The sequence below is a fragment of the Mesorhizobium sp. M0018 genome (assembly GCF_040323955.1).
GTDB lineage: Bacteria > Pseudomonadota > Alphaproteobacteria > Rhizobiales > Rhizobiaceae > Mesorhizobium.
In genome coordinates this window covers 1-41,063 of sequence record NZ_JAMYVL010000035.1, presented here as the reverse complement: position 1 = coordinate 41,063, position 41,063 = coordinate 1, and the positions used below count along the sequence as shown (strand labels likewise).

General features: G+C 62.4%; 39 protein-coding genes, 3 pseudogenes and 1 riboswitch. Of the genes and pseudogenes, 16 read left to right on the top strand and 26 right to left on the bottom strand.

The genetic code is table 11. The features are described 5' to 3' along the window. The coding region (locus tag NKJ81_RS30025; protein ID WP_352542668.1) for a DUF3363 domain-containing protein at positions 1 to 1,037 on the top strand (1,037 nt) is incomplete at its 5' end. A gap of 234 nt (positions 1,038 to 1,271) precedes the next feature. On the opposite strand, the gene NKJ81_RS30020 is transcribed toward NKJ81_RS30025, so the two are convergent. Beyond that, positions 1,272 to 1,535, bottom strand: coding sequence for a helix-turn-helix domain-containing protein (locus NKJ81_RS30020; protein WP_352542667.1), 264 nt, complete (start codon positions 1,533 to 1,535; stop codon positions 1,272 to 1,274). 124 nt (positions 1,536 to 1,659) lie between these two features. Here NKJ81_RS30020 and NKJ81_RS30015 point away from each other — a divergent pair, with 124 nt between their 5' ends. Beyond that, positions 1,660 to 2,397 (top strand): hypothetical protein, encoded by a 738-nt coding sequence (locus tag NKJ81_RS30015; protein WP_352542666.1) that lies wholly within the window; start codon positions 1,660 to 1,662, stop codon positions 2,395 to 2,397. A 56-nt stretch (positions 2,398 to 2,453) separates the two neighbouring features. On the opposite strand, the gene NKJ81_RS30010 is transcribed toward NKJ81_RS30015, so the two are convergent. The 15 genes and pseudogenes from NKJ81_RS30010 to NKJ81_RS29940 form a co-directional block, all read right to left on the bottom strand. After that, positions 2,454 to 3,182, bottom strand: coding sequence for a hypothetical protein (locus tag NKJ81_RS30010; RefSeq protein ID WP_352542665.1), 729 nt, complete (start codon positions 3,180 to 3,182; stop codon positions 2,454 to 2,456). A gap of 208 nt (positions 3,183 to 3,390) precedes the next feature. Then, a pseudogene (locus NKJ81_RS30005) lies at positions 3,391 to 3,585 on the bottom strand (hypothetical protein); the annotation flags it as partial. Between the two features lie 127 nt (positions 3,586 to 3,712). Further along, positions 3,713 to 4,058, bottom strand: a pseudogene (locus NKJ81_RS30000) (ATP-binding cassette domain-containing protein); the annotation flags it as partial. Between the two features lie 7 nt (positions 4,059 to 4,065). Beyond that, a complete protein-coding gene (locus tag NKJ81_RS29995; RefSeq protein WP_352542664.1) occupies positions 4,066 to 5,085 on the bottom strand; it encodes an ROK family protein in 1,020 nt (339 codons plus the stop codon). Beyond that, complete coding sequence (locus NKJ81_RS29990; protein ID WP_352542663.1) at positions 5,085 to 5,807, bottom strand: ribulose-phosphate 3-epimerase; 723 nt, start codon at positions 5,805 to 5,807, stop codon at positions 5,085 to 5,087. The genes NKJ81_RS29995 and NKJ81_RS29990 overlap by 1 nt, the downstream gene beginning before the upstream one ends. Then, on the bottom strand, positions 5,804 to 6,637 hold the full coding sequence (locus tag NKJ81_RS29985) for an alpha/beta fold hydrolase (RefSeq protein WP_352542662.1): 834 nt from the start codon (positions 6,635 to 6,637) through the stop codon (positions 5,804 to 5,806). Before NKJ81_RS29985 ends, NKJ81_RS29990 begins: the two co-directional genes overlap by 4 nt. Further along, positions 6,637 to 7,455, bottom strand: a complete 819-nt coding sequence (locus NKJ81_RS29980; protein ID WP_352542661.1) for a sugar phosphate isomerase/epimerase family protein — start codon at positions 7,453 to 7,455, stop codon at positions 6,637 to 6,639. The genes NKJ81_RS29985 and NKJ81_RS29980 overlap by 1 nt, the downstream gene beginning before the upstream one ends. Beyond that, on the bottom strand, positions 7,455 to 8,531 hold the full coding sequence (locus NKJ81_RS29975; protein ID WP_352542660.1) for a Gfo/Idh/MocA family protein: 1,077 nt from the start codon (positions 8,529 to 8,531) through the stop codon (positions 7,455 to 7,457). The genes NKJ81_RS29980 and NKJ81_RS29975 overlap by 1 nt, the downstream gene beginning before the upstream one ends. Positions 8,532 to 8,535: 4 nt before the next feature. Then, positions 8,536 to 9,357, bottom strand: a complete 822-nt coding sequence (locus NKJ81_RS29970) for a sugar phosphate isomerase/epimerase family protein (protein WP_352542659.1) — start codon at positions 9,355 to 9,357, stop codon at positions 8,536 to 8,538. A gap of 188 nt (positions 9,358 to 9,545) precedes the next feature. After that, a complete protein-coding gene (locus NKJ81_RS29965) occupies positions 9,546 to 10,388 on the bottom strand; it encodes a carbohydrate ABC transporter permease (RefSeq protein WP_352542658.1) in 843 nt (280 codons plus the stop codon). Positions 10,389 to 10,393: 5 nt separating this feature from the next. Next, positions 10,394 to 11,293, bottom strand: coding sequence for a carbohydrate ABC transporter permease (locus NKJ81_RS29960; protein WP_352542657.1), 900 nt, complete (start codon positions 11,291 to 11,293; stop codon positions 10,394 to 10,396). Positions 11,294 to 11,431: 138 nt separating this feature from the next. Continuing rightward, a complete protein-coding gene (locus NKJ81_RS29955; RefSeq protein ID WP_352542656.1) occupies positions 11,432 to 12,679 on the bottom strand; it encodes an ABC transporter substrate-binding protein in 1,248 nt (415 codons plus the stop codon). 120 nt (positions 12,680 to 12,799) lie between these two features. Then, positions 12,800 to 13,945 carry an ABC transporter ATP-binding protein gene (locus NKJ81_RS29950; RefSeq protein WP_352542655.1) on the bottom strand — a complete coding sequence of 382 codons (1,146 nt, stop codon included), beginning with the start codon at positions 13,943 to 13,945 and terminating at the stop codon, positions 12,800 to 12,802. Positions 13,946 to 14,035: 90 nt separating this feature from the next. Then, positions 14,036 to 14,986, bottom strand: a complete 951-nt coding sequence (locus NKJ81_RS29945) for a PfkB family carbohydrate kinase (RefSeq protein WP_352542654.1) — start codon at positions 14,984 to 14,986, stop codon at positions 14,036 to 14,038. A gap of 3 nt (positions 14,987 to 14,989) precedes the next feature. Beyond that, positions 14,990 to 15,790 carry a beta/alpha barrel domain-containing protein gene (locus tag NKJ81_RS29940; RefSeq protein ID WP_352542672.1) on the bottom strand — a complete coding sequence of 267 codons (801 nt, stop codon included), beginning with the start codon at positions 15,788 to 15,790 and terminating at the stop codon, positions 14,990 to 14,992. A gap of 162 nt (positions 15,791 to 15,952) precedes the next feature. Here NKJ81_RS29940 and NKJ81_RS29935 point away from each other — a divergent pair, with 162 nt between their 5' ends. From NKJ81_RS29935 to NKJ81_RS29925, 3 genes are all read left to right on the top strand, one after another. Then, a complete protein-coding gene (locus NKJ81_RS29935) occupies positions 15,953 to 16,714 on the top strand; it encodes a DeoR/GlpR family DNA-binding transcription regulator (RefSeq protein WP_352501408.1) in 762 nt (253 codons plus the stop codon). Between the two features lie 253 nt (positions 16,715 to 16,967). Continuing rightward, positions 16,968 to 18,116: a Gfo/Idh/MocA family protein gene (locus NKJ81_RS29930; RefSeq protein ID WP_352542653.1), complete on the top strand. Its 1,149-nt coding sequence runs from the start codon at positions 16,968 to 16,970 to the stop codon at positions 18,114 to 18,116. Positions 18,117 to 18,131: 15 nt separating this feature from the next. Continuing rightward, positions 18,132 to 19,121, top strand: coding sequence for an alpha/beta hydrolase (locus tag NKJ81_RS29925; protein WP_502904353.1), 990 nt, complete (start codon positions 18,132 to 18,134; stop codon positions 19,119 to 19,121). On the opposite strand, the gene NKJ81_RS29920 is transcribed toward NKJ81_RS29925, so the two are convergent. Further along, the gene (locus NKJ81_RS29920) at positions 19,109 to 20,131 is read right to left on the bottom strand and encodes a LacI family DNA-binding transcriptional regulator (RefSeq protein ID WP_352542670.1); all 1,023 of its coding nucleotides are present in this window, start codon (positions 20,129 to 20,131) and stop codon (positions 19,109 to 19,111) included. The two genes, NKJ81_RS29925 and NKJ81_RS29920, sit on opposite strands and share 13 nt — an antisense overlap. Before the next feature lie 264 nt (positions 20,132 to 20,395). Between NKJ81_RS29920 and NKJ81_RS29915 the strand changes: the two genes are divergently transcribed. Further along, positions 20,396 to 21,346 (top strand): sugar kinase, encoded by a 951-nt coding sequence (locus tag NKJ81_RS29915; protein WP_352542652.1) that lies wholly within the window; start codon positions 20,396 to 20,398, stop codon positions 21,344 to 21,346. Between the two features lie 8 nt (positions 21,347 to 21,354). Continuing rightward, the gene (locus NKJ81_RS29910) at positions 21,355 to 22,644 is read left to right on the top strand and encodes a D-tagatose-bisphosphate aldolase, class II, non-catalytic subunit (RefSeq protein ID WP_352542651.1); all 1,290 of its coding nucleotides are present in this window, start codon (positions 21,355 to 21,357) and stop codon (positions 22,642 to 22,644) included. 942 nt (positions 22,645 to 23,586) lie between these two features. On the opposite strand, the gene NKJ81_RS29905 is transcribed toward NKJ81_RS29910, so the two are convergent. From NKJ81_RS29905 to NKJ81_RS29880, 6 genes are read right to left on the bottom strand one after another with little or no spacing between them, the layout of a single operon-like run. Beyond that, positions 23,587 to 24,180, bottom strand: a complete 594-nt coding sequence (locus tag NKJ81_RS29905; RefSeq protein ID WP_352542650.1) for a HupE/UreJ family protein — start codon at positions 24,178 to 24,180, stop codon at positions 23,587 to 23,589. A 47-nt stretch (positions 24,181 to 24,227) separates the two neighbouring features. Continuing rightward, positions 24,228 to 24,767, bottom strand: coding sequence for a hypothetical protein (locus tag NKJ81_RS29900; RefSeq protein ID WP_352474461.1), 540 nt, complete (start codon positions 24,765 to 24,767; stop codon positions 24,228 to 24,230). 2 nt (positions 24,768 to 24,769) lie between these two features. Beyond that, entirely contained in the window at positions 24,770 to 25,978 is a 1,209-nt protein-coding gene (locus NKJ81_RS29895; RefSeq protein WP_352542649.1) for an agmatinase family protein, read from the bottom strand. A 10-nt stretch (positions 25,979 to 25,988) separates the two neighbouring features. Beyond that, positions 25,989 to 26,798: an ATP-binding cassette domain-containing protein gene (locus tag NKJ81_RS29890; RefSeq protein WP_352542648.1), complete on the bottom strand. Its 810-nt coding sequence runs from the start codon at positions 26,796 to 26,798 to the stop codon at positions 25,989 to 25,991. Then, on the bottom strand, positions 26,795 to 27,673 hold the full coding sequence (locus tag NKJ81_RS29885; RefSeq protein WP_352474480.1) for an ABC transporter permease: 879 nt from the start codon (positions 27,671 to 27,673) through the stop codon (positions 26,795 to 26,797). Before NKJ81_RS29885 ends, NKJ81_RS29890 begins: the two co-directional genes overlap by 4 nt. Positions 27,674 to 27,711: 38 nt before the next feature. Further along, positions 27,712 to 28,776, bottom strand: coding sequence for a putative urea ABC transporter substrate-binding protein (locus tag NKJ81_RS29880; protein ID WP_352542647.1), 1,065 nt, complete (start codon positions 28,774 to 28,776; stop codon positions 27,712 to 27,714). Between the two features lie 102 nt (positions 28,777 to 28,878). Beyond that, a riboswitch (guanidine-I (ykkC/yxkD leader) is annotated at positions 28,879 to 28,994 on the bottom strand. Between the two features lie 383 nt (positions 28,995 to 29,377). Here NKJ81_RS29880 and NKJ81_RS29875 point away from each other — a divergent pair. From NKJ81_RS29875 to NKJ81_RS29845, 7 genes are all read left to right on the top strand, one after another. Beyond that, positions 29,378 to 30,019, top strand: a complete 642-nt coding sequence (locus NKJ81_RS29875; protein ID WP_352474465.1) for an NADPH-dependent F420 reductase — start codon at positions 29,378 to 29,380, stop codon at positions 30,017 to 30,019. Continuing rightward, positions 30,016 to 31,515, top strand: coding sequence for an aldehyde dehydrogenase family protein (locus tag NKJ81_RS29870; RefSeq protein ID WP_352474467.1), 1,500 nt, complete (start codon positions 30,016 to 30,018; stop codon positions 31,513 to 31,515). Before NKJ81_RS29875 ends, NKJ81_RS29870 begins: the two co-directional genes overlap by 4 nt. Then, positions 31,512 to 32,282, top strand: coding sequence for a type 1 glutamine amidotransferase domain-containing protein (locus NKJ81_RS29865; RefSeq protein WP_352542646.1), 771 nt, complete (start codon positions 31,512 to 31,514; stop codon positions 32,280 to 32,282). The genes NKJ81_RS29870 and NKJ81_RS29865 overlap by 4 nt, the downstream gene beginning before the upstream one ends. A 146-nt stretch (positions 32,283 to 32,428) precedes the next feature. After that, positions 32,429 to 32,773, top strand: a complete 345-nt coding sequence (locus NKJ81_RS29860; protein WP_352542645.1) for a hypothetical protein — start codon at positions 32,429 to 32,431, stop codon at positions 32,771 to 32,773. Positions 32,774 to 32,848: 75 nt separating this feature from the next. Beyond that, the gene (locus tag NKJ81_RS29855) at positions 32,849 to 33,643 is read left to right on the top strand and encodes a helix-turn-helix domain-containing protein (protein WP_352474471.1); all 795 of its coding nucleotides are present in this window, start codon (positions 32,849 to 32,851) and stop codon (positions 33,641 to 33,643) included. Between the two features lie 70 nt (positions 33,644 to 33,713). After that, a complete protein-coding gene (locus tag NKJ81_RS29850; RefSeq protein ID WP_352542669.1) occupies positions 33,714 to 34,091 on the top strand; it encodes a YdeI/OmpD-associated family protein in 378 nt (125 codons plus the stop codon). Next, positions 34,088 to 34,897, top strand: a complete 810-nt coding sequence (locus NKJ81_RS29845) for an MBL fold metallo-hydrolase (RefSeq protein ID WP_352542644.1) — start codon at positions 34,088 to 34,090, stop codon at positions 34,895 to 34,897. Before NKJ81_RS29850 ends, NKJ81_RS29845 begins: the two co-directional genes overlap by 4 nt. A gap of 160 nt (positions 34,898 to 35,057) precedes the next feature. Here NKJ81_RS29845 and NKJ81_RS29840 read toward each other — a convergent pair whose 3' ends face one another. Then, positions 35,058 to 35,927 (bottom strand): LysR family transcriptional regulator, encoded by an 870-nt coding sequence (locus tag NKJ81_RS29840; protein WP_352542643.1) that lies wholly within the window; start codon positions 35,925 to 35,927, stop codon positions 35,058 to 35,060. 235 nt (positions 35,928 to 36,162) lie between these two features. Between NKJ81_RS29840 and NKJ81_RS29835 the strand changes: the two genes are divergently transcribed. Both NKJ81_RS29835 and NKJ81_RS29830 read left to right on the top strand, forming a co-directional pair. Continuing rightward, positions 36,163 to 36,318, top strand: a complete 156-nt coding sequence (locus tag NKJ81_RS29835) for a YjiS-like domain-containing protein (protein ID WP_156937304.1) — start codon at positions 36,163 to 36,165, stop codon at positions 36,316 to 36,318. A 10-nt stretch (positions 36,319 to 36,328) separates the two neighbouring features. Continuing rightward, a complete protein-coding gene (locus tag NKJ81_RS29830) occupies positions 36,329 to 37,312 on the top strand; it encodes an aldo/keto reductase (protein WP_352542642.1) in 984 nt (327 codons plus the stop codon). A 160-nt stretch (positions 37,313 to 37,472) separates the two neighbouring features. Here NKJ81_RS29830 and NKJ81_RS29825 read toward each other — a convergent pair whose 3' ends face one another. Together NKJ81_RS29825 and NKJ81_RS29820 are read right to left on the bottom strand one after the other, a co-directional pair. Beyond that, the gene (locus NKJ81_RS29825; protein WP_352542641.1) at positions 37,473 to 39,233 is read right to left on the bottom strand and encodes a calcium-binding protein; all 1,761 of its coding nucleotides are present in this window, start codon (positions 39,231 to 39,233) and stop codon (positions 37,473 to 37,475) included. 754 nt (positions 39,234 to 39,987) lie between these two features. Further along, positions 39,988 to 41,063, bottom strand: a pseudogene (locus NKJ81_RS29820) (calcium-binding protein); the annotation flags it as partial.

Below are 41,063 nucleotides of genomic sequence, written 5' to 3'. Positions count from 1 at the left end.
ACGAGCACGGCCTCGCCCACGAGCGGGGTCCGGCGCAATATGTCATGCACCGCCAGACCATCACCGAGCCGGTCGTCGGCCGCGTGCTCGCCAAGGGTCTTGCGGGTGATGAGATGAGCGATCGGCTGTCGCTCGTCATCGACGGCGTCGACGGGCGCACCCACTATGTCGAGACCGCCGACGCGGCAAAGCTAAATGACGTTCAGCGCGGCCATATCGTGGCGCTCGATCCGATCCTGCCGAAGGGGGAGCCACGTGCGGCCGACCGCAACATCAGTGTCGTGGCGGGCGAGGATGGCATCTATCGTCCGAGCAGACACCTGGAGGCGATCCGCGAGACGTTTTTGGAAGAGGGCAAGGACCCGGACGCCTTCGTCCGTTTCCATGTCCGCCGTCTCGAAGCGCTGCGCCGGGCCGGCCATGTCGAACGCATCGACGACGACCACTGGCGCGTTCCAAATGACCTGTCCGAGCGCGGCATCGCTTACGATGGCCACAACCGCGGCAAGGACTTCTCCGTCCGCGTGGTCTCGACCTTCGATCTTGACGCGCAGATCGGCAGCGACGGCGCCACCTGGCTCGACCGGGAGCTCACGGCCAGGACCCCCGTCTCGCTGGTCCGGTCAGGTTTTGGTCTCGACGTGGACAACGCGCTCGACAGACGGGCTGCCCAGCTCGTCAGCATGGGGCATGCCGAACGCGACGCGACCAGCGGCACCATCACCTTCTCGCGCGACCTTGTAGCCACGCTGGAGCGCCACGAGGTCACGCGCGTCGGCAAGGAAATGGCCGCTGCCCGCGGCCTCACCTTCGAGCCCGTCGAGCCCGGCAACAATATCAGCGGCACGCTGCTTGGCTCGGTCCGTCTTGCCAGCGGGCGCTTCGCCATGCTGGACGATGGTCTCGGCTTTCAACTGGTGCCCTGGCAGCCGATGCTCGAGAAGCGCATCGGCCAGCACATCACCGGCGCCGTGCAAAGCAGCGGCGGCATCGACTGGAGCTTCGGCAGAAAACGCGGGGTCGGAATCGGGATGTGAGGAATGCTCGCGCCGCAAAATGCGCAGGTGGGGCGAGAGCCGTAATTCAGATCTGCCGGAGAATGAACTGTGTCTCGACCGCGCGTGCGTCGATTGTTCCCAACTTGGGCACTCACTCGTATCAGGTCTCCCGCGACGACCCACAAACGCGCCGCTCCATAGGGCGGACACATCTGCGCCACTTTCCCTGTCCCTGTACGCCTTTGCGAAAGGGAGCCGGTCCATACAAAAGGATCACAGTTTGCCTTTTGCATCGTCTGATCGACGCGCCAGGCGAACGCCAGCACCGCCGCCGTTTTCCGGGATGAATTCGACACCGGCAGCTTCTAATGCTGCAGTTAGCGCCTCTAGAGTGGTGTGCCTCGAAGCCGTTTGGGCATTCTCAATTCTGACGAGCGTGCGAACGTTTATCCCGGATGCGTTGGCCAGATCCTCTCTCGTCCAGTCAATTAAGGCTCTCGCTGCACGAAGCTGGTGGGCCGATATGTCCTTTTTCATGACATTCTTCTTGTTTAAAGTCACAAAAAGTGACATATCAGGAGGGCAACAGAGGCGGCCGCACGAGGTGCTGGTAACACCCTGAGCGGCCTGACCACCACCCAAGCTGATTGGAGCTCGGATCATGGCTGATTCCGACAATACCACGACTCTGCCGTTCGTCACCCGCAGGAGAGTGCTTGCGGGAACAGTGGCGGCAACCACCGCGTGGACCCTTGAAGGGAACGCGTTTGCTGGCGAGGCCAGGATGACGAATGTGCCCCCCGACCCAGCGCTGGCGCTTTGGCGGGAATGGGAGACAACCCACAAGCTGACCGAGCGGCTTTGCCGCAAGCAGCAGCGCCTGGAGACGAGGCTTGTCTCGAACGTCGGCTTTCCTTGCGCAACCGTGTGCCTGCCCGAGGGTGAGGATGTGACGGTCCACTCGATCGAGGCGCTCAATGAAGTGCTCGGCAAGCGCCCGGACACAGCGGATCTCCGGGAAAAGGCCGAAGCTGACCTCGCGGCGCATAAGGCACGCTGGGACACGGCTGCGGAGGAGGGCGGCTATGCTGCGGCCCTTCGAGCTGAGCGCGAGGCTGCCAATCGGGCGCAGGATCTGATGCAAGCGCTCTCAACGACGCCTGCCACGAGTGTCGCTGGCGTGGCGGGCAAGCTCGATGCCGTGTTGCGCGAGGGTGAGGCCTGGGTGGAATGCTCCGAGTTTCCTTGGCCGCAAATCCGTTCGGCGCTCAGCGATCTGGTACGGATCGCCCAGCAGACGACTGACGACGAACCGCCCGCACCTGGCGGGCTGGCACCCGTCTCCGCGAGAAACGGCTTAAGAGCCGGTTGGCCTCGTAACGGCGGCTTGCTTGACTGAGATACGCGGCTGATCTCTTCCGGTCGAGTGGCTGCGCGGAAATAAGCCACCCATTTTCATGACTTACGTCGTGGCAGGCCATTTTGTTTTGGGACGCAATTCTCGGGGAGCGGCTGTCTTTTGCAGAATTGGGGATCGGTGAAATCCAACTCTTCGACTGAGCCGGTGATCAAGCCCCAACTGCGCTGCCGATCGATCGGGACTTCATAAAAGTCGTCGCCGCCATGCTTGAAAACCTCATCCTCCAGCGCGACGGCTACGCCCATTTCCCGGAGATATTGCTTCTTCTCCAGGTGAGCATTGGCTAGAACTTTGGCAACCCTCTTGGCGGACTTTATTTGAGTGAAGGTCCTGTCGCCATTTGAGTACAGGACGGCTTGTCCCTTGTGGACCGCGATAAAGTTGCGGTCGCTGTTGAGCCTTTTGACGCCACCAGCAAGGAACAAGGGGCAGGCAGACAGGCAGTTGGCTTCTTCGAATCGACCTTGGCCGTCAATCTCTGGCATCGTGCGACAGACCGAGGCTTTGTCTTTGCAAACTACCGGTGAAGTCCCAATAGCGATTGTCAGCTTGTTCTTTCTCGCGATCCTGCCGAGTTCCTGGGCGGACTGACGGTCACCACCATTCGATGCCAAGACGATGGGCAGGTGAACTGCGCCGAGGCTCTTCAGCAGCTTGCGCAAAGCCGATGGGGACGAGGTTTCAATCGAACCTGCAGCGTAGATCCACGCAGGGCAGGTTGGTTCACATGCGGGGTCCGAGTTCCGGATCACCTGGAAGGTCATGACAGTATCCGGGGCCCATGCCAGTGCCGGCATCTTCGGCAGTGCTGCAAAAAAGGCCACAGTCAAGAGCACAGCACGGCAGAGAGATCGAAAGAAAAGCAAAGCCGCCCCCCGGAAGCATTGTTAGAGAGCAATGAGGTGAACGTTGCACGATGTCAACTCGGTCGATTCATCCGTCGCTCGCGCGCCGTTTTTCCGAGCCAAAGGAAGCTGTGATTGCGGCGGCATATATGCCGGTGTTGACATTCGTGTCGCCCGCCTCGACCCGTTGCAGGGTCGAGCGCGAGGTACAGGCGCGCTCGCCACCCGCGCCATTGGGAGCCGCCGCCGGGCATCGTGGATATTCGCTCCCAGCCTGTGCAGGGCGTCTGACCGCGGCCGGAGGATTGTTGGGAGTGGGCATTGACACCTTTGCACTACTGATTACGCCTTAAGACTCTTGAGATGGACATTCTCGCAAACGGCTACCGATCCGCGCGTTGTCGATCCTCCGCAGAGCGCAGGCTGCGGTCAGGAGCCACCATTCCGGATACGTCGGCCGCCTCCTTCACCTTGCGCTCCCGCTCCTGCGGCGGCACCCCAGCGATCTTCAGTGCGAAGCCCCCTATTCTCGGCCAAGCTCATATGCGGATAGGCCGCATAGGAATGGAACACCATGGCCAGCCCACGCGCGGACGGGTCGATGTCGTTGGCGCGCACGCCGTCGATCATGAGGTCGCCTGCGCTGATCCTTTCCAGCCCGGCGATCATGCGCGGCAGCGTGGACTTCCCTCAACCGGACGGGTCGACGAAGACGATGAATTCGCGGTCCTCGACGTCGAGGTCGATGCCCTTGATGATCTCGGCGGCTCCATAGGATTTGCGCGCGCCGCGCAGCTTGAGCTCAGCCTTGGCTTGCCTCCCTGGCGCCGGTTGTCGTCTCCTCGTTCTGCACCATCGCCAGCGCCGTGCCGGGCTCGCCCTCCCATAGGATCAGGCTCGCCGCGCCGACTAGGCCCGCCCGGTCGCCAAGTTCGGCCGGAACGATCGGCACGTCGCGATAGGCTTGCATGGCGCGGTGCTCGACGGTCGCCCTGATGGTCGGTGCCAGGAGGTCGAAGCCGTTGGAAAGGCCGCCGCCCATGACGATCAGGTCGGGCGAGTAGAGATGCAGGAGGTTGGTGAAGCCGATGCCCAGCCACCGCGCCTCGGCCTCGACCAGTGGGCGAGCCGCCACATCACCCGCCCGCGCGGCCTCGACGACGTGTCGCGCCGAGACGTCGCCATTGTTGGACAGCCGCCGGAGCAGCGAGCCGTCGCCCGGCGCGGTCAGCCGTGTCGCCCGGCGTCCGAGCGCCGTACCGGAGGCGACCGCCTCGAAGCAGCCGACGGCGCCGCAGAAGCAGCGGTCGCCTTCGCCGGTGATGGTCATGTGGCCGATCTCGGCCGCCAGCCCGCGCCTGCCGTGATAGATGTGGCCGTCGGCGATGACGCCGCCGCCAATGCCGGTCGACACGGTCACGAATACCAGCGATCCGGTGCCGCGGCCGGCGCCGAAGCGCCATTCGCCGAGGGCCGCCGCATTGGCGTCGTTCTCCAGCCGCACCGGCAGGCCGAACTGCCGGCTGAGGATGTCGATCAGCGGCACATTGTGCCAGCCGGCCAGGGTCGGCGGCCCGATGACGATGCCCGCCTTGGGATCGAGCGGCCCCGGCGCGCACATGCCGATGCCGACCACCTTTGCCCGCGGATGCTCCGCCAGCAGGGTGCCTGCCAGCGCGATGATCTGGCCGATCACCGCCTCCGATCCCGCGCCTGCCATCGTCGGTGCCGAAACCCGGGCGATGACATCACCGCTGCGTTCGACGAGCGCGCCGCGCAGCTCCGTGCCGCCGAGATCGAAGGCAAGCGCAAGCGTGCTCATCAGGCGGCGACCTTCAGTCCGTGCAGCCAGGCCATGCGCTGCGCAAGGTCGGGATCGCCGAAGGCAAGCGAGCCCAGCACAACCGTCTCGGCGCCGGCGGCGCGCAGCAGCGGCACTGTCTCGTGGCGGATGCCGCCATCGGCGGCAAGCACGATGTCGGCCTCACGGCCGGCCTTCCGCATCAGCGCGCGTGCCTCGATCAGGCGCGGGCAGGCCTGATCGGACAGGCTCTGCCCTTTGACGCCGATGGAGGTGCCGAGCAGCGTCACGAACGCCACTTCAGGCAGGAAAGGCGTGACGACGCTGACAGGCGTTTCCAGCCTGAGCACCACGCCGGCTTCGGCGCCAAGCTCATGCGCCAGCCGCACGGCGCGAAGCCCCGCTTCACCATTCTCGGCATGCACGCTGATCAGGTCGGCGCCGGCCTCGATGAACTGCCGCGTCTGCTCCTCGACGATTTCGGCCTCGACCATCAGATGAACATGGATCGGCCTGGTCGTCAGCTTGGCGATTCGTGCCACCAGATCCGGAAAGAACAGGAAGCCGGGGGTGAAGCGGGCGTCGGCGACGTCGATGTGATGCAGGTCGACGTAAAAGTCTATGCGCTTCAGGTCGCGCTCCATGTTGGCCAGGTCGGCCGACCACAGGGAAAACTCGCCGAGCAGCCGGTTGCGCGGCAAGGCAGCGATGGCAGCACGGCCGGACAGGGATTTGCTCGTCATGACGCAACAAGGCTCCGGATGTTGAAGTGGGCGTGAAGGAAAGTGGTGATCTCGGCCTGCAGCTCGGCGAAATGCCTTTTGCCGTCGAGCGCCTTGGCAGCGATTTCCACAAAGGCCGCGCCGGGGATGGCATCCGCAAGTGTATGCGCGGCCGATAGTGGATGCACTGCATCCACAGTATTGCCGATGACCAGCACTGGAATGCCAAGGGTGGCGGCGTCGCTTGCCGAGACCTCAGGCCCATCGGCAGCGATATCGGCCAGGACTTGCGCAAACAATGCTGCATCCGGTCGGTCGAAATAACCGAACAGCGAGGCGAGATTGTCTGGTGCCTCGCTCTGGAGGCGCGCGGCGACTTCAGACCGCGAGAAGATCGTCCTGGCCTTGTCGGGGCCATGATCGAGGATGAGGCCGGCGACGTCGGCGATCGGCTGCAGGTTCACTGGCGCGCGTTCGAACGTCCAGGCCGGCCGCACAAGCATCAGGCCGACGACGCGGTCCGGACAACGGCAGGCAAGGTGTAACGTAATCCCGGCGCCCATGGACACGCCGCCAGCGACGAAACGGTCGAGGCCGGCCTGATCGGCGGCGGCCAGAACATCGTCCGCAAACATCGCCATTGAAAACGGTCGGCGGCTGCCCAGATCGGAGTCACCGTGTCCGCGGCATTCCAACGTGATGCGCCGGCAGCCGGCGTCGATGGGGAAAGCCTGCGCGACCTGTGCCTCGCCGCCGCCCAGCCCGTGCTGGAAGACGACGGCAAGCCCGTCGCCCTCATCGGAAATCCGCAGCGTGGCATCGTCGCGAAACAAGGTGGTCGGGCGCGCCATCAGACCAGCCCCTTCAGGAACCGGGCAACGCTTGGCGCTTCATCGGCCGAAAGCCCATGCGTGACCAGCGGCCCGTCAAAGCCTGATACTTTGAGCCGGGCGACGAAATCGGCAAAGTCGACGACGCCGCGGCCGGCGGTGGCGAAGCGGCCGTCGGCGAAACGGTCCTTGGCGTGGGCCATGGCGACGTGGCCTGCCGTGCGTTCGACCGCTGCGGCAACGATGGCGCGCGCCTCCTCGGCATTCACTCTTTCGAACAGGTTTGCCGGATCGAGCACGACACGCAGCCGTTTCGAGCCCATCTCTGCGATAAGGCGCACCGCGTCCAATGCCGAAGTGACGATGTTGGCCTGTTCGGGTTCGATGCCGAGGTCGACACCGTGACGCTCGGCCAGAGCAAGTGCCTTTTCCATCTCGCTTGCCATATCGGCCCAGGCCGAGGGATCGGCATTGCCAGGGTCATGCGCCCACTGGTCGTCGGCGTTGCGCGTTCCCGTGCACAGGGTGACGAGTGGAACCGAAAGCGCTGCCGCTGCCTCGATGACCGCGCCAAGACGTCGCAGGCCGTCGTCGCGCACTGCCTGGTCCGGATGCGCCATGTTGTAGGTGCCGGACAGCGCCGCCAAAGCGACGCCGGAGGCACCGGACGCAGCCGCAATAGTGCTGATGGCGTCATCCGGCACCGCATCCGGCATCGACGGAAGGCCGGCACAGGCAAGGTTGAACTGGGTGACGGCAAATCCCGCGTTGCGCACTGCGGCCAGCACGCCGGCCGGCTCGCTGCCCGGGAAGGTCTTGGCGAACACCCCGATCTGCATCAGACCGCTCCCGTCACGCTGGCGATCTCGACGCGTTCGCCGCTCTCGACCGAGCGCGCGATCGCCACCATGGCGCGGATCGAGGCGAGCCCGTCGTCGACATTGGCGCCGCGCATCGGCTTGCCGTCGAGCACCGTCTCAGCGAGGCTTTCGAGCTGGCGGCGGAAGAAATGGCCGTCAGCGCCGAGCGGCTTTCGCGAGGTGGCGTCCTTCTCGTGAAAAATGTCGACTTCACTCGCCCGGAAGTACCAGGGATTGAAGGTCTTCGCGATCACCGAGCCGTTCTCGCCATAGAGCTGGAAACCTTCGTGCCAGTCCATGCGCACGGCGACGGTGAGGTCGAGATGGCCGAGCGCGCCATTGGCGAACTCGGTCTCGACGAACCAGCAATAGGCGCCGAATTTCTCGTTGAGGCGGGCGCGCACGGCGGTGATCTCGCCGCACAGGAAGCGCGCCGTATCGACGAGGTGCGAGCCATGCGCCAGCATGAAATATTGCCTGAGATCGGCCTTCGGATTGCCGGCCGGCTTCCTCGCCAGCTTGCTGGTGATGGGCAGAGGTTGGATCGCGTCGGTGTTGGTGTAGCGATGGGTTGAGTCACAGTACCAGGCCTTCAGCGCCAGGATCTCGCCCATCTCGTCGCGCACGAAGTCACGCGCTGCCTCGAGCGCCGGATCGAAGCGCTTCATATGCCCGACCTGCAGCACCTTGCCGGAACGCCTGACCGCATCGGCCAGCTTATGGCCTTCCTCGACCGAGACGCCGATCGGCTTTTCGCAGAGAACGTGCTTGCCCGCCTCGAGCGCCTTGATCGACATCGGCACGTGATAGGCGTCCGAGGTGGCGACGATCACCGCTTCCAGCGCAGGGTCGGCGAGCATCGCGTCATAGTCGCCATACATCTTCTGCGGCTCGTAGGTCGCGCCCATACGCGCGAGCAGATCGGGTGCTGCGTCGCAGATCGCGTAGAGATCGGCATTGCTCGCCTTCACGCAGGATTCCAGATGCGCGAATTGCGCGATCGGCCCGCAGCCGAGCACACCGACACGAAGGCGACGGTCTTTCTTGCGGATCATCGCCTCAGGCTCCGTAGCCGCGCATGGTCTGGCGGTTGGTCTTGACCGCGCCGGCCGGATCGGCGGCGGCGGTTTCGGATTCCTCCTCCAGCACCAGCCAGCCGTTGAAGTTGGGCGCCGCGCTAGTGATCTCTATCACTTTCGCCGTGTCGCAGACGCCCTTGCCGAGCATCGCCCAGGTGCCGCTCGCATCGACATCCTTCAGGTGCACGTAGCGGATGCGATCGCGATAGGTGGTGAGCGTGTCGGCCATGTCCTTGTGGCCGCGCAAAATGTGGCCCGTGTCCGGCACCCAGCCGACCAGCGAGGCATCGAGCAGCCCGAAGATGCGGTCGTAATCGGCGCGGTCGTAGAGCAGCGTGTTGTGGTGCGAGCTCGGATGCACCGCGACCTGGACGCCGACCTTGCGGCCGAGTTCACCAGCCTTGTTGTAGACCTCGGCCGCAATGGCGAACTTGTCGTCGCGCGGACCGTCCGACACGACGGTGGCCGAGCCCATGGAGACCAGCGCGCCCGGAAAGGCGGCGGCGAAATCGATCCAGCGCTTGGCGGTCTCGAGGTCGGCGCCGATCTTCTCCTTGAGTGTGAAGCCGCTGTCCGAACCGAAGGCGAAGGAGACCAGCGTCAGGCCGGATGTCTTCAGCGCCGCAGCGAACTCCGCCGGCTTGCCGGCATAGCGGCCGATCATCGTGTCGGTGATCTCGATGCCGGCATAGCCGCCATCGGCGATCGCTTTGAGCAGGTCGTCGGGGCCGCCGGCAAAACGGTCTCCGAGCATTTCCCAGGTGAAGGTCTGGCAGCCGACTTTGAGGTCTTTCACGTTCATCCTTTCATTCCTTGATTCCACCTGCATAGGCCCTTCGATGATGTGGCGCTGGAAGAACGGCTCCAGCACGATCAGCGGCGCTATGATGACGCTTGAGGCCGCGACGATATCGCCTGCCAGCAGAGAAGGTCCAATCCATCGATTTCGATGCGCGGCCTACTCCATCAGTTCTCCGTGGGAGGGACATCCTACTTGACCGAGCCCGCGGTCATGCCGGCGAGGAAGAACCTCTGGGCAACGAGGTAGATGAGCAAGAGCGGTAGCGAGCCGAGCACGCTCATCGCCATCATCTGGTTCCATTCGAAGGCGTGCTGCCCCATCAACAGCTGGATGCCGATCGGGACGGTGCGCATGGACGTTGACTTCGTCAGCGTCAGCGCAAACAGAAATTCGTTCCAGCACAACAGGAAGGTGTAGACCGACGTCGCCACGATACCAGGCAGTGAAATCGGGACGATCACCCGCCAGAGTGCGGTCCAGCTGCTGCCGCCGTCGACAGCCACCGCTTCATCGAGATCGCGGGGCAAGGTGTTCAGATATCCCGTCATCAGCAGGATCGCGTAGGGCAGCGTAAACACCAGGTAAGTCAGGATCAGTGCGACGTAGGTGTCGAAGATGCCATACGAGACGACAAGCCCGAAGAAGGGGATCAAAAGCGTGATCGGCGGGATCGTCTGCGTGCTGATGATGAGTGTGTTGAGGCTGCCCTTGCCGCGGAAATTGAAACGGCTGAACCCATAAGCCGCCAGCAAGGCGATCAGCACCGTCAGCACGGTCACCGCTCCGGCCACGAAGTAGCTGTTGAAGAAGAAGCGCAGCTTTACCGGGTCGCCAAGGATGGCCGCATACGCTTCCAGCGTGAAGACCTTCGGCAGGACGGTTGGTGGCAGGGCAAAGATTTCGGTATTCGACTTGAACGAGCTGCTCAGCATCCAGTAGATCGGGAAGGCCGCGAAAAAGAGCCCTGCGGCAAGCGCGACATGCAGCGCGACGGTGATCAGCCTGTCTTTCGGCGTGTGCCTTTTCCTCATGGTGACTACCGAGCCTTTTGATAGCGGATGTAGAACAGCGTCAGGCCGAGGGAGATCAGCAGGATGACCACGGCGCTCGCCGAAGCCTGCGACAGGTTGTAGCTCGAAAACGCCAGCTTGTACGTGTAGGTGCTGAGGACCTCGGTCGAGTAAATCGGACCGCCGCCCGTCGTCATCCAGATCAATGGAAAGACCTGCATGGTCCAGATGAAATCCAGCAGCGAGATGCTGATGATGATCGGCATCAGCTGCGGGATCGTGATGAAGATCAGCTTCTGGTAGGCCTTCGCCCCGTCGATATCGGCGGCCTCGTAGAAATCCTTGGGAATGCCCTGCAAGCCTGCGAGCAGGCTGACCATGAAAAGCGGGTAGCCCGCCCAGATATTGGCGAAGGTGACGGCGTGCAGCGCGGTCTCGGGCGAGGAAAACCACTCGACCTTGGAACCGATGATGCCCATCTGCATGAGAACGCTGTTCACGACACCGTTCGGCTCGAGCAGGAGGCGCCAGATCACGGCGATAATCACCGCGGTGAACAGCCAGGGCAGAATATAGAGCACGCGCAGGATATTGCGCAGCGTCGGATTGATGCGCTCGCTGTTCAGCATGAGCGCGAAGATCATGCCGATGGTCATGTGGAAAACCACACTCATGCATGTGAAGTAGAGCGTGTGCCACAGCGAAGCCCAGAACACCGGATCGTTAAAAATCGCTTGGTAGTGTTTCAGTCCGGCAAAAGACGGGTCGCGACGCAGCACTGCGCTGTTCTGGAACGAATAGCCAATCACCGTCACCATCGGCAGCAGCATCAGCAGGCCGATTATGAGGAGCGAGGGCGACAGGTAGAGATACGGTGCGACCGCTCGTTTCAGTCTATGGTGGCGGGAGCGCTTCTGCCGGGTCATATGCCAACCTTGGGATACGCCTTCAAGAGAAGGGGCTTCGGAAACAGGTCCGTCTCACATTGCCGATCCGTTGTTGCCGGGAGGCCTGCCCGAAGTCAGGCCCCCCGGTCGAAGATCGAAAACGAAGAAACAGGCCGATCAGAATTTCGCCATCCAGCCCTTCTGAGCGGTGGCTGCAGCTTGTTCCGGAGACTGCTCGCCGGCGAGCATCTTCTGGGCTTGAACGTCGAACTGGGTCATCAGGTCTTCAGCCACCGGCAGGCCCGTGAACTCATTGGCGAGATAACCGGTCTTGAAGATTTCGAAAGCCTTGCCGAAAGCTTTGTCCGAGGTCACGAAATCGGGTTTGGCGTTGACGTTGCCCGGGAAGGCGTTTGCAAGCGACACCAGCTTGGCGTTCACCTTTTCACTCATCAGATATTGGACGAGTTTCCAGGCTTCCTCCTGATGTTTCGAGGCAGCAGAGATGCCGATGCCCCAGGAGGCATAGGGAAGGCCGCGCTTGCCGGTATAGTTTTCTACGACCGGGACCGGGATGAGGTCGAAGTTCAGCTTGGGGTTGCGTTTGCGGATGAGGTTCACATGCGCGAGCGAGTCGATCATCATCCCGACGCGGTCGTTGACGAATTCCTCGACCTTTTCCTGCTCGGTCTTGGTGGCGATTCCGGGCGAGATGGTGCCGGCGTCGTTGAGTGATTTGACGAAGGTGAGCATATCCACCACCGGCTTGCCCTCGAGAGCGGGCTTGCCGTTCGCCATCATCGACTGACCCGAAGCCCAAACCCAAGACATCATGTCGTTCTGGACGCCGGATGGCGTTTGCAGCGACAGGGGCAACACCCAGCCATACTGGTTCTTGTCGGCGTGCGTCATCTTCTTGGCGGCTTCGAGAAACTCCGGACGGGTCGACGGCAGCTTGGTCACGCCTGCCTGGGCGGCGAAGTCCAAATTCACGAAGACCGGATAAACGAAGGAAGCCACGGGAAACATCACCGCCTTGCCGTCCACCTTGATGATGTCCGCGACCTGGCTCTTGTCGAAACCACTCGCATCCATCATCGGATTCATGTCGGCAAGTGCGTTCTGCGCATTCAGATTGTTTACCCAGGCGCCGTCGAGACCGACGACGTCGCTGAGCGTTCCGGTTGCGGCACCCACCGAGATCTGGTCTCGCGTGGTCGCGTAGGGGCCGCTGACCAATGTCACCTTGATTCCGGGGTTTGCGGCCTCGAAGTCATCCATGATTGCCCTGAGCGAGCCAGCCGGCAATTCAGGCTCCCACCATTGGGTGAATTCCAGCGTCGTGTCCGCCATGGCGCTGGTTGCGCCAAGCAACCATGCGGCCGCGGCTATTTTCAGCATCGCGGGTTGCATCCGAAACATCATTTTCTCCTCCTTCTACAAGATCGACCGCACAATGCGGACGATCGCCTGGTTTATTCAGAAGCCTTCTTGCGAGTATCTTTCGCAGGCGCCTCCCTCTCGCCTGCGGTCTGCTGCAGATCTTCAGATCGCTAGATGCGTCTCGGGATCGAAGAAATGGAACTTGGCATCATCCACGGCCAACCGGATTTCCGAGTCGGAGTGGATGGCGCTGGCCGGTTCGAATCTCGCCACCGCGTTCGATGCCAGGCCAAAATCCTCCGCTGCGTCCGGATCGCCGGAGTCCACCCGGACCGCGTCGATGTTCAGGTGGACGATATGTTCAGAGCCGAGCTCTTCGATCGAAGTCACCTTTGCGGGTATCGTCTGATAATTGCGGCCGGATTCGAGGCTGCTGTCATAAAGATCCTCGGGCCGTATGCCGAACACGATCTTGCGCCCCTCATAGGACCTCAGAGCGGGCCTGCCGACGAAAGCTGCATCCTGCAATCGGATGGCGACGTCGCGAAAACCGAGCTCGCAGCCCTTTAGGGTCGCTTCGAAAAGGTTCATCGACGGAGAACCGATGAAGCCGGCGACGAAGGCATTCACCGGCGACTCATACAGTCTCTTGGGTGTGTCGACCTGCTGCAGCACGCCGCCCTTCAACACCGCGACCCTGTCGCCCATCGTCATCGCTTCGATTTGGTCGTGAGTCACGTATATGGTCGTTACGCCGAGCTGCTTTTGCAGGCTGGTGATTTCGGCGCGCATTTGAACACGCAGTTTAGCATCCAGGTTGGAAAGGGGTTCGTCCATGAGAAAGGCGGCCGGCTCGCGCACCATGGCGCGGCCCATGGCAACCCGTTGGCGCTGTCCGCCTGACAGGTTCGCAGGTTTGCTGTCCAGCAAAGACGTCAGTTGAAGGGTTTTGGCGATCTCGTCGACGCGCTTCTTGCGCTCGGCCTTCGGCTTGCCTGCCAGCCGCATCGAAAAGGCGATGTTTTCGAACACCGTCATATGCGGGTAGAGCGCGTAGCTCTGGAAGACCATCGCGATGTCGCGGTCCTTGGGCGGCATGTCGACGACGTCGACTCCGCCGATCCGAAGGCTGCCGCTTGTGATGTCCTCCAATCCCGCGATCATTCGCAACGCGGTGGATTTGCCGCAGCCGGACGGCCCGACGAGAATCAAGAACTCGCCGTCCTCGACCGATAGGTTCAATTGGTCGATTGCGCGAAAATTGTTCCCGTAAGTTTTGCAGATATTCTCTAGAATGACTTCTGCCATCTTCCTCCCTCCACAAGTACAAGCCAATGATTCTTATAATTTTGCTCGGCTTATGTTCACCTGCGAAATGTTTCCTCGGATAGTTTCAGGCTATGTTCCAGTATCGACATACGCATTTTTCAGTTCGACTGCTGACGGCGCGTTCGTCGATGCCAGGAGTTCCGTGACCTGGTCGTCGGTCGGAAGCGCCTCGCGCCCGCCACGCCCCGTTATCGAGAGGGCCGCCGCCGCGGCCGCGAATGCCACCCGGCCTGCGGTGTCGGCTCCGCGCATCAACGCGTGGGCGTAGGCGCCATGAAAGCAGTCACCCGCGCCGGTCGAGTCGACGACCACAACCCGGTGCGGGGGCAGATGCCAGAGACCTGTCTCTTCACGCCCGCGATAGTACACGCCCCTGCCGCCATCGGTCAGAACCACGGCGGACCGCGACGGCGACCACAATGCATCGAGCATCTCGGCGGGCGATCGGCGCCCTGTGGCAGTCCGCGCAAAGCCGAGGGGAAGAATGAGATGGTCGCAGAGCGCGATCAGCCGCTCCGTGGCTGGGCCGCAGCTCCATTCGATATCGCCGAGGATAGCAAGGCCGAGATCGCGAGCGCGAGCCACGACATCCAGCGACCGGATCGCGTAGCTATCGATGATCAGGACAGTCGCGCGGCTGAGGACCTCGTCCGGGAAGTCCGACGCGGTGCCCAGCATCGCGTCGTCGTCATACGCGATGAACCGTTCCCCGTCCGAGCCGACGGTAATGTGCGAGCGCACCGGGCGCGCGTCCGGGTGGCGCGGCGCGAATTCGGTTTCAACACCGCTCGCAACGAGATCGCGCAGCACGGCGTCGTCAGCGGCGCTGCCCAGCCATCCGACGAACCCGGCGCTTCCGCCGAGCCGCGCGACGGCGGCTAGCGCCGTCGCGACATTTCCCCCGAAAGACCGGGCACTATGCAGAACCTTCCCCTTGCCCGCCGACAACGGCTGATCGACATAGACGATGTCGTCGATCGCAATAGCGCCGAAGCCGAGGATTGAAGGGACGGTGGGCATCGTTCAGGCACCCGCCTTTGCCAGGGCGTCTTGCGCCGAAAGGCCGTCATGGATGACGCCCCGAAAGGCAAGCGCAGCCTTCTCCGGATCGCCATGCCCCCAGAGATTGCGGCCTACCACGGCACCGCGTGCGCCGGCACGGATGGCGTCCGCCGTCTGCTTAAGCGCGCCGAGCAGCGTATCGGTTTTCGGACCACCCGCGATCACAACCGGCACCGGGCAGGTCCGGACGGTCTCTCGGAACGACTCGAAATCGCCCGTGTAGCCGATCTTGATGACGTCGACGCCGGACTCGTAGCCGATGCGCGCCGCATAGGCGATCTCGTCGGGGGTGAAGACGATTTTTGCTCCGTCGGTGAAATCGCGTGGGTAGATGTGCGCCACCACAGGCATGCCGTAGCGCGCCGCCGCATTTACCGAATCGGTGAGCCAGCGTATGTATTTGCCCTCGGTCGCGCCGCGCACCGGAATGGCCACGGCCAACGCATCGGCCCCGGCGCGCACCGCATCCTCGGGCGTTGCGATCAACTCGCTGACGCGATCGTCCGGAGTGAAGCAGCCCGCCTGAATCACCAGGGAAGCCTTGCCCGCATATTGCGGCCACAGATGGCGCGCGGTGCCAGGCTGGATGCTGACGTAGTCGGGTTTGCCCGCCATGACGCGGGCAAGCGCACCCGGCAGGTCGGCAAGGCCGCCTTTGCGCACGTCGCCATAGCCGACGAAGTGGTCGACCGCGCCGCCAAAAAGGTTTCCCGATGGATGCGAGAAGAGGCGCGCAAGACGCACCTTGGTTCCTAGGCTCATGAGTTCAAAATTCCCCAATCGTTTGATTTCAAAATCCTGGACCCAGTGTTTCCGAAAGAAATAAGAAAAACAATCTTTCGAAAGCTTTCGAATTTGCGTATTTTTGCTAAGGTGAGCCGAGGCCAGAGCGGTTGCTTGGCGCAGGGAGGCAAGGGCAGGGCAATGTTGTCGGAGCAGAGACGCCAATCGATCCTGGGTGAGGTGCAACGCAGCGGACAGGTTCGCACGAAGGACCTGTCAGACGGGTTTGGCGTGTCGGAAGTCACGGTGCGCTCCGACCTCGAGATACTGGACCGAAAGGGACTACTGACCAAGACCCGTGGAGGGGCGGTGACCCGTACCACCGATTCGACTACGGCCGCGTTCGCCCGGCGGATGCAAGCGAACCTCGACGCAAAGAAGCGCATCGCCCGGGCGGCGGTAGACCTCTTCGAGGACAACCAATCGGTCATCTTCGACGGCGGCTCGACATTGATGCAGCTTGCCATGCAGTTACCGCCGCTCAGCAATGTCGTGGTCGCGGCCACGGCCATGAATATCGTGCAGCACCTTATGCATCGTCCCGGGCTCGACGTTCATATGATCGGCGGCCGGGTCTATCCCGACACGGTGAGCACACTGATCACCGATGCCGATACGGCTCTCGGCGGCTTGGTAGCGCATCAGGTCTTTGTTGGAGCGCATGCGATAGACTCGTCACTGGATGTGGTCGACGTGAACGAAGACATGGCGCGAACGAAGCGAAACCTCGTTCGCATGGCCCGGCGCGTTGTCCTCCTCGCCGATTCGAGCAAATGGGGCGTCAGCGGGACCTCCAAGGCATTTTCGCTGTCGGCCGTCGATGTGGTGATCACCGACGATGGCCTGCCCGGTCCAATACGCAGCCAGCTTGATAGGATCAGGGCCAAGGTGATCTATGCCTGAACCCGTCTCGATTCCTACCGCGACGGAAAGATCCAGTGCGCGCATGACCCACGGGATTCGCATCGGCCGTTGGCCGTTTTTCATGTCAGTCATGTTCTCCTCCTCAAGGCTGGCGGCCTCCAATGCTGCGCCAGCGTTCTCACATGCTCTATAAAAATTTTACGCGCGTCAAGATTTAAAATGTTATATAGCGGCTTTCGACTATGAACCTTGCCGTAGCCAGGCCATGACCGCGTTAGAGGTACGATCTGAAATGCACAGAAAATCAAAGACAAAGCTCGGCGTCGGCGTCATCGGATGCGGCAACATCTCGATGACCTATTTGCGCAATGCGGCTCTCTTCGGCGGGGTAGAGCTCAGCGCCTGCGCCGACATTTCGGCCGATATGGCTGCGCTGCGCGCCAGGGAGTATGGCATCCGCGCACTCGGCGTCGACGCGCTGCTGGCCGACCCGGACATCGATCTTGTTCTCAATTTGACGATACCGGCAGCGCATTTCGACATTTCGCTTTCGGCGCTTTCGGCGGGAAAACACGTCTTTACCGAAAAGCCTTTGGCGACATCGGCCGCCGACGGCCGCCGGCTGGTCGAAGAGGCGAGGGCGCGCGGGTTGCAGCTCGGCTCGGCTCCCGACACCTTCCTCGGCGCTGCCGGACGGCGGGCGCGCCGGCTGATGGATGAGGGTGCGATCGGCCGCGCTGTGACCGGCACCGCCTTCATGATGGGGCGCGGCATGGAGCACTGGCATCCCAATCCGCAATTCTACTATCAGCCAGGCGGCGGCCCGGTCTTCGACATGGGCCCTTACTACCTGACGATGCTGGTCAACCTGCTCGGCCCGGTCGAGCGCGTCATGGCGATGGCGACGCGCGGCCAGGAGGAACGGCTGATATCAGCCGAAGGTCCTTACAAGAACACCAGCTTCAAGGTCGGCACGCCGACCACCATCCTGTCCCTGCTGGAGTTCCGCTCTGGCGCCACCATCACCTTCGGCGCGTCCTGGGACGTGTTCAAGCACTCCAACCATCCGATCGAACTGCACGGCACTGAAGGCTCGCTGCGATTGCCCGATCCCGACACATTCGGCGGCACAGTTTCGCTCTCGGCGCGCGGCGACGACTGGGCCGATTTCGCCAGCGAGGCCGAACTCTACGGTGCGCGCAACTGGCCCTATGTCGCACCCGACCGCGCCAACTACCGCATGCTAGGCGTCGCCGATCTTGCGCGGGCGCTGGCCGATGGGCGCAAGCCCCGCGCCTCCGGCGATCTGGCGCTGCATGTTCTGGAGATCATGGAGGCGATCCTGGCCTCGGGCGAAAGCCGCGGCTCAATTGCCGTCAATGGGACCGTCGACCAGCCGCCGCTGCTCGGCGAGGACGAGGCGGCAGGTCTGATTGCCTGACCGGGAGGGAGATCCATGATGACATCGCCTTCAGCGCCGTCCCTGTCCCCACTCGACCCGGAAGCCCGGCATGTGCTCGAGCTCGGCCGGCAGGCCGACGCCTTGCCATTCGAGACCGGTACACCGCAACAGGCACGCCGTGCCTACGAAGAAGGCCTTCCGGACCAGCAGGGTGAGCGCGAGCCGGTGGCTTCGGTCACTGAGCGCGCCATCTTTGGACCCGGCGGTTCGCTGACGCTCAGGATCTATCGCGGGCAGGACGCGCCTGATGCAACTGCCCCGGCGCTGCTTTACCTGCATGGCGGCGGCTGGGTGATCGGCAATCTCGATTCCCATGACGAGATCTGCCGCTGGTTCGCCAATATGGCGGCTTGCGTCGTCGTTTCGCCCGCCTACCGGCTGGCGCCGGAGCACAAATTCCCGGCCGCGGTCGAGGATTGCCGCGCCGTGCTCTCCTTCATACAAGAGGCACCTGGCGATCTCGGCATCGACGCTCGGCGCATTGCCGTTGCCGGCGACAGCGCCGGCGGCAATCTCGCCACGGTGCTTAGTCTTCTCGCGCGGGGCGATCCTATTCCGTTGACCGCGCAGCTGCTGTTCTATCCCAACACTGATGCCGCGCAGACGGCGGACAGCTATCGCCGCTTCGCCGAAGGTTTTGGCCTGACCGCCTCGACCATGGCCTGGTTTCGCGATCACTATGTCCGCTATGCCGCCGACATCGACGACTGGCGCGCCTCGCCACTCAGGGCGGAAAGCCTCGCCGGCGCGGCGCCAGCCTTCGTCGCCATCGCCGGTCACGACATCCTCGCTGATGAAGGCGAGGCCTACGCCGGGCGTCTGCAAGATGACGGTGTGCCGGTCGTGCTGCGGCGTTGGCCAGGCCAGATCCATGGTTTTGTTTCCATGGGCCGCCATGGCACGGCAGCGCGACAGGCTGTTGGCGCTGCGGTCGCCGCATGGCGCGGCTTCGATTCGGCTTTTGAGAAAGATCAGGCCGACTGACGCATCACCAGCGTCGCATCGAGACTGACTTTGGGTGCGACCGCCGTGTAGTCCTCCTCAAGCACCGCCAGCAGCATCTCGACGCTGCGCCCGGCCATCGAGGCGAAGTCCTGCGCCATGGTGGTGAGACCGGGGCAGGTGTAGCGGCTGAGTGGATGATCGTCATGGGCGGCTACCCGCAGGTCGCAATCGCCCTTGCGGCCGATCTTGAGTCCGCGCGCATAGGCGGCGGCCATCACGCCAAAGGCCAAGCGGTCGTTGTTGCACAGGATGGTCTTTCCCGCCAGGCCGCCATTGTCGAGCATCGTTTCCGTCTGCTCGTAGCCGATCCGTTCGAAATCCCAAGTGTAGTCCTCGGTGTTGCCGATGACGACCGGCTCATGCCCGAGCCGCTTCATCGAGGCGACATAGCTCTCCAGCCGTTCCGGCGAGTTGTGGTTGACATGCGGGATGTCGAAATAGACCGGGGCGCCGCCGGACCGGCAAAGATAATCGACGATGGTCGAGACGCTCTGTGCGTTGTTGTTGCCGACGAACGGCGTCCCGCCTTCGAGATAGGTGTCGAAATAGACGACCGGGATCGCCTGCGTCAGCTTTTCCAGCGTGCGGTGGTCCGAGCGCACGCCGAGCGGTGCGATCAGCGCGCCGGAGACTTTCAGCGACAGGATCGTTCGCGTTGCCTCCACTTCGAGTTCGCGCGAGCCGTGCGAGGAGATCACGATCGGCCAGTAGCCCTCGTCGCGCAGCCTGAGTTCTATGCGGCTGACCATCTCCGAATAGAAGGGATCGGCCACCGTCGGCACCATGATGCCGATGCTGCGGGTACGCTTGCGGTTGAGGTTGCGCGCGAACAAATTGGGCTGGTAGTCGGACGAGCGCAGCGCTTCCTCGATGCGCTTTCGCGTCGCCGGCTTGACGCTGGTCGGATCGTCGAAATATTTCGACAAGGTCGGCCTGGAGACGCCACACGAGCGGGCGAAATCCTCCATCGTCTTGTGCTTCATCGCCAGCGATTCCCCGCCTTCCGGAAACCTCGTTCCTTGTGCTGTCCGGCACCTACTTACGGTGCGCCGACGTGCAACCGCAAGGCAAAATTTTACAGAAAACTGTAGCTGTTTTAACGCGTATAATAAAATTATTCCACGCGTAAATTTATTAATTGGCGCAAAAAGTGCAAGCCGTATTGACTCTGGATGTCGGTTGCCGCCAGGCACAATTGTGCGCGACTGAAGTCCCAGTCGGACTGGAGCGAAAACGCCGGGAGGAATTCCGCGATGAAGAAGCTGGTCTCAGCCGGCGAGATCCTCGTCGAGATCATGGCCGAGCGTATCGGCCAGAGCTTTCTCGAACCGGGCCCGCTGCTGGGGCCTTATCCGTCCGGCGCGCCCGCCATCTTCATCGGCCAGGCCGCAGCGCTCGGCCAACCCGCCGGCCTGATCGGCGCGGTCGGCGAGGACGATTTCGGCCAGTTGAACATCGAGCGGCTGCGGACCCTGGGAGCTGACGTGTCGGCGATCGCGGTTCACAAGGGCCACGCGACGGGCACCGCCTTCGTCACCTACCGGGCGGATGGCAGCCGGCACTTTGTCTTCAACATCCGCAACAGCGCCGCCGGCCTGGTCGGGATCGATGCCGCTGCGACAAGCATGCTGGCCGGCGCCGACCATGTCCATATCATGGGCTCGTCACTGTTCTCCGACCGCGCCACCGATGTCGCGTTGTCGGCGATCCAAACGGTGAAGGCCAAGGGCGGGACGGTGTCCTTCGACCCCAACATTCGTCGCGAGATCATGCAGGCCTCCAGCATGCGCGAAGCGCTCGACCAAGTGCTCAAGCAAACCGATGTCTTCCTGCCGAGCGGCAACGAACTGTTCCTGTTTTCGTCGGCCGGCGACGAAAAGGGCGCGGTCGACGACCTCCTGCAGCGCGGCGTTTCCTGCGTCGTCCTCAAGAAGGGCGCCGACGGCGCCGCCTTCCACGACCGTCACGGCACGGTGGCCTTGCCGGGCTTTGCCATCAACGAGGTCGATCCGACCGGCGCCGGTGACTGTTTCGGCGCTGCCTTCGTCTCATTCTGGCTTCGTGGTGCGGCACCCGCCCAGGCGCTCAGGATCGCCAATGCGTGTGGCGCGCTAGCCGTTACTCGCAAGGGGCCGATGGAAGGTATCTTTCCGCTGGCCGAGGTTGAGGCTTTCGCAACCACCGCCGGGAAGGGCCAGCCGTGAGGGCCGCGATGCAGAGATTTGCCAGCATCGCGGTGAAGCGCGCCGCGGGTGAGAAAGGCGGCATCGCCTCGATCTGTTCGGCGCATCCGCTGGTGATCGAGGCCGCGCTCCGCCACGGCGCGTCGCGCGGTTCCGATGTGCTGATCGAGGCGACCTGCAACCAGGTCAATCACGAGGGCGGCTACACCGGCATGACGCCCGCCGGCTTCCGCAGCTTCGTCGAGGGCCATGCGCAAAGGGCCGGCTTTCCGCTCGATCGCCTGATCCTCGGCGGCGACCATCTCGGTCCCAATCCGTGGAAGCATCTTCCTTCCGCCGAGGCGATGACGAAGGCGAAGGCGATGATCGACGCCTACGCCGGCGCCGGCTTCACCAAGCTGCATCTCGACACCAGCATGGCTTGCGCCGACGATCCAGCCGCGCTTGCCGACGAGACCATCGCTGCACGCGCCGCCGCGCTTGCGGCCGTCGCCGAGGCGGCGGTCGAACGCATTGGCGGCGAGAAACCGGTCTACATCATCGGCACCGAAGTTCCGGTGCCGGGCGGCGCGCTCGAAGCGCTCGATCATATGCATGTCACCGAACCCGATGACGCCCTGCGCACCGTCGAGATCCACCGACAGGCATTTTCGCGCGCCGGCCTCGATGCTGCCTTTGCGCGTGCGGTCGGCGTCGTCGTCCAGCCGGGCGTCGAATTCGGTAATGCCGAGATCATCGCCTACGCGCCGCGGAAGGCGACGCAGCTGGTCGCCGTGCTCGGGCCCATGCCGCAATTCGTCTTCGAGGCGCATTCGACCGACTACCAGCCAAACGAGGCCCTTGGGGCTCTGGTGCGCGACGGCTTCGCCATCCTCAAGGTTGGACCCTGGCTCACCTTCGCGCTGCGCGAGGCGTTGTACGGGCTGAGCCACATCGCCGACGTGCTTGCGCCAGACCCGTCTCGTGAAAGCCTACCGGCGGCGATGGAGCGCGTCATGCTTGCCTCGCCGGACAATTGGCAGAAATACTATCCGGGTACGCCGGACGAGCAGCGCGTGCAGCGGCACTTCTCCTTCAGCGACCGCATCCGTTACTACTGGCCGACGCCCGACGCACAGCACGCGGCACAGACGCTGCTGGATTTTCTGGGCGACAGGGACATTCCCCGCCCTTTGATCAGTCAGTATCTGGGGCAACTCGATGCCGAGGTTGCGGCAGGTCGGATCGAGCCCGTCGCGTATGACCTGCTGATTGGCAGCATCACCCGTGTCCTCGATTCCTATGGGCGTGCGACGTTACAGCAGCGCGGATCGTCCTAGATTCGCCGTTGCAGGGCCGAGCCGCGCCGGAGGACGCGCGTGATCTAAGATGTGCGCTCAGCCGACACACGCGGAGGCTATGCCGGACCTTCGAAGTTGGGCTGCTGTTGGACTAATATAAGCAGGGCACGGCCAATTCGATGGTGAGAGCATCGCGGAACCATACGGAACGATACGGGAATACTTCTGATTTTGGCCCACGAAAAACCCAATCAAATTGACGTTTCTAGCACATCCTCCGGGCCCACCATTATCGTTATCTTTCAATGATTTAGAGGCATTGTTGCACTTGGTTAGCCAAGTCAAGGCTGGCGAACCGCCGTCCATAGCGTTTGATTTTATTGACTTATGGTGGGCCTGTGGAGGCCGCAGATGTGTTGCCAACCGCCGGTGGAGTGTCAGGATCGTTTATCAAGTGCTTGAACGACGCCGGCACGGTGTTCGGAATAGAAAGCCGCGCATAGTCCCCTACGCAATCGACCTCGAATTACTGTCTGGATGCTACATCGGCCATCGCCGCACCCCAGGCGATCTCGTAGCCCATGCGTGAGAAGCCGAATTCGCGATCGAATGTGTTCGGCGCTTTGACACGCCAGTTCTTCATGACCTCGCCCGGGAGGCCGCCAGCAGCGGCGACGACCAAGTCACGCTCGCCGGCACGGAGTTCACGACGGCGATCATTTGGCGTAGCTGGGAACAGGCCGGCTACGTCAGGCAAGACGGTCCGGCTGCAGCTAGGAAGTTAGTCGCGACCCACGGCGGACCGCTCCGTACGCGCGCGCGGCTTACGGCAAGCTGCTAGCCTCAATCTCCGGATGAGATCAGGGTCGCTCAGACCGGGTATTCAGGATCTGGTACAGCACGTTTCGAATGCGCTGCCAAACGGTTAGCCGGTTGATCACGCCTTCGCCTCCTGTTCATCGCAGATGAATGGGCTGCGGTTCAGATGATCTGTGCCGCCAGCGCCACGCCGACCAACGACGTGCCGACGCCTGCCGTGCGGATGGCTCGCGGCCAGCGCCGAAGTGTCAGGGCGGCTAACGCGCCGGTCGCGTGAAGAGCCGAAGTAGCGACCACTAAGCCGATTGCATAAGCGATGCCGCTGGCCGTCTCGGGAATTTCGAGGCCATGGGCATTGCCGTGGAAGAGGGCGAAGAGAGCAGTCAGCGAGGCGGCCACAGCGAGCGGAAGCGGCTTGGCAAGCGCCATTATCGCGCCGAAGACCACCAGCGACAGCGTTATGCCGGTTTCCAGTGAGGGCAGGCCGATGCCGGCGATACCGAGCAGGGCGCCAGCGAGCATCGCCGAGACAAAGCACGACGGCACGATGATGATCCCCTTGCCGCCGGCGCGAGCGGCAATGATGCCTACAGCCATCATGGCAAGCAGGTGGTCCATACCGGTCAGCGGGTGCTGAAGGCCGTCTACAAACCCGTGGGCATGAAAACCGCCGCTATGGGCGAAGGCCAATGAGGGGATGAGGGTTGTGGCGGCTGCCAGGGCGAGTCTACCGAAGAATGAAAGCGTTCTGTTCATGGTTCTGGACCTGTTTGATAGGGGTGCGATCGGTTCAAGGCCGGTGCTCATTGTCCGGCCCCTGGCATGGTGAATTGTGCGGCGCCGGACCTGTCGGCCAGAAGTCGGGCCTCGCCGAAGTCAAGGGGCGTTTGTGCCTTGCCGTTATGGTAGACGAAGGCCAGGCGGCGCCGGCGCGACGTCAGTTTCGCGGGCAGCGGGTGATAGGTGACGCCGGCGCCGCCAATCAGCGGCATGACGGCGCCGACATCGACCATGTCCTGCGTCTCGACGCGCAGAAGATGCAGCCGCACGCCGTCGGCGGTCTCGCCGACGAACGGAATCCCGGCGAGGCGCAGGAAACTGGACGGGTCGGGCGCCCGCGAAAACCCTTCGAGAAACGCGATCTCGACGAGATCGAGATCGGTCGCCCGCGCGTCGGCGGGTTCGGGCGCATGGTCGTGCGGTAGATGCGGTGTCTGCCATTGCAACGGCTTGCCGGCCGGCCCGTTGTGGCCGACGGGGTGGGGATGGTGATGATGACCGTTCGGCCCGTGATGGTGACCGTCGCCATGATCATGGCTGTGGTGGTGATGATCATCGTGCATGGTCAAAAGCTCGTCGGCTTGTCGATGATGGATTTGTGTTTGCCGAGATTGCCGTGCGCGACCATCGAGCCGAGCGCCTCGACGACAACCCGCACGCCAAACAGCGCCGTGATGTCTGACGTGTCGTAGGGCGGCGACACCTCGACCACTTCCAGTCCGCAGATGCCGGGCGCCGACACTAGCCCGAGCAGCTTCAGTGCCTCGCGCGGCAGGAAGCCACCGGGCTCCGGCCAGCCCGTACCCGGCACGAAACCGCAATCGATGCTGTCGACATCGAAGGAGATGTATACGGCGTCGGTGTCCTTCCATGCGATCTCGAGCGCGATCTCGGCCGCCTTCTCCAGCCCCATCTGTTCGATATCGGAGATCGTCAGCACGTTGGTTCCGCGCTTTCTCGCCTCGGCCACGCCGTAGCGGGGCACCTGCCAGCCGCCGATACCGAGCTGCACCAGATTGGTGGCCGAGACGTTCGGCAGGTTGGTCGCCCAATACCAGGGCGTCGTGTGCATACGTTCGTCGAGATCCTTTTCCTGGATGTCGATGTGGCGGTCGAAATGGATAATGCCGATTCGCTTGGAGGTCACGTCGGCGATGCCGCGCACGCACGGAAACCCGATCGAATGGTCGCCGCCGAGCATGATCGGCAGCGCGCCGGACGAGGCGACATGGCTGACGCCCTTGGTGATCTGGTCGAAGCTCTTTTCGAGATTGGCGGGGATGGTGAAGACGTCGCCGGCGTCGCAAAGCGTCATCTGCTCGCGCAGGTCGACACCGAGCTCGTAATTGTAAGGCGTGTAAAGCGCCGAGATGCGGCGCATGCCTTGCGGCCCGAAGCGGGTTCCGGGCCGGTAAGTGGTGCCGCTGTCGAAAGGAATGCCCATGACGGCAGCGTCATATCTGCCGACATCGCGGACGTTCTCGACATAGGGCGCCTTGAGGAAGGTGTTGATGCCGGCGAAGTGCGGCAACTCGCCTCGCGCGAATGTCGGGATCGACTTGTCGATGATCGAATCCGATCCGGGCAGGCCCATGTCGAGTGCCCATTTCTGTTCCTTGCGCCAGCCGTCCTCGGGCAGCTTTCCTTCCGCCTCGATAGACTTCCAGCCCTGCATGTCGCGGATCTCGAAGTTCGGATGGTGGAAGCGTTGGCGTGGCTGGTGGTCGGTGAGCCCGGCGCGACGATGCCGGCGTTCTGGACTATCTCTGTGCATGAAACCTCCTTCACGACGCCGTCGTCGCGATTGCGTTATCCAGTCGGGTCGTCCCGACCATCGCGGCCACTTCGGCCACGTCTCGTGCGGAAGCCCGGTGCTTGCGGTCGAGCTTCAGATCGTAGGTGATCGTCGCGCCATAGGCGGACGGGAACTGGGGGTCGTGGCGCACCTTGTCGAAGACCAGCACGCGGGTGCCGAGCTTGAATGCCTCGCCGATATCGTGGGTGACCATGACCACGGTCATGCCGTGCTCGGTCCAGAGCTCGGTGAGCAGCTCATGCATCTCGATGCGAATACCGGGATCGAGTGCGCCGAAGGGCTCGTCGAGAAGCAGGATCTGCGGCCGGCCGAGCAAGGTCTGCGCGATCGCCAGCCGCTGCTGCATGCCGCCAGAAAGCATGGCCGGATAGAGGTCGCGCGCATGGCCAAGCCCGACCCGTTCCAGCATGGTTTCGGCTTCTTGCCTGGCGCTTGTGCGCCTGGCGCCGAAGACGCGGCCGAACGGTCCGCCCGAACGGAAGTCCTCGACCAGCAGCAAGTTCTGCAACGCGGTCAGATGCGGAAACACGGAATAGCGCTGGAAGACGATGCCGCGCTGCGGCGTCGGCTCCGGCACGATCGGCTGGTCGCCGACGACGACCACGCCGCCACTTTGCTGTTCCTGGCCAAGCAGGATGCGCAGGAACGTCGATTTTCCACAACCGCTGGCGCCAACCAGCGACAGGAATTCACCCGCTTCGGCGGAGACGTTGACCCGTTCCAGCACGCGGGCGTCGCCGTAGCTCTTCTCCAGTCCATGGACGAGGATCCGGCTCATCTGCGCCGCACCGGATGAGCCCAGGGCGAGATGACGTGAGAGAGCCGCACGAGCAGCCAGTCGGTCATCACCGCAAGCAGCGTGATCCAGGCGACGTAAGGCAGGATGACGTCCATCGACAGGTAGCGACGAACGAGGAAGATGCGGTAGCCGAGCCCCTCGGTGGAGGCGATGGCTTCTGCCGCGATCAGGAACAGCCAGGCCGGCCCAAGCGCCAGCCGTACGCAAGTGATGAGGCGCGGCATGACCTGTGGCAGCACCAGCCTGAGCACCATGGTCCAGCTGTTGCCGCCGAGCGTCTGTGCCTTGGCGACGAGCTCCGGCGGCAATTCCATCACCCGGTTGGCGATGTCGCGCACCATGACCGGTGCGACGCCGAGAGCGATCAAGGTGATCTTGGCCGTTTCGCCGAGGCCGAGCGCAATGAACAGGATCGGCAGCAGCGCCAGTGGCGGGATGACGCAGACAACTGTGACCAAGGGCAGCAGAAAGGCCCTGACGCGCGGGATGAAACCTATGGCGACGCCGAGGCTGAGCGCCACCAGCGTGGCCATGCCGACTCCGGCGAACAGCCTGATCAGGCTGGCATAGGTGTCGGCCCACAGGATCAGGTCGCCGGAGCGCTTGTCCGGCACTGTCGCCAGGTCTGAAAAGGCCGACCACATCTGTGCAGGGGAGGGCAGCAGCTTGTCGCTGGGATTGACCGCCAGCCTTTGCGACGAAGCGAAGAGATAGGCAATCGCCACGGCGGCAAACGGCAGCGTCCCAAGCAGCAACGCTCCGCCGCGCGAGACCGTCGCGTTGATGAGGCGAAGCCGCGCTTTCGGCCTGCTAGGTTGCAGGCGGGCGACTTCGGGGCCTGCCGCGGCCTGCATGATGCCGGTACCTCTGACTAGCATGTCGCGCTCCCGCGTCAGAGCGTTCCGCCCGCCGCCTCTGCCATAAAGGCCGGATCGAAGCGCAGCTTGACGTTGTTGACATCGCCCAGCGTCGAGCCATCGGGGAAGCTCATGCCGATCACGTCGACGGTCGGCGCGTTGGTACCAAGAATGCCGTGGCTGAACAGGAAGTTGCGCACCAGATCCATGGTCTTCGGCAGTTCGGCGCCGTTGGTGAATGCGACCGCCTTGGCCGGCTCGAAGAACATCGCCGTTGATGCAAGCTGAGCGTCGAAACCGGCAAGATCCGTCCCCGACGCCTTGGCCATCTCTTCCTTGGCCGCCTTGCCATCGGGCGTGCCCGACGTCATCAGCGCCATGGCTTCATACCATGCACCGACAAGCGCCTTGCCCAAGGACGGATTGTCCTTCAGCGTCGCGGTGTTGACGACCATCATGTCGATGATCTCGCCGGGAATCTCAGTCGAATCGAATACCTTGTGGGCGCCCGGCATGGCGGCGATTTCCGAGACCAGCGGATTCCAGGTGACGACGGAGGTGACATCGCTGGTGCCGTAGGCAGCGACCATGTCGGCATCGGAGGTGTTCACCACCGTAATGTCCTTTTCGGCCAACCCCACCGTCTCCAGTGCGCGCGCAAGTAGGTAATGTGAGACGGAAAGCTCGACGAGATTGACCTTCTGGCCGGCAATATCCTTGAGCGCGGCCTTGTTCTTGAGGATGACCGCGTCGTTGCCGTTGGAGAAATCGCCGACGATCAGGGCCGTCGTGTCGACACCGCCGCCGGCCGGGATCGAAAGCGCATCCATGTTGGTCATCGAACAGCCGTCAAAGCCGCCGGCGGTGTACTGGTTGATGCTCTCGACATAGTCGTTGATGCGGGTGATCTCGACATTGATGCCGTATTTGTCGGCCCACTTCTTCATGATGCCGCTGTCGGAAAGATAGCCCCACGGCATCCAGCCGACATAGATCGACCAGCAAATCTTGAAGTCTTTCTTGGGCGCCGCTTGCGCGGCTGAGATGAAGGGGAGGCTGAGTGATGCGGCTAGGATGATTGCGGCCAGTTTGCGAAGCATTGCATACCCCTGTTTGCGATCCGGATTGCGTCCGAACGTCTGTTTGGGGGGTTCACGGAGCGCGCATCCGGGAGAGGTTCGCGCCAGCAAACCCGTGCAGGGTTCTCCCGGGATTTTGGCCCGCCGTGTTCCGCCGGATGCCTCAATGCATCTCAAGCGGTCGCGTCTCTTGGACCAGCACCGTGATCGACACGGCCGGAACCCTAGACGCTCTGCACGTGAACAACGAAGCAAGGGGCGTGCCAGTCCGGAAAGCCGTCCTGAGGCGGCCTTTCCCCGGATTTGCAGGCAATCGCGTTATGCTGATGCCACAAAAGTCATCGCAACGCCGACGGATTAGGCAAAGAAAATCTAGCGTCAACCAATATGAGCAGCCTTGTGCCCTGGGGAACTGCGCTGAGAAAATGGTACCCTGCTCTATAGTCGCCCCGCACATATGTCCCCAGTAGGGACACATTCAGGGGAGGGCGTGAACGCCGATCCGGATGCCAATTGGCGCCGACCCATGTGACAAGTGCGCCCGATCGTGCAAGGGCAATTCGTGAAATAAGCGCGACTGCAATGATGCTAGGGAAGCCCGATCGCGTGTCGGGAGGCAGTTGTGAAAGTTGCGATCATCGGACCAGGCTCGCTCGGGAAGGCCTTGGCGAAACGTCTTGGCCTCGCCGGGCACGAAATTCGCCTCAGCTTCAGTCGTGACGAAGGCAAGTTGCGCGCAATCGCGGCAACCCTCCGTGTTGGCTTCGGTGCCCCTGACGAAGTAGCGAGATGGGCCGACGTAATTGCCCTGGCGACGCCATGGCCGGCTCTCGAGTTGGCGATGGACGCGCTTGGCGATTTGTCGGGCAAGGTCGTCTGGGACAATACCAATGCAGTCGCGCCTGACCTTTCCACGATGCTGCTAGGCACTGCGACTTCTGTAGGCGAGGAGGTTCAGAGGCACGCGCCGGGCGCGCTTGTCGTCAAGTGCATTCCGACGTTTGCCGAATTGCTTGACAGGGATGATCCGCGTCTCAACGGCGATCCGGTGACGAGCTATGTCGCCGGCAATGACGCTAATGCCAAGGCGGCGGTTTGCCGGCTTCTCGCCGATCTACCGACAATGCCGGTCGATGTCGGCGATCTCACGGCCTCGCGCCTGATCGAGCCGATGATGCTGCTATTGGTCCAACTCGCCTATCGGCGGGGGATGGGGCCGACAATTTCCTTCAATCTCATTCGACAGGACGGAACCGGTTCATGACTGATTATCTACCCGCGCGGCGCAACGCGATTCCAGTAGGACGTCTGCTGATCGATGGCCAATGGCGCGATGCCGTCAGTGGCGAGACTTCGACGACTTTTGATCCGACCACGGAGGCGGCTATCACCGATATTGCGAAGGCGGACGTCACCGACACGAGCGATGCCGTCGCGGCCGCGCAGCGGGCTTTCGAGCAAGGACCCTGGGCGCGGATGCATCATGAGGAGCGCGCCAAGATCCTGTTTCGCATCGCCGATCTGATGGACGAGCGGGCCGAGGATTTCGCGGTGCGCGAGGCGATGGATATGGGTATGCCCTATCGCGATTTCCGCGATATCATCATGCCGCACTGCTCAGGACTGTTCCGCTTTCATGGCGGGCTCGCCATGAGCGCGATGGACGGCGCCTATCGTACAAGCTACGAACCAAATATCAGGATCCTGACGCGGCGCGAGCCGCTCGGCGTGGTCGCTGCGATCACCCCGTTCAATTTTCCCCTCGCGCTGTCCTGTTCGAAGATCGCGCCGGCACTCGCGGCGGGTAACACGGTCGTTCACAAGCCTGCGACCGACACGCCCCTGACGGCCCTCGCCTTGGCGCAAGTCATCCTCGACGCGGGCGTGCCGCCGGGCGTCTACAATCTCGTCACCGGCCCGGGCGGCACCATAGGCGACGCGCTGGTCAACGATGTCCGCGTCGACAAGATCGCCTTTACCGGGTCGACCGCCGTCGGCCAGGGCATCATGCGCAACGGTGCCGGGACGATGAAACACCTGACCATGGAGCTCGGCGGCAAGAGTCCCAATATCGTTTTCGCCGATGCCGATATCGATGCCGCGATACAGGCAGCCTTCTGGGGCATCTTCTGGAACAAGGGCGAAGTCTGCGTCGCCGGATCGCGCCTGCTGGTCGAACGCGCCTGTTATGACGAGGTCGTCGAGAAGCTGAGCGCCATGGCGAAGTCGGCGACGCTCGGCGATCCGCTGGACCCTGCGACGATGATCGGGCCGATCGCATCGCGGGGCGAGTATGACAAGGTCTTGAGCTATGTCGAAGAGGGCAAGCGCACCGCGCGACTGGCCGCGGGCGGCGGCACCCGCCAGGTCAACGGCAAGGGCCTCTTCATCGAGCCGACCATCTTCGCCGATGCGACCAACGACCTAAGGATATCGCGCGAAGAGATTTTCGGCCCTGTCCTGCCGGTGATTCCATTCGACAGCGAGGAGGACGCGATCCGGATCGCCAACGATACGAACTACGGGCTCGCCTCGGGCATCCAGACCAGCGATCTCGGCCGCGCCTTGCGGCTCGCTGACCGGATCAAGGCAGGCTCGGTCTGGCTGAACTGCTGGCACAAGTACCATCCTAATGCGCCGTTCGGAGGTTTCAAGATGAGCGGCTATGGCCGCGAGCAGGGCCGCGAGGCGTGGGAAAGCTACACCCAATACAAGACGATTTGGGCGAATCTTGGCGAACCGGTCGAGATGGCGCGATGAGCGTGCGCGATTCCAACCCACTCGACCCGCGGCATCCTAAACGCGTCGCGATGGTCCTTTCAAACCCGGCTGTGTCAACCACCACAGGCTGGCCGGTCGGGTTTTGGTGGAGCGAGTTAACTCATCCCTGGCTCGCCTTCACCGCGCGCGGATATAAAGTCGCGATCTTCTCGCCTGAGGGCGGCAAATGCGAGGCGGATGCGTTGAGCGACCCGCGCGATCCGTCCGGCTATTCGGATACGGATCTGATCTCGCTCGGTTTCCTGTCGACGCCGAAACTGGCGGCGCTGGTGGAGACGACCCGGCCCATCGCAGAGCTGTCGGTCGACGCGTTCGACGCGATCGTCGTCGCTGGCGGCCAGGCGCCGATGTTCACCTTCGAAGACGCAACTGAGTTGCAGCGGCTGTTCGTCAACTTCTTCGCGGCCGGCAAGGTCGCGGCTGCCTTGTGTCATGGCGTCGCGCTGCTGCGTTACGCGCGCCTCTCAACCGGCGAGCTGCTGGCCAAAGGGCGCACTGTTACGGGGTTCGCCAATGTCGAGGAGGACTTCGCCGACAATGCCGTCTGGGAGATGGGCGCGCTGCCGCACGGTACGCATCTGATGCCATGGCGGATCGAGGATGAGATGCGTGCGCTCGGCGCGAACTATATTCAGGCCGGGCTGTGGCGCGATTTTGCCGTGCGCGACGGCAATTTGATCACCGGCCAGCAGAACTTCTCCGGAGCGGCGACCGCCCGTCTTGTCATCGAGGCGCTCGGTGGCTGAGGACCAAAGACCGCTCCTGTCGGTGAAGTTCGGGAGACAAACTCGCCGTCAGGGCGGGCGATGCCAAACGACATCGGCCCAATAGGATCCGGGGTCCGTCCAAGAACTCCACCTCAAACAACCACTATCAGCAGCGAGGATGAACCATGGCCGTAGTGACGACACTTGATATTGCCGGCCTGACGGCCGAAGATTATAGCCGCATCCTCGATCGGATCGGCGTGGAGAAACGGCCCGCTGGCGGCATCTACCAGCACATCGCGCATGCCACAGACGATGGTTATCGCATCATCGAGATATGGGACGACAAGGCAGGCCTGGAGCTCTTCTTGCAGGACACATTGTTTCCCGCCGCACAGGAACTGCAAGTTCAGCGTGAAATGACCATTATGACCCAGACACTGCACAATATCTTTGTGCCCCGGATTGGTGAACTGACTGCCCTGGCAAATGATGCGCCTGGTGGACCCGACAAACGGGCAAAAGTGTAGGCATCAAGGATCGAGGATGCGGCGATCGATCATCGAAGTCCTGGAGGAACTTGCGTCCGGACGCCCGGTACAACGATGGTGATCGCGGCAAGTGCAAAGAGGTTGTTCTTTCCTGCCGGCGACTATCGCCATGCGCCGGCCGGAGTCGTTCAGCTGCGTGTGATTCGCAGCGGTTCATCCTATGCAGAGATCGATCTTGGCCGCGGGCTGCGGCGCGTCTTCACCCGCCCCGGCGACCTGCTGCTCAGTCTTCCCGAGCGTGCCACGCGGTTCAAGATCGAGGAGCCGCGAGAGCTGACGATGATCACCGTTGACTCCGCGCTGGCGTCAAGGCTCCTGGTATCCGCAGGCGGGACCCCCGAGGACCTGGTAATCCTGACCGATCGACCGATACGCGATTCGCTGGTGGCCGAGTTGTGTCGACGCCTCGAAGGCGACCCGCCCGCCAACCCGATCGTCCGCGAATGGACGCTGGGCCTGGTTTTCGCGAACCTGCTTCGTCTCGGGCATGCACGCCAGCGGCAGCAGAAGTCTCCGGTCCTAACCTCGCAGCGGTTCGACCGGGTCCTCGCTGCGATTGACGGCGATCTGGAAAAGGGGGTGTCGATCGACCATCTTGCTGGAATCGCGGGAATACCACGACGCGCCTTCACCGCCGCCTTTCGCGAGGCGACGCAATTGCCGGTACATCAATTCATTTTACGCCGCCGCGTTGATCGCGCGGTCGAGCTTTTGGAAAATAGCGATCTGCCGCTGGCCGAGATTGCTCAGCACGCGGGTTTCACTCACCAGGCCCATATGAATCGCGTCGTGACCCGATTGAAAGGGCTGTCGCCAGGCCGGCTGCGGTCTCGCAGGCGCGACGGCTGACTTGTGATCTATTCCAGCATCAGGATTCGAATGGCGGAGATGTGAGTTGCTGAAACGTCCGTTGGCTAAGATGCCCGACAGTTTGCGTGCAGAGCTCGAGGCCGCAAATCTGATGACTGCTTTCGAGCAACGGCCTCCCTATCAGCGCAATGATTACTTGCATTGGATCGAGCGCGCCCGTCACCCGGAAACACGCCGAAAGCGCATAAATCAGATGATTGACGAGCTTACGAAGGGAGAATCTACATGGGAATGCAATAAGAGCTGGCATCGCCGCGAAGCTAGCAGATCCGTCAACGATCATCTTCCGATCCATGGCCTATCGAGATCGGGTGCTTTCCGCATTGATCTTCATCGGTTTCCCACGTTTTGCGCAGAGGATGCAGAGAGCCAAATAGTGACAATCGAACCTATCCTCCATTTTCGTTTGCGGCAGGTGGCCATATGATCGTGACATCGCAAACCAATAACGTGCTCGGCAGCACGTCGGGAAGGTGGCGCGTCTGGTCGCTCTCGGACGGTTACATCGAGATGCCGGCGGACCTTCTGCGGGATCCGCAGGATAATCTGGTGCCGCAAGCTGCGAAGGCAGGGGCGCTTCGCCTGTCTGTCAATTGCTTCGCCCTTGCAGGTCCAGGCGTTGACGGCGTTCTGATCGACAGCGGAGGAGGGGGCTGGGCCCTGACAGTGGGGCGTCTTGAGCAGGCCATGGCGGAAGCCAAGATCGACCCGGCTTCGATCACGGTCTTGGCGCTCACCCACGCCCATCAGGATCATGTGCACGGACTTTTGACCCCCGACGGCCGAGTGCTCTTTCCAAACTTGAAGGCGATCGTAATTCCCGAGGCGGCTGTGCAGAGCTTTTTCGCTTACGCGCACCTTGCGCAGTTCCGGCCCCTGCTGAAGCCTGTCCAGAATGGCGACCAGGTGGGTGAGCGATTGAGGGCGGTCGCCTTGCCCGGTCATGCTGCCGGTCATACCGGCTACACGTTCGACACGGACGAGGATCGTTTCCTATTCTTCGGGGACATCGTTCATGTGCCGGCCTTGCAGTTCGGCAATCCCGCGTTCAGTTGGGGCTATGACGACGATCAGCTGACCGCGCGCGCAACCCGCCTAAAGGTTTTCAGTGACGCGGCCGAGGCGGGGACGTGGATCGCCGGCGCGCACCTTGGCTGGCCGGGCATCGGTCGCGTGGTGCGTAAGGGCGAAGCATACGGCTATGAGCCGGCAGGAGGACGAGTGACCGGATAGGCGGCCCCGTGCTGGTCGGTTTATACCGCTCTCTTCGCCCAAGGCAAGGATCTCGACGAGCAGCGCGCCGCACTCCGGCGTCCTCAACGGCGGCGGTACCATCGTCCGGCCCACCAAAATATCTGATTCTTGATCCACTGGCGGCCGATCTGCCTGAGGCTTACCGGATCGGCGTCTCGCCGCGAAACAGCGGCTGGTGCGCCCGCATCAAGGCGGCAATCCGGTCGGCGACTTTCCGTACCGGCGGGGAGTGACGTTCCTCGTGATGGGTGACGATCCATTGGTCGGTTTCGAGTTCGGGGATAGGCTGAGCAACGCGAACCAGCCGCGGATCGCCGTCACCGACGAAGCACGGAAAGACCGAAAGGCCGGCGCCGGCGGCCACCAGTTCGCGCACCGAGTGGGTGTTGTTGCCGCGTACGGCGATGCGGTCGCCGTGATGGGCTTGCAGCCAGCGCGCCGAGGCAATGTTTGCGCCTTCGCCGGTGACGCCGACGAACAATCCGGCGGCGATGCCGTTGATCAGGTGACGTCCGGAATAAATGGCGTGGGCGACCTTGCCGCTCTGACGGCCGGCCAGCCACTGCTCGGTCGGGCGCTCGCTGCGGATGCCGATGTCGGCGGCACGGCGGCCGATGTCGACCCGGTCGATGGTGGTGACGAGCTCTACCCTTATGCCGTCATCGACCGTCCAGATCTCGCCGATATGGGCGGAAACGAAGGCCGAGGTCCATGGCCCGGCCGAGACGCGGACAATGCGGTCGGGCAGGTTTCCCTCGCGCCAGCGGGTCAGCGACTGCATTGCCGCCTCGACGTCTTCGGCGCGCCGCAGCAGTTCCTCGCCGACCGGGGTCAGCCGGTAGCCGGTCTGCTGGCGCACGAACAGAGGTTCGCCGATCTGCTTTTCGAGCGCGGTGACGCGTCGTCCAAGGGTGGCTGCGCTGAGGCGCGTGGTTCCCGTCGCTGCGCTCAAGCCACCCAGCCGCGCAACGTCGAGAAACAACCTCAGATCGTCCCAGCCGATATCCATTTTGCAGAAATGAAAAACTCCTTGCGACCGTGGCTGTAGCGCAAAGCAGGCATCGTGCGCAAGTATGCAGGCATTGGAGGCGTTGGACAATCCTGCCTGGCGGGACAGGGACAAGCGCCTCGGCTGGCCAAGAAGCAAACTGAACCCTTTCGATCGCGCATGCGATTGGCGCAGAGGTTTTGCGCTTCCGACCAACCCAGGCGCGCAGGCATTCTGCGTACCAAAGGAGACGATCATGTTGGATGAACTTCGATACCGTTTCGCCCGCTGGATTGCCTATCGCCAGACGCTTGCGAGCTTGAGGCAGGCCCGGGACAGCACACTGGCGGATGCCGGCATTTCTCGCGAAGAGATCCGCGAGCGTGCCCGCCACGCCAGCTTGCGTCGTTGAGGAGCCGGGCATGCAGATGATGATGCTTTGGGATGGCCGCTCGGTACCGCGCATCGGCATCGGCACCTGGGCGGCGGGTGGCCCCGCGCGCTGGCGTGACACGGCGACAATCTATGGCGAGGTCGATGATATCAGGTCGCAAGCCGCGCTGGCGATGGCTTATGAGATCGGCGCGCGGGTGTTCGACACGGCTGCCGCCTACGGCGCCGGCAATGCCGAACTGATCCTCGGGCGGGCGTTGAGGGGTAAGGACGAAGCCGTCATCGTCACCAAGGTCGGCTATTTCGGCGATCCCGAAACGCGTAAGATCGCACCCGAGGATGCCTCTGCCGCGGCAATCCGGACATCGATCGACAATTCGCGGCAGCGCCTGCAGCGGGATTGTATCGACGTCGTGCTGCTACATATCAACGAGTATCCGATCGAGCGCGCCGGCGAGGTGTTCGATACGCTCGGCCTGTTGCGCCAGGAGGGCAAGATCGGCGGCTTCGGCTGGAGCACCGATCACCGCGAACGGCTTGCCGCCTACGCGCCGCGCGAGGGGTTCGTCGCCGTAGAGAACGACTTCAATGTGTTTACCCCGGCGAACGAGCTGATGGCCGTTGCGGCGCGCGAGAACCTCGTCTCGTTCAGCCGGCTGCCGCTGGCAATGGGGCTGCTCACCGGCAAATACACGCCGGCCATGCGGCTGCCCACCAACGATGTGCGCGGCGGGAATGCCGAATGGATGGTGTTTTTCAGGGATGGCGCCGCCAACCCGGACTATCTGTCAAGGCTCTCGGCAATCCGCGACCTGCTCACCTCGGGCGGACGCACGCTTGCGCAAGGCGCGCTCGGCTGGATACTCGCCAAGTCGGCAATCGCCTTGCCGGTTCCCGGCTTCACGCGGCCCGAGCAGGTCGAGGACAATCTCGGTGCGCTGGAAAAAGGGCCGCTGCCGGAAACGGTGATGGCCGAGATCGACGCAGTGCTGAATATTGCCGAGACTGCGTAGGGTGTGGTGAATCCGGAATTCGCATTCGCGATAATGCGACCAACTTCGATCTCTCTGATGTCTGCCGATATCGCATTTTTCTTAGTCAAGCTTCCGTGGCGCAATTGAACACGGACGGAGCGGCGGACACGCTCGAGTTGAAGGTCCGCCGCTCCGGTTTTCAGATCAAAGAGTGATGCTGCAACGGGAGATGGGTAGCGAGCTGCGCTTGAGCTGCGCCGCCGACCGCGTCGCTGTCGAGAGAGAGCGACCCGGTTGAGCTGTCAAAGATGATGTGGTGGGAACCATCATCCGTGGCCGTAACAGCAGGGGACGTATGCAATGAAAGCCCTCCCGACTTGAGGTCGGCAAGCGCGGAGTGGTCGAGCTGGACTTTGTCCTGAAGCTTGCTGAAGTCGAAGGCATCGTTGCCGTGACCGGATGTCAGGTCGGCGACGGCGCTCTTGTGGACACCGGCGCCGGCATTTTCGTTGCCCTGGAGCAGTTGGGCGAACCCGTGGCCGGTCAGGCTGGTTGCCGTTTTCTCGGATGGGCTGCTGGTCGCGGCAAGCTCCGAGCCGGACGAAAGCGCGGGGCTCAACGCGGCCAGCACCCGGTCAACGCTGCTGCCTCCCTTGTCGCCGGCAGTATCATGGCTGGTGTCGTTGCTGCCGAACAGATCGGTCAGAGCGTGAAAACCGCCGCGGTCGGAGGGGGAAGCGGCGGTCACAGTCGAACTGCCATCGCTTGCGATGGGGTGCGAAGGCGCCGTCGCGGTCGAGCTGCCATCGCTGGTGCTATCGCCGGTGGAAGGGGCGGTCGCAGTCGAGCTGCCATCGCTCCTGGTGGCGCCGGCGGCGGTCGCAGTCGAACTGCCATCGCTGGTGCTATCGCCGGTGGCGGCATGGGAAGGGGCGGTCGCAGTCGAGCTGCCATCGCTCGTGGTGGCGCTGGCGGCGGCGGTCGCAGTCGAACTGCCATCGCTTGCGATGAGGTGCGAAGGCGCCGTCGCGGTCGAGCTGCCATCGCTGGTGCTATCGCCGGTGGCGGCATGGGAAGGCGCGGTCGCAGTCGAGCTGCTATCGCCGGTTGCGGCATGGGAAGGCGCAGTCACAGTCGAGCTGCTATCGCTGGTGGCGGCGTCGGACGCGGGCGCAGCAGCACTGCTGTCACTGCTGGTGATGTCTGAGGCCGCAGCGGTAGTGGTGTTGTGTTCCCGGAAAACGGCTTGCAGTTCCGAGGAGCTTTCAAGCGCGGTATCGCCGTTCTGCGTTCCCCACTTGTAGGTATAGTCGAAGGCGGGTGACGGAACCAGCTTGGCCCAATGATCCATCATGGTTTGCATCTGTTCGGTGGTGGGCATGACCTGTCTGCCGCCATCGGAAGTCTCCCAATTGCCGCCGCCAAAGGCCTGGAAGACCGGAACGATGTTGCTGATCGGGATGCCCGACTTCACCGCTGCAGCCACGGCTCGGTCGATCATGTCGTAGTCGACCGTGTCCGTTCCCGTGCGCACCGGATAGGGGTCTATTCCAAAATAGTCGATATGCGTGTTGGCGGGATTGTAGGTGTTGGTAAAATCCGGATTGGTCGGGGATCCCATATTCATCATGGTGATGAAGGTCTTGGCGCCTGGAAAATGCTCATGGATCCAGTCGGATTCCGCCTTCAGGTTCTCGGCGGTTGCATAGGTGCCCCACCTGCCCGTGGGATCGGGCTCGTCAACCAGATAGAATCCGAACACATTCGGATTGCCGAGGAAGGGGGTCATTTTCTCGATGAAGGATGAAGTTACGCCCTCGTGCTCGTTGAGGTACACCAGACCCTTCATGCCGTCCGGCAACGCGTCGACTTGCGAAGCGTACTGAACGTCAGCCAGATTGAAGCCGGCAGTTGCGATTTCGGTGGCGGATCCACCCGACGTATAATGCAGAGTTGCCATCCAATATTCCTTTTTCTGATTTCGATAGCGCCCGGCGTCTACCTACAGACGGCGTATATTAGCGCCAAATCACATACAGACACCCGTCGATAGAATCATTGACCGTTTGTAGGAATGCTGCACGGATTGTGACTTATTTTGACAGCAGCGACTTAGGACAAGATGCTTATTGTCTTCTGATGTCAGAATGATGCCAGAATTGCGACTTTATTTTGAAGGCGCTGTAGTTTTTGAAGTTCCTCGATATTTTTATAATGGCTATACATTTATAGATTTTAATGCGTTAGACGTCAACTTTCGTACGGAAATTCAAAATGACGTTAACCTCTGACTCCGGGCCCCTCCACAGTTTCACTGCCCAACCAATTAGCTGTGGACAATTCGTAGGCATCTGCGCGCTCGTCACCTGGTATCGGTCGGCAGATCTCCGTGATCGAAATCAAATCAATTTAGGAAACCTCCCAAAAGGTGAGAGTAGGGCTGGTTCCCAGCTGGAGAGCCTGAGGGCCTTGGCCGCCTGAGCACCGTCATGTGTCCGCCGCTCCGCTAAACACGGGGGCTGCGCGGCGGACACGCCGACGTCACCGCAATGCCACGCCATTTTGCTGAACTTGACGCACACAACTCGAACCCGCTGGGTGACGAAGGTTGAGCATCAGCCAGAAATGGGCATCCCGCTTTGGAAAAATCCGGTGCTTGAACAAAGATAAAGCGGCGGACCGTCTCGAATTGAAGGTCCGCCGTTCCGGGTCGTTCAGATCACAAGGAACGAACCTGCCGTAAGCGACAGACCTGGAGAGAGAGTGGCGAACTGTATTTGAGCTGCGCCACCGATCCCGTCGCTGTCGAAAGAGAGCGCTCCTGTTGAACTGTTGTAGATGATATGGTCGGAGCTATCATGCGCAGCCGTGCCAGCAAAGAAAGCGTCGGATGAAAGGCCGCCCAATTTAAGCCCGGCAAAAACGGCGTCGTCGAGCTGGATCTTGTCCTGGAGCTTGTTGAAGTCGGTGACCTTGTCGATATTGCCGGCTCCAAGAGCGCTGTTGAACACGAAGGCATCATTGCCTCCGTTACCGGTCAAGATGTCAGCACCGCCGCCACCATTGATGACATTGGCGCCGGCATTGCCCTGGATGGTCTGGGCAAAGGCGTTGCCGGTCAGGTTGATTGCAGACGTACTGGACGGATTGGTGGTGGCGAGGAGCTCGATCTGCGAGCCGGCCAAAAGGGCATGGCTCACCGAGGCGAGCACTTTGTCGCTGCCGCCGCCCACTGCCTCGTAGACTTTGTCGCCGGCGTTGTCGACATAGTAGGTGTCATTGCCGCCATAGCCGACCATCTTGTCGGCGCCGCCGCCGCCATTGATGATGTTGGCGCCGGCGTTGCCCTGAATGGTCTGGCCGAATTCGTTGCCGGTGACGTTGATTGCCGTCGTCCCGGACGGGTTGTTGGTGGCAAGAATCTCAATCTCCGAGCCTGCTGAAAGCGTATGGCTCACCGAAGTGACCACCCTGTCGGCGCCGCCACCCACCGCCTCAATCACCCTGTCGCCTGCATTGTCGACATAGTAGGTATCGGGGCCGCCATAGCCAGCCATCGTGTCGGCGCCACCGCCGCCATTGATGATATTGAATCCGGCATTGCCCTGGATGATTTGGCCGAATTCGTTGCCCGCGAGGTGGATTGCCATCGTGCCGGACGGATTGCTGGTGGCGAGAAGCTCGATCTCCGATCCGGCCGCAAGCGCATGACTTACGGAGGCGAATGCTTTGTCGGTACCGCCGCCCGCGGCCTCGATCTCCTTGTCGCGGATGTCATCGACATAATAGG

Excerpts from the sequence above, each read along its gene's own strand:
- NKJ81_RS29855 (WP_352474471.1), top strand. The coding sequence starts at position 32,849 with ATGGTGATCGCGGCAAGTGCAAAGAGGTTGTTCTTTCCTGCCGGCGAC.
- NKJ81_RS29905 (WP_352542650.1), bottom strand. The coding sequence starts at position 24,180 with ATGAACAGAACGCTTTCATTCTTCGGTAGACTCGCCCTGGCAGCCGCC.
- NKJ81_RS29965 (WP_352542658.1), bottom strand. The coding sequence starts at position 10,388 with ATGAGGAAAAGGCACACGCCGAAAGACAGGCTGATCACCGTCGCGCTG.
- NKJ81_RS29865 (WP_352542646.1), top strand. The coding sequence starts at position 31,512 with ATGAGCGTGCGCGATTCCAACCCACTCGACCCGCGGCATCCTAAACGC.
- NKJ81_RS29885 (WP_352474480.1), bottom strand. The coding sequence starts at position 27,673 with ATGCAGGCCGCGGCAGGCCCCGAAGTCGCCCGCCTGCAACCTAGCAGG.
- NKJ81_RS29840 (WP_352542643.1), bottom strand. The coding sequence starts at position 35,927 with ATGGATATCGGCTGGGACGATCTGAGGTTGTTTCTCGACGTTGCGCGG.
- NKJ81_RS29830 (WP_352542642.1), top strand. The coding sequence starts at position 36,329 with ATGCAGATGATGATGCTTTGGGATGGCCGCTCGGTACCGCGCATCGGC.
- NKJ81_RS29925 (WP_502904353.1), top strand. The coding sequence starts at position 18,132 with ATGATGACATCGCCTTCAGCGCCGTCCCTGTCCCCACTCGACCCGGAA.
- NKJ81_RS29945 (WP_352542654.1), bottom strand. The coding sequence starts at position 14,986 with ATGCCCACCGTCCCTTCAATCCTCGGCTTCGGCGCTATTGCGATCGAC.
- NKJ81_RS29835 (WP_156937304.1), top strand. The coding sequence starts at position 36,163 with ATGTTGGATGAACTTCGATACCGTTTCGCCCGCTGGATTGCCTATCGC.
- NKJ81_RS29825 (WP_352542641.1), bottom strand. The coding sequence starts at position 39,233 with ATGGCAACTCTGCATTATACGTCGGGTGGATCCGCCACCGAAATCGCA.
- NKJ81_RS29895 (WP_352542649.1), bottom strand. The coding sequence starts at position 25,978 with ATGCACAGAGATAGTCCAGAACGCCGGCATCGTCGCGCCGGGCTCACC.
- NKJ81_RS29860 (WP_352542645.1), top strand. The coding sequence starts at position 32,429 with ATGGCCGTAGTGACGACACTTGATATTGCCGGCCTGACGGCCGAAGAT.
- NKJ81_RS29980 (WP_352542661.1), bottom strand. The coding sequence starts at position 7,455 with ATGCAGATCGGGGTGTTCGCCAAGACCTTCCCGGGCAGCGAGCCGGCC.
- NKJ81_RS29930 (WP_352542653.1), top strand. The coding sequence starts at position 16,968 with ATGCACAGAAAATCAAAGACAAAGCTCGGCGTCGGCGTCATCGGATGC.
- NKJ81_RS29985 (WP_352542662.1), bottom strand. The coding sequence starts at position 6,637 with ATGGCGCGCCCGACCACCTTGTTTCGCGACGATGCCACGCTGCGGATT.
- NKJ81_RS29900 (WP_352474461.1), bottom strand. The coding sequence starts at position 24,767 with ATGCACGATGATCATCACCACCACAGCCATGATCATGGCGACGGTCAC.
- NKJ81_RS30020 (WP_352542667.1), bottom strand. The coding sequence starts at position 1,535 with ATGAAAAAGGACATATCGGCCCACCAGCTTCGTGCAGCGAGAGCCTTA.
- NKJ81_RS29845 (WP_352542644.1), top strand. The coding sequence starts at position 34,088 with ATGATCGTGACATCGCAAACCAATAACGTGCTCGGCAGCACGTCGGGA.
- NKJ81_RS29955 (WP_352542656.1), bottom strand. The coding sequence starts at position 12,679 with ATGATGTTTCGGATGCAACCCGCGATGCTGAAAATAGCCGCGGCCGCA.
- NKJ81_RS29870 (WP_352474467.1), top strand. The coding sequence starts at position 30,016 with ATGACTGATTATCTACCCGCGCGGCGCAACGCGATTCCAGTAGGACGT.
- NKJ81_RS29935 (WP_352501408.1), top strand. The coding sequence starts at position 15,953 with ATGTTGTCGGAGCAGAGACGCCAATCGATCCTGGGTGAGGTGCAACGC.
- NKJ81_RS29910 (WP_352542651.1), top strand. The coding sequence starts at position 21,355 with ATGCAGAGATTTGCCAGCATCGCGGTGAAGCGCGCCGCGGGTGAGAAA.
- NKJ81_RS29915 (WP_352542652.1), top strand. The coding sequence starts at position 20,396 with ATGAAGAAGCTGGTCTCAGCCGGCGAGATCCTCGTCGAGATCATGGCC.
- NKJ81_RS29890 (WP_352542648.1), bottom strand. The coding sequence starts at position 26,798 with ATGAGCCGGATCCTCGTCCATGGACTGGAGAAGAGCTACGGCGACGCC.
- NKJ81_RS29960 (WP_352542657.1), bottom strand. The coding sequence starts at position 11,293 with ATGACCCGGCAGAAGCGCTCCCGCCACCATAGACTGAAACGAGCGGTC.
- NKJ81_RS29950 (WP_352542655.1), bottom strand. The coding sequence starts at position 13,945 with ATGGCAGAAGTCATTCTAGAGAATATCTGCAAAACTTACGGGAACAAT.
- NKJ81_RS29940 (WP_352542672.1), bottom strand. The coding sequence starts at position 15,790 with ATGAGCCTAGGAACCAAGGTGCGTCTTGCGCGCCTCTTCTCGCATCCA.
- NKJ81_RS29970 (WP_352542659.1), bottom strand. The coding sequence starts at position 9,357 with ATGAACGTGAAAGACCTCAAAGTCGGCTGCCAGACCTTCACCTGGGAA.
- NKJ81_RS29995 (WP_352542664.1), bottom strand. The coding sequence starts at position 5,085 with ATGAGCACGCTTGCGCTTGCCTTCGATCTCGGCGGCACGGAGCTGCGC.
- NKJ81_RS29850 (WP_352542669.1), top strand. The coding sequence starts at position 33,714 with ATGCCCGACAGTTTGCGTGCAGAGCTCGAGGCCGCAAATCTGATGACT.
- NKJ81_RS30015 (WP_352542666.1), top strand. The coding sequence starts at position 1,660 with ATGGCTGATTCCGACAATACCACGACTCTGCCGTTCGTCACCCGCAGG.
- NKJ81_RS29990 (WP_352542663.1), bottom strand. The coding sequence starts at position 5,807 with ATGACGAGCAAATCCCTGTCCGGCCGTGCTGCCATCGCTGCCTTGCCG.
- NKJ81_RS29975 (WP_352542660.1), bottom strand. The coding sequence starts at position 8,531 with ATGATCCGCAAGAAAGACCGTCGCCTTCGTGTCGGTGTGCTCGGCTGC.
- NKJ81_RS29880 (WP_352542647.1), bottom strand. The coding sequence starts at position 28,776 with ATGCTTCGCAAACTGGCCGCAATCATCCTAGCCGCATCACTCAGCCTC.
- NKJ81_RS30010 (WP_352542665.1), bottom strand. The coding sequence starts at position 3,182 with ATGACCTTCCAGGTGATCCGGAACTCGGACCCCGCATGTGAACCAACC.